The organism is Corynebacterium sp. c7Ub_26 (genome assembly GCF_053760365.1).
Genome location: NZ_JBSNBL010000007.1, coordinates 1 through 57,671 on the forward strand (window position 1 = coordinate 1; position 57,671 = coordinate 57,671).

Genomic DNA, 57,671 nt, shown 5'->3' on the forward strand with positions numbered 1-57,671 from the left:
AACACCCACAACAAACGTCGTCGATTGCAAAAGAACAACGAACACTCACCGAGCGAGGCCTCCGACGGCAATAAAACGGCGAGTCCACCGGTTCAGGCGGTGAGCTAAAGGTGGAGAGTGACCTGTGAACCGATTGCCAGGCAAGCGGTGAAGCGGTGGCAAAGAGTTAGCTTGCGATCGACGCTGCGGTGATGATGAACAGGACAGCTATCCATGCGGCTTGGCCTAGGGCGAGAACTGAGTTCTTTCGCCACATAATGGCTCGCGGGACGCCGAAACTACTCGCGTTCCGGGCAATGGCGACAAGCACAAAGCTCACAAGTGCGCAGGTCACAAGCAGGCCGACAACGAGAACGATCATCGAGCTAGTCGCGAAACTAATGCCACATAGAAGCAGGGCTACAGCGAAAACTCCCCACCACGTTTCGCGCGTGGGGAGGAAATGCCAGGTCAAGTTGTGCTGTTCTTCCTCTGTCCGCGGCGTTTCGGCCGAGGAACGTCCACCGCACAGCTCCACCGCCAGATCCGACAATCCGGCACCTTCACCTACAAGTGTCGATTCTGCATAATGGCCGCCGTCGAACTTCTGGGCACCACCGAGCCCGGAATACTGCCGCAGCGACATCGTCCGCGACCCCGCAAATGCATTAAAGCCGAGCCCGAGCACAACGCCGGCAAAGGCCACGACCAGCAAGTACACGATAAATGGAGTCACAGATTCCGGAGAGGAAGAGCCAAGGAAAGGCGGCAAACTCCATCCTGCGATGCCACGTCGGACGAGGACACCGATCAGACCGCCAACCAGGACTAACGCCACTGCACGGAACGCGGCAACCAGCACATAATCGCGAACATAGCGGACAATGGTCAGGCCGAACGCTCGATAAGCCAACAAGCGTGGATTTCCGTACGGCGTGAGGATGCACCACACCATCGCCGTGGTCGCACCGAACACGGGCTGCGACGCATCCATCCATAACGCCAGGACAACCATCAGATCCACTAACCAGCGGGTACCTATTGACACATCGGCCAAGGACAAACGGTCACGAACTGGCATGACACACCCCCCTACGCGTCATCCGTCGGAAAATCTTCGACAACCGTGCCGCCAGAGACGACGAGGAGGCGATCCGCGGACGCATGCACCAGCTTGTCGGCGCGACGGTCGGCTTGATTCATCACCACAGTCCTCGGGTGTGCAGCGCAATCAGCCACGACCGCCGACAACAGCGTCCTGGCCTGCGTCGATAAGTGGTTGACTTTCGTGGAGAGGTCCAGCTGGAAAGCGCGAGACACCATTTCCGCGTAATCGTCGTCCCAGTTTGGGTAACGACGAGCCGCAGTGCGAAGCACCCGGTCGGCACGCCACTGAGCGGGGTACCGAACCGACACCCCGGCCAGAACGGTGCTGTCCATTGTGCGGGCGTTGCCATAGGGGGACTCGCCAAACACGGAGACAATTCCGCCCGAAATGCGCTCTTGACCAGCGAGAACCTGCAAAATATTGGCCGCCGACGCCGACGGGCTAGGAGTAGCCACGTTCGGAGTGGCGGTGGTAGGGGTGGAGGTAGCAGCAGTGGTAGCGGTCCGGCTACCAGTGGATTCAGGCGCGGATTCCCCCACAAATGAATAAATCAAGCCCTCGTGCAGCGCTAAGTTGCAATCGCGGACGAGAATCGAGGCATCCTTGCGGCGCCGACTCCCCCACGGTACGGACCACACACGGCGGGCCTCCGCCACCGTAGTTTTCCGCATCCACGCGATCGGAGCGTCGGCGGGATCCCATTCCCGCCACTCTCCAGCAGAACGATCGCGCGAAGCAGTAGAACGGTCGCGAGCATCTGCCGTCGGGTCCGTCGAATGCAAGTCCATACCCTCTACTCTTTACCACCTTGTCCTCTACGAGCGCGCGGTGAAACCCCGACATTGAGCGCCAACTAGCCCCCGTTAAGGTGATACATAGCGAACTACTATTGGATAGTTGGGGGAACCAATACAGTGGGGGCTCCCCGCAAAATGCACTAGAATGCGGGCGCGTGAGTCAGCGTTAGTGACTAGAAACCGCTAACCTGAACCCCAGAACCTTTTACAAAAAGTTAGATAAATTTTAGTTAGGAAACCGTGAACGATGCTCGAACGCACCTTAGTTTTCGTCGATACCTCTTATCTTCTAGCAAGCTTTTACAACTCATGGGAAGAAGGTGCCCGAACACAGCTCGAAATTGATCTACCCGAAGTCTGTTCAGTACTCGACCGAATGATTACACAACATGTTGGCCAGCCTGTACAGCGACAAAACTGGTACGACGGCATCCCGGATTCCGGGCCTCACCGGTACCAACGCGCACTCCGGACAGTCGACGGGGTTCAACTACGCGCGGGGTTGCTAATCGAGACTGGGCAACGGCGCACACAAAAAGCGGTCGATACCAGGCTCGTTGCCGATATGATTCTGGCGGCGGTCCGCCAACAGTGCTCCGACATGGTGCTCGTGTCCGGCGACCAAGACATGATCCCCGGTGTTGTCGAAGCGTCCGCGATGGGAGTGCGGGTTCACCTCTACGGGTTCAGCTGGGACTCGATGTCCAACGCCCTCCGGCACAAATGCGACTCGATCACCGTGCTAGATCCACGCGAAGACTTCGCCGATACCATGCAGATCCAGCCACTTGAGGGGCCCATTCCGCCGTCCATTCCCCCGCGTCCGCTGGAGGCGCAGGATCCCATTGTCGACGGCCAAGCAGGCGACAATGCGGCCTCCGGTGACGCACCGACTGGGGATGTTTCATTTGACAAGACCGCCCCGGGCGATGGCGACTCTGATGCTGGTAAATCCGGTGGTGACGGTTCCGAGGGTGGCGCTTCGGGCGCTTCCGTTGGTGGAATCGGCGTGGCTGATTCCCCCGCCCTATCGGCTGACAAGCGGACAGCGTCCCCAGCTGGAGACAGCGCCGACAACGGTCAGCCGACGCAAAATATGGGTGGCGACGACCATTCCTCACGTCCGGATTCCGCCCATGCCCATGAGGCGAACGCTCATGAGGCGGATCGGCATGGAGCGGCCAGCCAACCCGGGAACACCGGCGAAGACACGTGGACATCCCGGCGCGTCCGCGGGAACAACAATGCCGCCGTTGGTGAGCATGGCGGGCAATCAATGTCCGCCCACGAATCTCACTCAGCGGGGTCAACTCCATCACGCCCTACTCCGGCCGACATGATGGCCTGCGCCCGACGGAGCGCTAACGCAGCGGATCGTCGGCACAGTGGGGATCGCGATGGGAACCGAGATGGGAACCGCGGACCCGAGGCCAGCACCACGACGGCGCAGGCCCGTCCCGCCGATGCTGACCAGGCGGTACCAGGGCAGACGGAGCATTCGCCGTCGGGAGGATCACCCGCGACACGAATTCCGGAGTCCAGCGTCGGCAAGCAACGAACCACTCAACCGGCTGAAGCAGTCGGGGGAGCCCTGGCGGCGAACGAAGGCTCCACGACGGAGGCGGCCGATAATCCAGCGCCGAAGGACGACAGCAAGCCCGAGGACCCGCGCTCGGCGGATCGGCCGACCACTGTGGCGACCCCGGGGAGTGTTGCTGCGCGCCATCAAGCAGCGCAACTGGCGGCATCACAGCAGGCATCGGATGGGGGTTCCGACGGGACTGCGTCGGGCGATGACTCGAACGATGACTCAGGCAACGGCAGCGCTCACGAGGCTTCAACGCCCACGCCACAACCCAAACCCGCGCCCAAGCCATCGATGATGGCACCACGGCGGAAGCTCCGGTCGCGGTACGTGCCACTGCCTAACGAGATCTGGACGACCACGGGATTCCAAACCCCGTTTGATGTCGGCCAACAGTATGCGACCTGGTGGTTCCATCATATCGCGACCGAGGAACAGCGTGACAGTGCGCACGTTCTCTCCGGCGGAGGGCTCCCGCCGAATGTGGATCGCCCGCTCCTGCAATTCGCGTGCGAATCGTTGCACGAATACACGCTGAGCGAATCGCAGCGCGTTAGCCTGCGCGACGGGTTCCACACCGGTATCCGCGCGATCCTGATCACTGGCGAGGACTAATCGCTCCCGGGGATTGCCGACGGCGACGCGTGGCAATATCCCCTCTGTCCCACCGATATGCCATGATCTACCCCATGGCATCGAAAAAGGGGAGCGATACGTCGCACAAGGATCCAGCATCCACACCAGTTGCGGATTCCACCACGACAACCCATGACGCGGACAGTGTCGATAACGCCGACGTGACCGCACCCGCAGATCCCATCCTGCCTGCTACAAGCCGCACCACAGACCACATTGGGCTCAGGCGAACCATCATAAACATGGCCCTGGCGGTGGCCGGTGGCGCGATCATGTCGCTGGTTTTCTGGCGCCTCATGAAAACCACGCACTATCCGGCTTTTAGCAACTCCAACGTTCTCAAGGCGCTCTCCACGCTGACCTCAGCCATTCTCATTGTCGTCGTTGCCGCCCTCCTCATTTGGTGGGTTCACGACGAAAAACAAGCTGAACGTGGTGGCATCGACAAGAACACCGGTGCAAAAAACTCCGATGCAAAAAATGGAGCTGTCTCCCCCGCTGTTCGTCGTCCCCGATGGCGAGTCTGGTTGACATACATCGTCACCTACATGTCCCCCGCCGGACTAGTAGGCACAGTGCTCACCATCCCCCTGTCCGCAACTCGCCTGTACCTCGACGGAATCTCGGTAGACCAGGCATTTCGGACGCAATTCCTCACCCGGATGACCGCGCAATTTGGCCTCCACGACATGGCCTACCCGGATATCCCCACCTTCTACCCCGCCGGGTGGTTCATTACGGGCGGGCGATTCGCCCACTACACGGGACTCGCGGGATGGGCCGCATTCCAACCGTGGGCCATCATCACACTCAGCGCAGCAGCGTGCATGCTCGTGCCCGTATGGCAACGCATCACCGGCAGCCTGCCGCTCGCCACCACCATTGCGCTCACGACCACGGCCATCATGTTGTCTATGTCGTCGTTCGAGCCCTACGCGGCAATCGTCGGCATGGGGATCCCCGCTGCAGCTGTGTTCGCGTGGCGTGCCATCAACGGAGCTCGCTGGTCGGCACTCGCAACAGCGATCTTCCTCGGCGCATCGGCAACCCTTTACACCCTGTTCACCGGTGTTAACGCTCTCGCCATCGTCGTCATTGGGCTCGTCATAGCCATCCGTCGGAAATCGTTCTTACCGATCATCCGGCTCGCGGGCATTGGTATCGGCTCCCTCCTGATCGCCGCGACTGTCTGGGCTCCCTATATCAAGGACCTGCTGACCAAACCACACGGAAGCACAGATACAGCGCAGCACTACCTACCTGCCGACGGGACACAAATCCCGACACCCATGTTCCACATGACTGTCCTCGGGTTCCTCTGCCTCGTCGGTGTTATCTGGCTCATTGTGCGCTTCACCCATCCCATTGCGATGCCGATCGCTATCGCTGTGCTGACCTACTACGGCTGGGTGCTGCTCTCCATGGCCGCCACACTCCACGGGACAACGCTGCTGGGGTTCCGCCTGGAACCGCCGATCACCATGCTGCTCGCTACCGCCGGTGTGCTCGGACTACGTGATGCCCTCACGCACGGGATACCTGCTCTGTACCCCGAGCGGTTTGCCACCGCGGCACCCACAATCACGCTGGTCATCGGCGTAATCGTCGGGATTGCTGCCACCGAATTCGCAGCGACAATCCCCTGGTCCATCTCCCACTCGATCAATTCCGCTTACTCCGACACCGACGGCGACGGGCATCGCAACGACGGAGTCCCCGCAGATTCTGGCACCTATTACCAGAAAGTCGCCGACACCATCGGGCGCGAACCCACTGACACCGTTCTTCTTGCCGACGAACAGGCCTTCATGGCGTACCGCCCCTACCTCGAGTTCCAGGCGCTAACCGCCCACTATGCCAACCCGCTCGGCGAATTTGTGGAACGGAACGCCGCCATCGAGAAGTGGTCAGAGGCAGAAACCCCCGAGGAACTCAACTCCGCCATGGACGACATGCCCTGGCGGAAACCCGACGCCATCCTCTTCCGTGGCTCCGTCGACGATGATGACTGGGCCCTGAACGTCGCTGATGATGTGTACCCCAGCGACCCGAATGTGCATTTCCGTTCCATCCGCTTCAACCCCGAAGCATTCAGCGACTGGACAGTGACGCAGGTTGGACCATTTATTGTCGCTGTTAGACCCCAATAGATGTCAGGTGATGTAACCAGAATGGTCTCCTCACAGGAACGTGACGTAGACTCCCAACACGTGTCACGGGTGAAAACTGACGGCAATAAAGGAAGCAGTCCCGCCCCGCAGCAGCCACATAGTGAAGGCTCGGGCGGAGGCTCCCGCATTCGACGTACCAAAATAGTGGCGGCGGTCACCGGTATTGCCGCCTTCCTACTGTTCATACTCACCCCCCTCCTGCCCGTCAAACAGACACAATCGTCCATTGACTGGCCCCAAAACGACAACATAAATTCCGTTGTCGCACCCCTGATTTCTTATTCCCCCGAGTCGCTCGACTTCACGGTCCCGCTTTCGCTGGTTGACAACCTCAACGACAATCAGACGGACCTTCTCTCCACCCTCCCGCACGATTCACGATTCGTCGCGCCCCGAGGGCTCATTGTTCGCGCCACTGACGGCGGTGTCGACGTCATCAACCGCAGCCAGGTCATTCTTCAGATCACGAACTCGACGCTGGACTCACTACCCGATGACGCCGCCCTCAAGGTTCACTCCGACGCGACATCGACAACCATTGATGTGCCCGGACAGACCGACAAGAGTGGGAAAAAGCTCTCCGCAACTGTGAACGGGGACAGACGCCCACAGATGACCGGTGTCTACACCGAGGTCTCGTCGAGCGCCAAGAGCGACGCGATTAACGCCGGGTTCCAGGCACACGCGACTATCGACTCGCGGTTTACGTCGCGGCCAACCTTGGTGAAATACGTCGTGATGATCGCAGGACTTATCTTGGCGTTGGTCTCCCTTGTCGCGCTCTGGAGATTAGACAAGGTCGGAACGCGGAAACGTGTGCCCCTGCTGCCGAAGAACTGGAAGAAGTTCACTACCCTCGACGGAATCGTCAGCACCGTACTGACCTACTGGTACTTCTTCGGTGGGAATACGTCGGACGATGGCTACCTGCTTACGATGGCGAGGGCCTCCAAACACTCCGGCTACATGGCCAACTACTACAGGTGGTTCGGCGTACCTGAATCTCCCTTCGGCGCCCCCTACTATGACCTCCTCGGCCTCATGGCCCGGGTTGGGACGACATCCACGTGGATGCGGCTGCCCGAAATCATCGCCGCATTCCTCACCTGGTTCCTTCTCTCACGGTGTGTCATCCCACGCTTCGGCCCAGAAATCGCGAAACGAAAAGTCCCCTACTGGACCGCGGGCTTCGTGTTCCTGGCCGTCTGGATGGCCTACAACAACGGCCTGCGCCCCGAGCCTGTCATCGCCCTCGGCGCGATCTTGACATGGGTCCTTCTAGAACGGGCCATCTGCACGGACCGACTGGCCCCGGCAGCTCTCGCCGTCATCGTGGCGTCGATTTCGCTCGCGGCGGGCCCAACCGGACTCATGGCTGTGGCTGCACTCCTGGCAGCACTGTCCGGCATTTTCCGCATCGTCATCCACCGCCTCGACGCATTGGGCACCCCGAAATCATCAAGCAAGAAAGCGGTTGTTGGTGGTGTCACTGCACTACTAGCACCATTCCTCGCAGTGGGCACCGCAATCCTCGTCGCGGTCTTCGGAGATCAAACTCTCTCCACTGTGATGCAGTCGATCAAACTGCGCGGATTTATCGGCCCATCACTCCACTGGTATGAGGAGTCGGTTCGCTACGAAGCGCTCTTCTCTGCGACAGAAAACGGGTCCTTCGCGCGTCGATTCCCCATCTTCATGGTGATTCTGGCCCTGGGCACCGTGCTCGCCGCGATGCTGCGCCATAAAACTGTGCTGGGCGCACGACCTGGGCCGACGCAGCGACTCGTGCTCGTCGTTATCGGAACGGCGTTCTTCATGGCATTCACGCCGACGAAGTGGACCCACCACTTCGGCGTCTACGCAGGTGTGGGAGCTGCTGTTGCTGCTCTAGCCTCGGTTGCCGCGTCGCAGTTTGCCGCGCGATCCGTCCGTAACCGGTTCCTCTACCTCGGTATCACCATCTTCCTGGGAGCTTTAGCGCTGGCAGGGATTAACGGCTGGTGGTACGTCTCCTCACTGGGCGTCCCGTGGTATGACAAACCCATCTCGATCAAAGACACCCAAGTGTCCACCATTGTGTTGGTCATCGCGCTGCTCATCATGGTGTGGGGAGTTATCCAATCCTTCCGGTTGGACATTCAAGAGACGCTGGCCGAAACCAACTCAGAGAGCGAAGCGCTGGAAAAACGTGAACGCGCGCGAGCACAACGGTTCGCTGCTTTGACGTCATCGCCCATTGCTGTTCTCTGCGCGCTCGTCGTCGTCTTTAACTGTGCAGCCATGGGGAAAGCGTTTATTAAGCAATACCCCGCGTACTCCGTCGGGCTGGGAAATATCCGCACCCTAGCGGGGAAAACCTGCCAGATGGCGGATTATGTTGAGGTGGAAAAACACCCGTCGAGCAACATGCTCTCTACTGCCGACGGCAGCAAGTTCAAGGATTCATTGACCGCCGATAACAACCAAAACTTCGGCGCGAATAATATCCCGGCAGCCATCTACCCTGACATCGACTTCAACACGGTTGACACTGTTGATGCTGCGGAACAAGAAAGGGCGGAGAACAACAAGTCACGGAACTCGACTAACAACTCGTCCGATACGGATAGCTCCGATCAGAGCACGAACAACTCGACCAGCGGGCCACAAACATTAGGGACGAACCGCGGGGAAGCCGGGGCCGGTGACTCTGAAAAAGCGAATGCCCGGGGAACGAGCAATTCGAGTTCGAGCTCCACGAGCTCCGCTGGAACAAAGGGTGGTACCCAGCACACGCGCGGGATTAACGATTCTGCGGCTGCTCTTCCGTTCGGGCTTAACCCCAAGAAAGTGCCGGTTGTCGGCTCATACAGCAGCGGCATTCAGGTACCTGCCGAGACTAAAACGTCGTGGTACAAACTGGACCAGCGCACATCGCCGCTGATCGTGGTGTCGGCTGCGGGATCTATTAAACACATCGACAGCAATGGAGTTGTCCAGCCGGGTCTCGACTTGGTGCTGGAGTACGGCCATAGAGATGACAGTGGCAAAGTCACCAACACGGGTGAACTCCTCCCCATTGATCCCGGCCCCGCACCCATGTGGCGAAACCTCCGGTTCCTCACTTCAGACATTCCCGACGACGCTAACGTGCTCCGCCTGCACGCTAAAGATAAAGAGCTAGCGCGGCGGGACTGGTTAGCGTTCACGCCGCCACGGATGCCACAACTTGAGACCCTCAATTCCTATGTGGGCCGCAAGGACCCGGTATTCCTCGAGTGGGAGACGCCGCTGCAGTTCCCCTGCCAGCGTCAATACGATCACTGGGCCGGAGTTGCAGAGCTGCCGAAGTACCGAATAGCGCCCAGCTATGACTCGCAACGCGCCAATAGCGGATGGATGGACTACAGCGGCGGCGGATCCCTCGGCCTGATCGAAACGACCACCGTCCCCATGGCTCTGCCCACCTACTTCCGGGATGACTGGGGACGTGACTGGGGTGAACTCGACTTACTCCTGCCCCCTGCTAACTCGAAGAAGAAAGAGATTAAACCCGGGCATATTACCGAAAAGACCGAAACTCGTTCCGGTCTATGGAACCCTGGCCCAATGAATTACAAAGACCAGGGGTCGTCCGCCTAGGCCGGTTGGGGCTAGGCCGGGTGCGTCTCGCCTGACTGGAACCGTCGGACAAGCTTTTCGGTAGCACCTTCGACATACTCGGCGGCGTGCTGAATGGTGTCATCCTTGTCACCCGCTCGGTCTGACACCTCAGCGAGCCCAATGACATCCGATATTCCGGCGTCCGCGAGCTCGTCATTCTGAACGTTGACTGCTCCTGCAACAGCCACGGCCGGAATGCCACGCGTCCCAGCCCGGCGCGCTGCTGCGACGGGTACTTTCCCGGACAACGTCTGTTGATCTAGAGAGCCTTCGCCGACGATCAGCAGATCGGCTCCGGCTTCTAAAGCTTCGTCAAAGCCGTTGAGCTGGGCAACGGCATCAAAGCCGGGAGCGGTCACAGCGGAACACGCCGCCGTCAAGCCAGAGGCGAAACCGCCCGCTGCGCCCATTCCTCCATTGCCTGGATCAAAGTCTGCGTTGAGACGAGATAAACACGCTGCCCATTGGGATAGTCCTTTCTCCAGTACGTCTATTTCGTGGAGACCTGCACCTTTTTGAGGTACATAAACGGCGGCCGCGCCGTCTGATCCGAGGAGGGGGTTGGAAACATCCGTGGCGATGATGATGCGGGCACGATCAGACTCGGAGTCAGAATGATGGAGACGAAGGGAGGGCATGAGATCCGACGTGTCAATCGCGCGGGCGTGGCACAGGCCTTTGCCTCCGGGCGCAACGTCATTGCCATCGGCGTCGAGGACGCGGTCTCCAAGTGCACGAAGTGCCCCACTTCCGCCATCGGTGCAGGCAGAACCGCCAATCCCGCAGATAATAGTTGTTGCGCCGGCGTCCACCGCCGCCCGAATTAATTGCCCCGTACCGTAGCTGTCCGCTCGCAGGGACGCGTCTGGCCCCGGGGTGATCCACGCCAACCCACTGGCTTCCGCCATTTCGATGACGGCAATGGAATCGTGGTCCTCGTCCCCGTTGTGGCCATCAGAGCGCTTAGTGAATTCATCCATTCGACTCGTGTGAGAGCCACTGGGGTCGCGGGCCGTCATGAGGACCCACCGTGCGTCATGGTCGTCGCCAAGGGGGCCGCATACCCTCGTTACACGCAGGTCAGCATCATAATCCCCACCAATACGACGACCTCGGCGGGACGCTGACAAAGCAACCTCGACAAGGCCTTCGCCACCGTCGGACACGGGAATTGTCATGCACTCGGCGCGCGGGAGGGCACGCTTCACCCCACGCTCCATAGCCTCCGCTGCCTCCGCGGCGGTGAGCGATCCCTTGAACTTGTCCGGGGCTATCAGTACACGCATAAGGGCCGTCCCCTGTGTAAACCGGGTGCAACCGGGTATCGGGTGCTACCGGCTGCTATCAAATGCTGGTGAGGCTATGAATTCGAGTCAGGAACGGACTGAACCTGCTGTCCCTGGTCAAGCTGGGTCGAACCAGTCGATCCGCTCTCGCTACCCGAGCTGGAGCTTTGGCTGCTACTCGAAGCCTCAGAGCTTCCCGCAGTCGAACCGCTGGAACTCGTTCCCACACTTCCCGACGAACCCGACGATCCCGCATCGGAACCGTCACTACCAGGCGCTCCACCACTGCCCAGAGCAACCATCGCATCTGACAGTGCATTTTCCAGCTGCCCTAAGGTGGTCCCAGCGTTCGCGCCCAAAAGTCCTTGGAGCTGGTCTTTCGGAAGCCCGCCGTTCTGAGATACTTCGCTCACGGCCCGGACAAGCTGGTCAGCCAATTGACCACCGAAGCCCTCTTCACGGATCGTGTCCCACAGCTGAGACAGCGACACCGTTCCGGCCGCCACGCCCAACGTCGCCACCAGAACCGAATCCGGAATGGGGACGTTAAACGAATTCCCAATGGTCTTGAGAACCGGGTTTGAGCTAGTCTGCAGCTGATGCTGGATGTCGTTGGACACGCTTGCCGACGCCACATCAGCGTCCACGGCTGGTTTCACCGTGGTGGCCACACCGCCAACCGGGGTGTCTTCCTTCATGCTCTTCGCCAGCGAGGCGAGCTCGGAGTCCGATCCGTCGTACTTGTTCAAGTCGACTTCGGTGTTAACACCGTCAACGGACCCTGAACCGGAGTGCTGCCAGAATGTGACGTGGTTCCAGCCACCGGGGATGGTCGATGGCAAGGAATCCTCGTAATACGCCAGCCACAGCGGCATGTCGGAGAACTCCGTGGTGTTCCCCATGCTGTTAATCCAGAAGCTGTAGTAGGTGTACATGATCGGCGTGCGGCCGGTCTGCTTCTCGACCTCATCAACCCAGTCACGGACCCACTTTTGCAACTGGGATGGGCTTAAACCGCCGGTCTCCTCCAGGTCCAGAGCTGGGGGTAGCGACGGCTGCGGCTGGTTGGCTAGTTCTTTCGTGTAGAACTGTGCCTCTTGGCGCGGATCTCCACCGGGCCGGGCGTAGTGATACGAACCAATCGTCAGGCCAGCGGCTTTGGCTTTCTTCGAATCGGATGAGAAGTATGGGTTGGTGTAACTCGTACCTTCCGTGGCCTTAATGAACGCGAACGACTGGTTGTCGTTGGCCACTGAATCCCAGTCGATCGCCTGCCCACCGAAGTGGTTGTTGCTCGAGACGTCGATGCCGTTGAGGGCATCGGCTGGCGTAAACCCTGTCGCCGTGGACACGAGGGCGGCCGTCGTCAGTAATGAGCCTGTCATAAGGGCTGCGCCGGCGAATTTCCGGTGTTTCATCGTCTTCGGGAACGGGTTGAGTCCCGGGATGATTCGACGAAACCGGGTACGCGAACGTGCGGCGGAGGGCTTACGCAAGTTAGACATGACCACACTTTAACTCATTAGACACATAAACAACAGGCGAAACACGCTACTCATGGGATTACTTGCGTATCATCGCTTTCTCTACCTGGCACAGCGAGGGCTCCACATGGCATGACAATTGCCGACGAAACCACTGCCCCGCAAAGAATGGCCGCCTTATTCCGCCTCATTGCGCAGCGGTCGTCGGCACTGATGGATATGGGGTGTCACTCACGGGAATCAGGTCCCAGGCTTCTTTATGGCTCGGCAGGGGACGCTTCTTATCCCTCTTCGCCTTCGACCAGTTTTTAACCAAAATGACGATGGTCACAGCGAGCAGAGCAAGCCAGTCGACGATGACGGCAACCAACTGGAGTGAACTTGGCCATTGGAAGTTCCACCATCCGTGGAACGCAATCGCGCCGAGCACACTACCGATGCCCACCATCAACCGCCACACCATAGATTTGTTGGTCAGCATGAGGGCGCTGGCAATTCCGAAACCGGCCAGACCTGCGCACATGGGGTGCAAACCGAAGCCCAATCCGGTGCGGAGGATCCACATTTCGGTGGCACCTTGAACGTCCGAGGTCGCGTTATAGAGAGCCCCGCCCCCGCTGTACACGAAGTTCTCCATGATCTCGAACCCCATGCCGACGGAAAGACCAGCCAGCAGTCCGTGCCACGGCCTATCCCACACGCGTCGTGCCATGAACAGGATGACGAACACGCCCAGCGCTTTGGCAAGCTCCTCCGGGATCGCACCGGTTGCGGAGGCTTCGAACCGCCCCAGGCCCGCTTCCTTCAAAATGTCGGAGAACGCGAGCTCCGTGATCATGACCGTGGAGATAACCATGAACGCTCCCCAGTAGAGGCTCACGAGCACCCAGATCAGGCTGCCTTTTCTCCAGATCGGCAGGAATCGCATGATGGCTAAGAATACAATGAGGTAGATCACGGCTCCCACCACGCCCACTGCAACGGCGTCGGGTGTTTCCGCGAGAGTCATGGCCGACATGAAGCCGCCAGCGATGAGGCATACCACCGCCAGAACGATGTATGTCCAGGTGAATACGTCTTTTCGCATTACGCCTCCCCCGTATGTGGTAGGTGTTCGTCGGACTCTCCGCGAGAATCATTGTCACTGGTGGCCGACTTCGTCAGCGCCATGCGCACGGCATCGGTTTTCAGGCCACACGCGGAAACAATTTTGCTCATTGTGTTAGCTAGGGCGTCGTCGTCGGCGCTGCTCACGGTGGCGATAATGGTTGTTGACTTATCGTCCTTCTTGGTGAAAGCCGCTGACACCACTTTCTTCGCATTCGGATTGGTGACGGATTCCTTCGGCTCCAGGGCCGTCACGCGCGCGTCCCATTCGCCATTGGATGCCTCCATCGTGGGCAGGTCGCCGTCGATTTTGACGTGGGCAGTAGCCCGGATGCCGCGACGGAACACGTGGTCGACATCGTCGTTGCCTGTCATCGTGGCCGTATCGATGTTGACATTGCCGCACTTGTAGGTGGATCCGTACGGGTTATCGTCCGACTGGTCGTAGCATTCTCCCAGGTTAGGCCCAGTAAAGTTCGTGCTATCTTTCATGCCGACGGTGATATCCCCGCCGTGTTTATCGCCGGGGTAGTCACCGGGCGCGCCCTTATCGATAATGACCGGTGCGGCTAGCAGTCCTCCGACGACGATTAACGACGCTGCCCAAATCGCGGTTTTCTTTGATCCCTGCGGAAGGGGTTGATAACGGGATGCGTCGGCGTCGAGCTCCCGGGCCGTGTCAAGATCGCCGGCTGCGTCAGGATTTTGACCTCCCCCGACGCCTCCGTCGACGCCTGCGACGGTGCTGTGCGTGGGTGGCTGCCCCTCTTGTGGTGCGTCCCCCCACGGCGGTATGTCGTGTGTTTTCTCGCCACTCATAACGAAGGACAATAGCAGCACAGCGGGACATCAGGCTGCCTGCGCACATAGTTTTTGTATGGAAAGCACCACAGAATGACAGGCGATGGGTAGTATCTGGGTGGTGAACTGCCCATTTACCCGCTTCTTATAGCTAATAAAATTCTGTTTTGTAACCAAAATCACCTGGGCTGCGCAGCCCACACATCACCATAAGCGGTTGCTGAGAACCCCAAACCAGCCCCGCTGCCCACTATGGTTGCGTGACTGCATGTCCCACCCGCCCGCTATCATTCCTCACACATGAAAGGAAGGTCATAACCGTGAACAATCCCGAGCCCACCACACCATCGGATGACAAATCATCACAGAACACGCCAGCGCAGAACAATCACTCAGGCGAAACCTCAATCCCTGACAATATTTCCGAGGCCCCAGCTACTCGCCCTTCACCCAGCGACGATCTCTACCGGTACGTGTCCGGACCGTGGCTATCGCACCACCCCATCCCCGACGATCGCCCCGTCGACGGCACCTTCCACACACTCCGCGACCAGGCAGAAGAGGATGTCAACGCGATTATCAAAGACGCCGACCCCACCACACGGATCGGCGCGGGTTTCGCAAGCTTCATGGACGTCGACGGCGACAAGGGTGTCAACCAGGCCGGTTTTGCTCCGCTGAAGGACGATCTCGCACGTATCAACGTCGATAATCTTGAGGATTTTGCGCGGGCACTCGGCGCGTTAGACGTCGTCGGGATTGGTGGTTTGGCCGGTTATTACGTGGCGAAGGCGTCGGATTCCCCCATCGACGCGGCCTATCTGAATCAAGGCGGGCTCACCCTTCCCGATGAGGCCTACTACCGCGAAGAGGCTCACCGCCCCATCGTCGACAAGCTCAAGGAGCACATTGCGACGATGTTCACGATGGCTCGCGATGCCACCAGAGGCCCGGAGTGGGAGAAATCTCCCCTGGTCCCGGCAGAATTCGCCGACGCGTCGAATGAGAAGTTGGCGGACACCATCATCGAGTTTGAGACGCGCCTCGCGAAGGGCCACTGGAATGTGGAAGACACTCGCGACGCGCTCAAGACCTATAACCCCACCTCAGTGGACGATTTGCCCACCGGTTTCCCATGGAAAACATGGCTGGAAGCGACAGAATTGTCGACGGACACGATCGTGGTTAGCGAACCGAGCTATCTGGAGCATGTGGCGACGCTGGCCCAGGAAACGGATCTGTCCGTGATGAAACTGTGGGCCGGGTGGCAGATCTTGACGCAGCGTGCATCGTTGCTGGCCGAGGACGTGAGCCGCGAGTCGTTTAACTTCTACGGGCGTGTGTTGTCAGGCTCGACCGAGCAGCGTGCTCGGTGGAAGCGCGCGGTGTCGTTCCTCGATGGCTCCATTTCCGACGACATCGGCCGGGAGTTCGTCGCGCGCCATTTCCCGCCGGAGCACAAGCAGAAGATGCTGTCTCTGGTGGATTACCTGCTGAAGGCGTACCGCAAGCGGATTAGCAACCTCGATTGGATGACCCCGGATACGCGGGATCGCGCGCTGGAGAAGCTCGGGACTTTCCGCGCGAAAATTGCCTACCCGGATCAGTGGAAAACCTACACCAACCTGGAGTTTTCCCCTCATGGCGAGGATCTAGTGGCCAATTCCCGACGCGCGTCGGCGTGGCGCCACCGGTATGAGATCGCCAAGGTGGGGAACCCGACGGACCGGTCCGAGTGGGTGGCCCCGGCCCAGATGGTCAACGCTTTCTATAACCCGGTGGTCAATGACATCACGTTCCCCGCTGCGATCCTTCGCCCGCCGTTCTTCAATCCCGACGCGGATATGGCCCAGAACTTCGGCGGTATTGGTGCGGTGATTGGCCATGAGATTGGCCACGGTTTCGACGATCAAGGCTCCCAGTTCGACGGCGAGGGCAATTTGAACTCGTGGTGGACGTCGGAAGATCGCGAAGCCTTCGAAAAGCTGACGGGCAAGTTGGTAGATCAGTTCAACCCGCTCATCCCGAAAGGCCTCGAGCAGCGCGGGCTGACTGCGCAGCACGTCAATGGCCGTTTCACCCTCGGCGAGAACATCGGCGACCTCGGTGGCCTGGGTATTGCTGTGGTGGCCTACCGCCTGTACCTCGAGGACCAGGGGCTCACGCCCGAAACCTCCCCGGAGATGCCGTTCCTTCTTACCGACGGCACCGCCATGGCACCGCTGGGTCAGGAGTCGGAGGCGGACGCGGGCATGAACTACGACGACGCCCCCACCTTCACGGCCATGCAGCGACTGTTCCTGGCCTGGGCAAACGTGTGGCGCACCGCAATCCGCCCGCAGGTGAGCGCTCAGTATTTGGCGATCGATCCCCACTCGCCCTCTGAGTTCCGGTGTAATGTCATCGCCCGAAATATCGACGAATTTGCTGAGGCCTTCGACGTCCACCCGGGTGATGGAATGTGGCTGGATCCGAAGGACCGCGTCCAGATTTGGTAGCCGTCTTTGATACGCGTACCGCTGTGGGCTCAACGGTTGTCGATGGCGAGTGAAGAAATAATGAGGTGACGGATGGGGAACGCCTTAACGCGTCTTCGGCAACTATATTCACGCTTCGGCCCAGCCCTCATCGGCCAGGCGCTGAACTTCGTGGCCATGGTGGTGCCGGTGGTGGCCAAGCAGCCGGGAATGGTGGCCTACATGCTGTTTCCGGTGTCCCTGGGCATGATCGTGTCCCGCACGATGACGTTGAGTTACCACAGTGTGTATCTCCGCCTTCCCGACGATCGCCTGTCATTTTCGACGGCTGCCTCGGGCCTTATGGCGATGATTGGCACGGTCATGCTGGGCATTGTGGGCGTGGCGCTGATGTGGCTCCATCCTGCGTGGTCGGCGCGGGTGCTGTGGGCGATGCTCGCGACCGTAGCGATCACTGTGTACAACATGTACGTGGCGATCACGATCCGCGAAGACCGGATGGACGTGTATTCGCGGGTTCGTTTCCTCTACGGCGTGGTGAACATCGTGGCGACCTGCGTGGTTGTGTTCCTCGTCCCCGTCCGTGAGGGCCTCATTTATGTCGCTGCGCTGAACTACGTGGTGGGGGCGGTGTTATTGGCCCGGGCGACAAACCAGCAGGTGGGGGCAACGATTAAGCGCGAGTGGTCGTCATTGGTGGCGTTCCCGTCGGTGTTTGCCTCGCCCTTGCGGTCCTACATCCGGGAACACAAGGAAGCGACAACGGGCACATTTTTCGGCGATATCGGCTTCCAAATTCAGGGAATGGTCACGCCGGGCCTGGGCTCCTATGCGAACGCGTGGGCAATTGTTGTGCGTCTCTACGGTGGGTTCTTGACGCTGGCACAGCAGGTTGTCTCCCCCAGCTTTGAGGCTCCCGCGTCGATGGCGATCCGCAACAACAATCCCGATGGTTACCGCGTGCAGTTGCGCATCGCGACGATCGTGGCCGTGGTGCTCGGAGTCGGGACGGCCTTGGTCCAGTATGCGGCCATTGTGTGGAATGATCGCGCGTACCTGGGGGCGGACTATCTTCCGCTGTTTGTTGCGCTTTCGTTGTACGCGACGACGGGCATGGTCTCAGCGATGCTCTCGAAATACCCGGTTATCGTGGGCAAACAGCGAGGGTACATGGTGTGGAGCGGTGCCCGCGCCGTGTTATTCATGCTTGTCCCGCTCGTGTTCCACGGTGGGCCAGTCGTGTATCTGTTCTGCGCGACTATGACGGTGAGTATTGTTGCCGTGCCGTACTTGTGTTCTCCAGTGTCGACGCAAGGGCGGCACACTCAGGTCTGACGGGGAGCGTAGCGCGGCGCGTGCAGGCTGAGCGCGTACCGCGTCGGTGCTATACCCGCGTATAACCTGCGGCTTTCACGATGCGATCCAGCGCTTCCATCCCGGCGCGATGCACTTTCTGGGACACGAATCCGGAAATGATGACGCGATAGGTGCGGCCTTCTTCGAAACTCCCGACCAGTAGGGCCCCGAGCCCCTGTGTTCCGACGGCGATTTCTTGGGGTTCATCGGCGGCCAAACGGTTATAGGTCCACATGGTGGATATCGAGGACGGACTAGTGACAGACCGGATAGCCATCGGGGGCAGAGAAACCGAACGCGACAGCTGAAGGATTTGCTTCACTAATTGCGGCGCGGCGCTCAAGGCTGCGCGCGTGACCGCGAACGGCGATTTCAAGCGTTCTTTCGTCGCGGCAATGTCGGTATCACGTGAACCCCCAACAGTAATCCGCGACCTCACCAGAAGATTCCCACCGCGGTGAGCCAGGATTTTACTGTTGCGGCGCAGCCCAACGATGAGCCAAAACTCGTTGGGGTCGAGATAACCGTCGCCCTCATCAAGCTGGCTGCTGAGCTCGTTCCACCAATCCCACGCCAAGGGAATTGCCCGCGGTTTGTTTCCTTCCTGACCTTCCCATGTGTACGTCAAGGTAGTGGTAAGTAACTCCGCCGGAGCTGGGTCCTCGGGCTGCCGGTTCACGGCCTGCTGGTCATCGTGGTTCTCCGACGACGCTTTTTCAGCGCGAAGAACATCTTTGACGCTGCGCAACGTTGCTCGCGGGCGCTTGATCAGCGTTTCCACCCACGCGCCGAACTGCATGAGGAAGGTGGTGTCGCTACGGGTAAGTTTTCGCGGTGCCACCGTGGGCGTGCCGTTCTCTGGCTGGCCGTGACCGTCGTCGGCAAAACGCCCGCATGGCCATACGGACCCCACATACGCGTACACGCTCCCTAGCCGATCACGCATGGTGGGCCCGTCGCCCCACATGTGGTGGATAGCGAACCCCCGCCACACTCCGAGTTGATAAACAAAGATCTGCGTCAGCGGCCGCTCGTCCTTGGTGGCGAGGTCATGGCACATCAGGGCGATGAGGCGTGCAGGGGCGGCTGGGTCATCGGAGGCGCTCGGCTCCGCTTCCGAATCCTCTAGGTTCACAAAGTGGACGTCGGTTTCCGGGAAACCTTCCGTGATCATGTCGGTAATAACACGGCGGTGGCGTTGGCATTGTGCGTCGTCGTCGCCAAATAAAGGGGCGCACCCGTCGGTGGGGATCGTGCGCAGGGACCAGGTTCCGTCCCACCGCCAATCTTGGAAAAGGCTCGTGAGGCGGCGGCGAAGTGTCGTTCTATCTCGGGGAATGGTCATATTATCCGTTTCCTTGGTTCAGCACCCTGCGGTCCGGCACCGGGCTCAACTTATGCAACTAATTTATGCGCCTGCAGCGACTGCCTGCGACAGTGACTGCTGTGCGTTGTCCCCTCTATCTTTCCTGCCAACTTTTTTATTGTCGACGCTGGACTCAGGCATCTTCCCTAACCATCTCCCCTAGACTGGGAGCCACTGCTTGAAAGATAACCGTAGTCTCGGCATTCCCAGAGCTATTCACCCGCGTTTCCCCAGCTATATCCCCCAGTTTCCCGAGGTCGGCCCGCATGAACACAACTCCACATTCCCCCGGGGGCTCTCCGCGCTCCGAGCGGGACAATGCTTCACCGGCTACCCCGCCGGCGCGGGGTAGCTTGTCGGTAAGAAAGAACGGCACATCACGTCGAGAATCATCGTCCCGACGGTCACCCGGACGGTCGCCCCGAACCGGGAAGCTCGTCGCTCTCAGCGTGATCATTATTGCGGTCTGGCTGGGAATTGCAGCTTTCGGCGGGCCACAATTCGGCAACCTCAGCAACGTCGCAACGAACGATCAGTCGTCATTTTTGCCGCAATCGTCGGAATCTGCGCAGGTCCAGGAGAAGATCAAGGAGTTCGGGGATCAAGATCGGCTCCCCGCGATCGTTGTTGTTGAGCAGTCTGGCGGGAAGCCCTTGGATATTTCCGCGCTGGGGCCGGTTACTCAACAACTTCGTGATGCTGCGGGAGGGGACGACTCCGCGAGCCCTTTCATTCCATCCGACGACAAAACAGCTGCTCAAATGGTTGTTTTGCTTCCATCCGACAGCAACTCGACGGATGCGGTGGAAGACCTCACATCGACGTTGAAATCCGATCTCCCCTCCGACGTCAAAGGGTGGGTGACGGGCCCGGCCGGCTATACGGCTGATTTATCGGACGCTTTCAGCGGCATCGACGGGCTGCTCCTGCTCGTGACAGTGGCCGCCGTGTTGGTCATTTTGGTGGCCGTGTACCGCTCGCCCTTCCTCCCGTTCCTTGTCCTGCTCGGGTCGATGATCGCCTTGGCTGCCGCGGTCGGGGTTAACGTCGCGCTGGCGTCGTCGGGGATCGTCATGATTAATGGCCAAATCCAGGGCATTCTCTTTATTTTGGTCATCGGCGCGGCAACGGATTACGGCCTTTTATACACGGCCCGCTACAGGGAGGAATTACGCAATCTCCCACCTTCGGATACGCACCTCGGGTCGGCATGGCAGGCGACGCGCGCTGCGTGGCTGGGTTCGTGGCGTCCGATTCTTGCCTCGGCTGGCACGGTCTCTGCCGGTTTGCTGTGCTTACTGTTCTCTGATTTGGCGTCGAACTCTGGTTTGGGCCCGGTCGCGGCGGTGGGAATTGGCTGCGCCATGATCGTCTCATTAACGTTTCTACCTGCGGTTTTATTCCTTACGGGCAGCCGTGTGTTCTGGCCTCACGTGCCGACGCCGTCCGAAGGCGACGCTGACGCCGCGTCCCCAGTGTGGTCGTGGGTGGCGAGAACTGTGTCGCGCCGCCCGTGGCAGTTGGCGGTGGGAGTGACGGTCGTGTTGGCCGCCGGCTGTGTAGGGGTGACGACGCTTCACGCAGATGGTGTTCCCCAAAGTGAGTTCGTACTGGGCGACAGCCAGGCCCGCGATGGCCAGGCTGTGCTGGATAAGCACTTCCCGGGAGGCTCGGGCTCCCCGGCATACGTGGTGCTTCCCGAAGAAAAGATGCCGTCTGCAGCGCGCGTTATGCAGGGAACACAGGGGGTTGAATCGGTATCGGTATCGAGTCAGGATTCGCCGTCGGGCTCACTCCCTCTTTCCCCTGATGGAACGGTGGATCCTGGAACAGGAGATTCCGACGCGGGTTCAGGCGAAAGTCATCGGCCTGGCCAGTCCGGTTCCCCCACCGTTGTCGATGGTGACGTCTTGTTATCGGCCACATCGACGTCGCCCGTGTATTCCGATGACGCACAACACACGGTCACGGCTTTGCGTCACGAATTGAACGGCATGGACGCAGAGGTCGGTGGCACTACCGCGATCAACGTCGATACCAACGCGACGTCGGTGCATGATCGGAAAGTGATTGTTCCGATTGTTCTGGTGTTGATCACGATTTTGCTCGCTGCGTTGCTGCGCTCGCTGGTCGCCCCGCTGGTCCTGGTGATGTGCACGGTGCTGAGTTATGGCGCGGCGCTTGGGGCAGCGTCGTTGCTGTTCACGGCCGTGGGTTTGGATCGGGCGGATCCGACGGTGCCGCTGTACGGATTCATTTTCTTAGTGGCGCTCGCTATTGACTACACAATCTTCTTGATGACGCGCGTCCGCGAGGAAGCTCCCGCCGCCGGCACCCGCGAGGGTATGCGTCGTTCGCTCGTCTTCACGGGCGGGGTGATTACCAGTGCCGGGCTTGTGCTGGCTGCCACATTTGCCGCGCTCTTCGTGATCCCGATTCAGTTCCTGGTTCAGCTGGCGATCATCATTTCATTGGGCGTGCTTATCGACACGTTTATCGTGCGGACGTTCTTAGTGCCGTCGATTGTCGAATTGATTGGCCGACGGGTGTGGTGGCCGTCCCGCCTGTCACGGAAGTCAGGCAACACGACCACGGACACGTCGGCCTAACGCACGTTCCCTATTCCGACGCTGGGGTCTTCCTACGTTGGGTCCCTCCAGCGCCGGGGTATTCCAGTACCGCGTTATTTCTGGACCGGGTCGCGACGGCCAAGCCGCACCTTCTTGACTTCGCGACCATTCTCGACGTCGCTGTCTTTAAAGCCGAAGAAGTACGTGAGCACAAACGAGACGACCAGCGACGTCACTGAGGCTATGAGGTAACCCCAGAAGTTCGCACCGATGCCCACTCCCGGCGGGAGGAACGACGGGAATCCAACGAGCGAACCGGTGAATGCGTACATAGTGACGTTGAACGTGCCAGTCAGGATTCCGCCCGCTGCACCACCGATCGAAGCCATGATGAACACGCGGCCGTATTTCAGGTTGATACCGTACATGGCCGGCTCGGTGATTCCGCAGAACGCGGAAATCGCTGCAGGGCCTGCCAGCTCTTTGATCTTGAGAAGCTTGGTCTTCAGGAAGATGGCCAGCACGGCACCGCCCTGGGCAACCATGGTTGCGGAAATGATCGCGTTGATCGGAGAATCCCCACCGGGGCCGGAAACTTGGTCCGTCACGATCGGAATAACAGCCCAGTGCAGACCAAAAATGACGAGGCACTGGTAAAAACCACCGATGAGAAGCCCGGAAATCGTGGGCGAGATGTGGTAGATCCACATCAGCGTCGACGCAATGCCTTCCGAGACAAACATGACGGCCGGGCCGAGAATCAACATGATGGCCAGCGATACGATAACGACTTCACACAGCGGGACGAAGATCATGCGCAGCACAGTCGGGATGACTTTCTTCAGCCACGGCTCCACAATGGATGCCAGCCACGCGGCGACGATCATCGGGAAAATGGAGTAGCTATACGACGCCATGTGGAATGGCAGACCGAAGAATTCGGCGTTGAGCGACATGCCGAGCAGAGATTTGTCCCCTGGTTTTGAGGCCATGTCTACCAACGTCGGATAGGCCAAAACACCACCGACAATGGCAACAATGATGGGGTCTGATCCAAGTCTTCGGGCGGCGGTGAATCCGACGAAGATGGGCAGGAAGTAGAAGACAGCGTCGCCCATAGCATCAATGATGATGTAGGTCTGGGTACTATCATCTACCCATCCTGCCTGCACTAATAGCGCGAGGATGCCCTTCAAAATACCGGCCGCGGCCAACAGTCCGATGACGGGAATCATGGACCCCGTAATCACACCGATCAGCGAACTGAACCCCAGTTTGGCCCAGCCCCAAAGGGTTGTGGGGCGTTCTTTAGCTTCAGCATCGGCTGCATCTTTTGTTTCGACGTCCCTGAGCTGCTTGGTCACAGCATCGTAGACATCTTCGACGGCGGGGCCGATAACAACTTGGTACTGCCCACCTGCTTTAACGACGTCGATCACGCCATCGGTGTCGCGAACAGCGTCATCGTTCGCTTTGGATTCGTCTTTGAGGTAGAAGCGCACGCGGGTGATGCAGTGCGTCAACGAGCTGATGTTCTCTTTGCCACCAATGCTGTTGATGACGTCCCATGCGGTGGCGTCGTAACCGGAAAGATCGGCCGGGCGTTCAGCGGCAGCGTTCCCCTGGTCGGTCGCGTTTCCTTGTCCAGCATTGCCTTGTCCTGCGTCGGCACCCTCGCCGGATGCTGCTGGTACGGACGCCGGTGTGGACCCCGCTGCAGCTCCCCCCGCTGCGGCTCCTGAGGTTGTACCGGAAGCACTACTTCCCTGCGCGCTACTCGTCGTCGATTTCTCTGCGGACTTGAGCTTTTTCAGAGTGGCAGCCGCTACGGGGTCACCCGATGTGACGGCCTTGTGCGTAACTTTGAGGTTGTCGAGCTTCTTCGCCGTGTTGGTGATCGCGACAATGACTGTGGTGTCTTTGCCTGCCGATTTAATGACGTCGACGTCCATGATGCCGACTTTGTCCCCGGCGTGGAGCTGGTCTCCGCGGGAAATTGTCATGTCGAAGGGCTCACCTTTGAGCTCGACGGTGTCGATCCCTAGGTGGACCAGGACTTCAAGCCCGTTTTCGGTTTTGAGCGCGAATGCGTGGCCGGTTTTGGCGACCATCATGACTTTGCCCGATACCGGCGCTAGGATCTTCCCGCTTTTTGGTTTAGATATTCCTAGTCCGTCTCCAACGACTTTTTCGGAGAACATGGGATCGGGGACGTCTTCAATGGGAATGACCCGTCCGGACACGGGAGCGACGATTTCAACGACATTGTCTTTCCCCGTCGCGGTTTTATGCGGCGCGGTCTGCGATGTCGTGACGTCCTCGGAGGGGCGCTCGGAAGGAGTATCGGTCATGTGTCTACTTCCTGAATAAGTGAGCCTTCTCAGACTTGTCTCTGTCAGCTTACCCATAGACAACGTGGCACTATGACTTCGCATCCGGTCTTGGGGCGACATCGGGCGGGATCAGTGCGGCATCGGTTCAGCATCGGTGCAGTATCGATCGCGCAACCACGGCGCGGTAAGCACAGCAGTGTGCCGTCGTCACACATTCTGGCGGTGTCCATCAGCGCGCATTAGCACCCTCGTTGGACAAGCACTTTCGCGACGCCCCCGGTTTGATATGCCCATTCCCATATCGTGTCTTTCCAGCTCAGTGGGGTTTTATGATATCCGACGTTGAGATCGCCGTCGTAGCATCGTCCGATGATCATCCGGGCGCGGGCGACGTGGTATTTCCCGGTCGCGTACACCATGATGTGCGACCACCCGTGTTCCTCGGCGAGCTGTTCGATGGCCTGCGCTTCGCCCCGCGTCGTACTCGGGTCGGGATGAATGCAGTACACAGCGACGCCAGGTCCGGGCGCGCAGATCCGCGCGCCGAGGTCGGGTTTTTCAGTGTAGGGGTCTGAAATGACGAGGTTGGTGGTGTAGTTGTGCGCTAGATTTCGTGTTGCTTCATAAGTATCGACGCCACCGTGGGGGCCGCCGAGTTGCACAATAGCGTCGACGTGGGCGGGTTGTTTATCGACGTGGGGGAACCATAGAAAGCGCGATGCGAAAACACACCATGCGAGGACAACGATCGCAGCGATAACCGCGATAGCGCGGCGTACGGGGTGGTGCCGTCGTATGTGGGAACGGTGAGACGGGCGCATTCAACCTCGGCTTGGTGTTTGGGGCGGGCATGAAACAGCGGGCGTGGAACTAGGCATCCTGGGCATTAATAATGGCCTTGACCAGTGCTTTAACGTTGTCGCGGACTTCACGGCTGATGCGCATGAAGTCGTCGTCATTAGCTGCCACGGGGTCTGGAATGTCCGGGCCGTGGACGTCGAGTATCTCTTTACCTGCACGGGTAGCGCGAAGGTGCGCAATGTCGTCCGGGAAGCGGACTGAATCGATCGTTGACCAGGCTGCGAGTTGCCTTAGCGTGGCTGCTTTCTTGAGGAGGGCGGGTGCGATGCGGAGTGTCTGTTCGACGTGGGCGGTTTCCATACCGACGACGATGTCCGCGCCCGCGAGGGCTGCCCTGTTGAGGCGTGTTGAGGAGAAGCCATCGGCGTTTATGCCCTCTTCGACGAGGAAGCGCAATGCCCGAGGGTCCATGGGTGTTCCGCGGTGAGCGTGTGTTCCTGCGCTGGCGAATTCGAGTGCCTGGGAGGACGAATTGGCTGCTTGTTGGCCTTTTGTCTTCGCCTGGGCGGTGAGTTCATTAGCAAACGAACGCGCGACATATTCGGCCACGGGCGACCGGCATTGGTTGCCGGTGCAGACGAAGACGATCTTCATAGGCCTCTACCCTAGTCAGTAGTCCTTCTCGTCGCCCTTTTTAGCTTCCTCGGTGTCGTCGACGGGATCGCTACCGTTGGCTTCGGCCTCTGCGGTGTCCTCACTGGTGTCCTCGTCGACATCGGTACTCGTCGCATCCCCGTCGGTACTCGTAGACTCTCCGGTCGCGTCGTCCTCGGAGGTACTGACCTCGTCGACATCCTTCTGCTCATCGACGTCGGCCTTGTTCAGACCGGCATCATCCTGCCCAGACTTATCCTTTTCAGTCTTCTCTTCATCACCGACGCTCGTCGTCGAACCCGTGCTCGTCGCCGAAGATGCAGGAGCCACAGCCGCAGACTTATGTTCGCTCCCCGATTCGTACCTGGAGTAGGACCCCACGTATCGTCCTTCGTCGGAATTTTGCGGCACGGCCGTCAGAACAGTACCGATGATCGGCGCGTGCACGGCCCGCAATGATGCAAGTGTGCGGGTGACGTCATCGTAGTTGCGTTTCCCGTATCGTACAGCGACGATAACGGCGTCGACCGTGGTAGCGACCAACGCACCGTCGGTGACGGGCAGGATCGGTGGCGTATCCACAATCACCCAGTCGTAGCGCTCTTGTAGTTCGTCGAGGATGTGGCGGAACGCTTGGCTGCCAAGGAGCTCGCCGGGGTTGGGAGGTGTCACACCTGCAGCAAGGACGTCGAGACCAGTTATCTCGGTTTCCTGCAGAACATCGGCCACGTCGGCATCACCAGCCAACGCTGTTGACAGGCCCGCCGAACTGTGGATGGCACCACCAAAGTAGGTTGTCATCTTTGATCGCCGCATGTCCGCATCAACCAGGCAGACGGTGTCGCCATCGGCAGCCAAGGCCCCGGCAAGGTTCAGGCTGGTCATGGACTTGCCGTCGGCGATCCGCGCACTTGTTACAGAAATAACGCGCGGGGGGTTATCCACGTTGACGAAGCGCAGGTTAACGCGGAGTTCTCGGAATGCCTCGGCCGGCCGGACGCGATCGGCGTTAAAGTCCAGCGGCTTGGTGCGCTGAGCTTCCGGTATCACCGGCACGCTTCCGAGCCTGGGTAGGCCCGTACGCCGCTCGAGTTCCTCGCTGGACCGGACCGAGCGATCCAGGAAGAACCGCAGGGCAACAAGCATGCAGGCCACTAGAAACCCGAGTACACCACCGAGAATCAGATTCATCGCCATTTTTGGCGACGACGGCTCCGTCGCTTTTTCCGGGCTATTGATCAGAGAAATCCTGGGGGCCGTCGTGGACTGCTGGTTCGAAGTCGTGCGCGACCTCGAGTTGCCGTTGTCGTTGTTGTCGGTGCGCGCTTCCAGTTGCTCGGCCTGGTTGGAGAGAACCTTCACAGCATCCGACGCTATTTTTTGCGCCTGAGCAGCGTCGGTATCCGTGGCGGAAATTTCCATGACCACGGTGTCTTGAACGACGGTCGCCTCAAGTTCCTTGGTGAGGTCCCGCGGTGTCATGTCTAAGTTGAGATCTTTGATGACCTGCTCGGCAAGGACGTCCCCGCTGACTAGCTGGGCATAGGACTGCATCCTTTGTTCAGCGAACTGGGTGCTTTGGTAGGCGTCGGATATGGATCCGTCGCTTTCTACTGAGACGAAAACCGACGCTGTCGACGTGTATTTCGTCGGCATCAGCACGGAGACACCCCATGCACCAGCGACACCCAGAACGATAGACAGCGCAAGGATCCACGCGTTACGGCGGACTACTGCCCAAATTCGTCGGACAATCTGAGTCCGATCCTCCTCGGGAGGCATCTCGATACCCGCGGGGCGTGGGTAGGCATCGACGTTGTCACTGTACTGCGGGTAGGTCATTTAGCTCTCACTTTGACGGGCTGAAGGGTGGTCACTCGGTCAGTTGAATGCTGAAGGAGGATGGGATGGTGACGACAGCTGAGTTGGCGTTGGCAATGGTGGACTTGCCGCTCGAGGCGATGCTAACCGGTAGTCGCGTCGGTACTCGCCTGGTTGCCGGTCCGGGGACGATCTATCTGTGTGCTGCCCGGCAATCACGCCGTGTTCTGGCACACCGCGCGCCGCCCCACGCTCTATGCCTTCATGGACAGGCATATCACTGCCGCCTACTGCTTCGCGCTCTCCTGCCACAACAATGAAAAACAACGGGATGAGTGGCGTGAGGTGGCGAAGCGCGGACCCGTAGTCTGGTTCGAAAAGTCCTTGTACAACGGCAAATGCGGCGATCAGGCACATTGCTCGCGCCACGAGCGGGGGTCGATGGTCGTTGCGCAGCCACTGTCGGACGGCGTAGAAGTAGCTCGCCCAAAAACTGGCGATAACTACGAAAATCACCAGGTAGTAGGGCGATAGTTTGGCCACCAAGGTCAGGGGGAACATCAACATGGCCGTCGAGAGCACAACATTGACTATTCCCGCGATCGGTTCGGGGTGCTCGATAAAGCGACCGATCAGCGACCCGGTATCAGCCCCTCGATCCGCGTTAACCAAGATGCGGTAGTGGTCTGCAGGGAGGCCACGGGCCACGATGATTAATGATGCGGCCAGGGAACAGGCCAGCATCAGCAGAATGAATCGGCGGGTTGTTATCCACCGACGAGACAGTGCGGTGTTAGAAACGAAGATGCGGAGCCCAATGAAGAAGACGGCAATGAGCACCCAATACGGGCGGAAGTAATGGCCCAATGCAGCCATGACGACGGCGAGAATGCAGTCCCATATCCACGCTGACTGCAGCGCCGTCGGTACTGCCGCGACGACGATGACCACAGCGCTGATAATGATTTCCTTGGTATAAACCCCCTGGTAGACGCCTACAAGGAGCGAGTAGAGAACGAGCGCGCCGACGCTAAAGGCGGTCACGCGGATTGGTCTCATTCGCCAGAGAACGACGGCTAATGCGCAGTGCGCAATCATAACGCCGAAGAATCCGGCCAGCGTTGGTGAATGCGCTAAGCCGAGCGCGTGATACACGGAGGTGATGGTGGCGAACGACCCATAGTCTTCGTATCTCACGAGGCCTGGTTTCGCCAGAAGGTTCTGAATGACTTGTGCATCGCGGTCGAATTTCGGAGGTAATAAACGTGAATGCAAGCCACTGATGGCCATGGAGCACAGAAGCCCGACGAGCCAGAACACAATGATGTCCTCGGGCGAAAAAAACGTGTGATTTCCGCGAACGTGGCTTTGGGACGTAAAGCTGCGACGACCACCTGGATCAGTGGAGGAAGCAGCCCGCATTCTCGTGTCCTTCGTTATTGGTGGGTATCGTGCGTCGGATTCGTGCGTGAGCATGGCTCGGGCTCGTATTTATGCTCGGTCTCGTACTCGTGCGTAGGTTCAGATCGTGGCAGATATTGGGGGTGAATTGGGTCGGTAGCGTCGGTACGCGATAATTAATAAGTTTTATTTACCTGAAAACCGACGGTAATTCTACCCTTATTCTCCCCCCGCTTTCGAATAGCACTCATGAAGCGCATCCGTGAGAGTCGCCACGCTGTGATTATCCTGGACCCTTTCCCAAGCATTCCGAAGAGACTCGGGCTCGTCGATAGCCCTGATGACTTTTCGAACAGCGTCGTCAACTCCGCCGAAACGCGCTTCAGCCGGGCAATCCCGCAGCGCACGGATGTTTTGGACGAGGACAGGCACGCCAATGTCGTTCATCTCAAGCACGGCCATGGGGTACCCATCCCACAAAGCTGTGTGGAGACCGACGTTAACCCTCGCCAAACGCGAATATAGATCGTTTTTATCAAGCCAGCCCGTGACGTGAACTCCGGCACGCTGCAACGACGCAGTGAGGTCAGCGTCCCCACCGCCGAGCCACTGAAATTCGATGTCGGGCCGCTCTTGATGCACCCGGCGCACAATGGCAGCGAAGAGTTCGGGGCTGCGCTGAGGGGTGACTCGCCCTGAAATCGCAACGCTGGGCGGTTCGGTAGGGTTCCATGTCACCCCGGTCGGCATCGTGGCGTTGGGTATCACTACTTGGGGTATTCGACGGTTGAGCCGTCGGAGAACGTCGCCTTCCCACTGGCCGCATGGTGCGAAAACGGAGGTTCCCCATGACAATGCCCATTCGGCGGAGTAGAACACTGCGCGGTGTAGCGCCGAGATGTCGTTCCGAGCGAAGGCCACACCGTGGGGTGTGTAGACCGTGGGTGTTCGACGTCTAGTTCCGCGCAAGCGCGCGAGGCGTACGTAGGCACCAGCAAAGCTGGAATGTGCGTGGATCACATCCGGCGCGACCTCATCGCGTACGCGTCGGACAGTATCGATGGCTGCCCGGTGGTGGTCCGGAAGGCGCCACGACTGACTGAATAGTTCGGGGTAGGCTTTAGCTGGGGAATTCGCGCGCCGGGCGGTGTAGAGCACCATGTGTTCGTGTTCGGGCACGAGTGACGCGTACATATTGATGGCCGTGGCGACGCCTCCGGCGAAGCACTCTGTGACGTGGAGTATTTTCATTTCCTCTGGTTTATGGGGTCTCGTTACGGTCTGGGCAGCTGGCGGGGTTGGTTCCCGCGTTCATGGTGGGGGGTGATGTCAGTATTAATTGTTGCGGTTGTGTGGTGCGTACTCAGTATGATCCTCGATATGTTCATCTTCCAGGATGCGCCAGCACGCAGGGTCGAAAATGGGTTGCACGGCCTGCTCAATGTCGGTTTTCTTGCCGTCGTGATATTTCGGCTTTCTCAGATTGCGGGGAAGCGTCTGCCTCTTTTGGGGTCTTTGGTTAAGCAAGTTAATCATGTAGTGACAGGGGCTGATCTGGCGTGGGAGGTGTCCGTCGGACCTGGTTTTATGTTGTACCACCCCACCGGCGTTGTGATGGGGCGTCGGGTGAAGGCTGGTGCCAATGTGAAGGTGCAGTCCTCGGTGACTATCTCCGAGGCCCCACGCGGGCAAGAGACGATACTGGGCAATAATGTTCGTTTAGGTGCAGGCTGTCGGATTATTAAGCCTCTTTCACTTGCCGACGATGTGTCCGTCGGAGCAAATGCTGTGGTGACAAAGTCATGCGAGCGGCCTGGTGCTGTGCTGGTGGGCATTCCCGCGCGCGAGTTACCTGCGAAGTAAATCCAGCAAGTAGGAACCGTACCCGGATTTAACTAGAGCTTCTCCCCGGTGGCGGAGTTGATCGTCGGTCAGGTGACCCATGCGCCACGAGACTTCTTCTGGGCTGCCGATCTTCAAGCCCTGTCGAGATTCAATGGTGCGCACAAAGTTTCCCGCGTCCAAAAGTGAATCGTGCGTTCCCGTGTCGAGCCACGCCGTTCCTCGGGGGAGGACTTCCACCGTGAGTTTCCCACTATCTAGGTAGCGCTGGTTGATATCGCTGATCTCGAGCTCACCACGGGTGGACGGAGAAAGGTCTTTGGCCATGTCAACAACGTCGTTGTCATAGAAATAGAGGCCGGGGACGGCATAATGAGATTTCGGATGTGCTGGTTTTTCTTCGATTCCGAGGGCGCGGAATTGCGTGGCAGAGGGCTTCTGGTGGCGTGGGGTACCTTGGTGCTCGAATTCGACAACGCCGTATGCGGTGGGGTCTTTTACCCAATAGGCGAAGATAACGCCACCGTCCGGCGCGGTGTGGCGCCGGAGTTGAGTGCCCATCCCAGGCCCGTAAAAGATGTTATCTCCCAAAATGAGGCAGACGGGCTCATTTCCAATGTGCTTTTCTCCTAGCACAAATGCTTGGGCAATTCCTTCTGGAGAGGGTTGTATCGCATAGGAAATCGAGATACCGAAGGCGGATCCATCGCCCAAGAGTCGGTGAAACACAGTGGCGTCATGGGGGGTAGTGATGACAAGGACATCGGTAATACCCGCCAGAATAAGGGTGGATAGCGGGTAGTAGATCATGGGTTTGTCGTAGACGGGGGTCAGCTGTTTGCTGGTACCCAATGTAATTGGATGTAAGCGGGTTCCGGTCCCGCCCGCCAAAATGATGCCCTTCACGTTTACCAGCGTACCTAGCTTCCGGCTATCTATCCGATAACGCCCTAGGCCCGTCTGCCCAATGGGGCTCATCGGTGTGATGTCGTCGGCAGGATACTGCGATGATCTTCGTAGATTCTGGTGCCATTGTGGCGAAGTAGTGGATGTTTCACGTACATCCCACGTAGACAAAACGCAGAGTGCTCAATTTCACAAAAGCGTGATTAGAATTTATAGAAATATCCTAACAAAGCTTCGGAGGGCTTATACGACTCGCTGAATTGCATCTAAAAATTAACGCTAGCAGCACCAATCACACAAGACACAACGTCGCAAAAACAGCCCTCGACATGCACTTGAACCGTGAAACTCGCTATTCCTTGTTTCCTATGTAACGGGCTGGTTAAAAACAGCACCAGTCACATGAAAACTCAACCAACAGGTCTTATTATATGGGCGTTATCAAATTGTTATGAGGATCAAACGTCCGCCCCATAGCAGTTAACTTGACCCCTACTCTCCCTATCGGCGGTGCCCATGCGCCTGTTACATATCACTGGCCTTCGTCTAGCGGAATTACCCAACCGCAACGGAGAACACCACACTGAAGAGCATCCCGTTAGCCCTGCGCTACATGATGTAAGCCAACAAGAAATTTCAGTTTCTAGCACCGATACTCCTGTCGAGCGAGCGTCGATACGTTGTGCGCATGCGTCCCGGATCCGCACATTTATCCTGGTGAGCGAAGCGGTCGCTATGGCATTGCTTATCCTGGCGGCCGATTACCTGCCTGTTGCAGCTCACGGTGCACGCACTTTCACTCTCGGGACGTATAGCGGCGTTGCCCCCATGTTCGTACCTGGGCTCATCCTTTTCGTGCTGTGGACAGTCGTTATGCGCGTCATGCGCATAACGGACTCAGCGATTCTTGGCCAAGGCGCATTGGAGTATTCCAGGATAGCACGGGCTACGACATTCGCATTCGGCCTCTTCGCCATCAGCTGCGAGTTAACTCAATATACCTGTGGTTTTAGGTATTTAATTTTTACTTATCCCGTCGGCTTAGTAACGCTGTTATTAATCCGTTATGGGTGGCGTCGGTTTTACTGCTGGCAATTGGACACCAAAAAATTAAGTCAGCGCGCCATCTTCATCGGTGATCCTCATTCCATTTCGGAGGTGTATGGCGCACTTCACCAACAATTAGACAATCGGTTCGATATTGTCGGCTTCTGCAGCACACAGACGGATAACCACAGTGAAGAGCAGCTTGCGGAACTCAAGCGTCGTTTCCCCGAGGCAGAAGTTCACGACAACTGGCACCAAATCGATGTCATGGTGTCATTACTCCAGGCGGATGCAGTTATCGTCACGGTGAGTAACCAGATCGGTATGAACGATATGCGTGAACTCATTTGGCGTTTGGACGGACTCCACGTTGAGCTACTTGTAGCCCCCTCTGTTGCCAATGTGACCGGACGCCGGGTTCAAATGTTGCCTATCGCCGGAATCCCACTCTTAAAATTGGAACAACCGCAGCACGCACGAACCCACTGCATCTCTAAAGTTGTGTTTGATCGTGTGGTCGCGTCTCTGCTCATTCTCCTGGCGTCACCCTTGCTGTTGGTCTGTGCGTTAGCTATCAAGCTTGACGACGGAGGCCCTGTTTTTTACACCGCAGAACGGATGGGTAAGAACAATAAACCGTTCGGGATGACTAAATTCCGGTCGATGGTCAAAGACGCGGATCAAATGGTTGCACAACTGAAAGACCAAAGTGATAGCAGCGGCGTGTTATTCAAGATGAAGGACGATCCTCGCGTCACACGGATCGGTTCGTTTTTGCGCCGCTACAGCATCGACGAATTACCACAGTTGTTTAACGTGGTGAAGGGCAATATGAGCCTCGTAGGGCCTCGCCCTCCACTGCCTCATGAAGTCGAACAGTATACCGGGCTAGTAGGTAACCGTATGCTCGTTCTTCCTGGTATGACTGGTCTATGGCAGGTCTCGGGACGCTCTAACCTCTCATGGGAAGAATCTGTTTCTCTGGATCTCAATTACGTGGAGAACTGGAGCTTCATGGCCGACCTCATGATCTTATGGAAGACAGGCCGCGCAGTGCTGACCTCTGACGGGGCATATTAAGAAACAACTAAGTTTCGTCCATGAGGCGACGGCGACGTGGGAACACTATCACCGCTGCCTCTGACTTGAGTCTCAGCACGGCGTCTTTTTAGCTAAAAATGTTGTCCCCTTCATGCGGTTCCTCAACGTGTTCCGGGGCTTCGCATACCGTGACCGGAGCACCAGTAGGGTCAGCAAGAATCGCGATCCGGCCAAATTCGGTGTTTTGCGGCTGGACGATAATGTCCCCACCGTGTTCCTGGGCATACTCGGCGGCGTTGACAATGTTTGCGACCCCAAAATACGTCGTCCACCGGGACTCTGACGCGTTCACTTCGGCGGCTCCTTGCTCCCCGGGGAACCACACCCCGGCGTAGGCGCCGCCCTCGCTCACAGCAGTAATGACCGTGTGGGCCCCCTCCCCGTGACGCATCGTGCTCCACTGCGTCACCTGTGTGTAATACGTGGCGACGTCGTCAATACTCACTCCCTCGGGGAGAATGGCAGCCAGTTCATGCCACACGGGCGTGCCCGGCTCCCCACCAGCAATGAATGGCTCCGACGCAGGATGGATGAACCCAAGCTGTGCGCCGACGATATCCGTCGCGGCCACCATCGGTCCCCGAGGCCCGTCTACAGGCTCACCAGCTGTTCCGCCGTATTCCCGAGATCGGTGCGCTACCGCGGAGACGTCGTCAGTAAGAAAAGACAACATCCATTGGTTCGGTTGATGCGAAGCGGTATCGTCCGTCACAGGGATGATGCCTGCGATGGGCATTCCCTGCTTGCGCGCGTAGTAGTAGCCGCTGTTATCCGCACTATCGATGTCCCAGCCGAACAAGCCTTGATAAAAGTCTGAAGAACAATCGAGGTCATAGGTGCGCAGTTCATTCCAGAAGGGCATGCCTTCACTAGCTAAAAAGGCCGGCATTACATGTTCCTCCACTTTTCCTGGTCGAAATCGTCGTCGGCGGTGGCTTCATCGAAATAGTCGGCCTCATCATCGGGGCCACCTACTTCTGCCCCTACGGAGCCGATAGTAACGACGTCGCCGTGGTGCAACGTGTGTCCCCTGTGGGTTTCGACCTGGCCATTAACCTCGACACGCCCCGCAGAAATCATTTCCTTTGCCTCACCACCGGTTTCAACGAGGCTAGCCAGCTTAATGAATTGGCCGAGCTTAATTGATGAATCGCGAATAGCCGTCACCGGAAAAGAACTCATGCCGCTAGTGTATGCGAGCACGTGCGTGTGGCGGGGATGGTGTCCGCGGCGGAGTCCAGTAAGAGTGTGTTTAGTCGTTTTGTTTTTGCCAACATTTCCGAGTCCATTGCCCTATAACGAATCCAATCGCCACAGAGGTAGTAACCGCGATGATGGCGAAAACATTGACGCGGTCCTCGACATTAAACACACTGAGCAACCGCCACTCAATGGCCATAACGCACACCGCAATGATCAGGGCTAAGAGCATTGCTCGAGTAATCCGCTGCGCGGGTGGATGGTTGGACTGGTTGCTCATAGTACGCACCTTTTCTACCTGTCTCTCTCATGTGAGGTTAGGTCAGAAACCGGATCGGGCGGGATTTAAGACAGTAGCCATATCTGATGCACATACTAACCAACAACCCTTTCGCAACCTATAATAATTTAATATTGGGTAACCTATACTGGAGTACTGTGAGCTGCTGACTGCCACTTACCAGCAGCCGTCACCTAGGGACACTGAGGAAGGAAAACCGTTAATGAATAATCGCACGAGCGCTCAACCATTTACGAGCAGCACTATACGTCGATTCATATTCGTTCTAGCCTTGGTGTGCCTTGTATTCGCGACCGTTCTTTAACAATCCGGATGGGTCCATGACAATTATCTTAAAATTGTGTATCCGCCTATGGCAGTGGCATTAATTAGCCTCTTTGAATCAAAAGACCGGATGCATGTTAAAAATATAACTGTAGCAGTTATTGTTGTCGTCACCGTTATTGTGGCTTTTTCTCTGGCTGTTTAGTTTTCTGGTTTTAATCTATGCAAGCGACGTCTGATGACGTTGGATAGCGTTCAGCGCCGAGATGCAGGGTCTCCGTCAGGCATAGGTGGCTAGCCCATCTGCCTTTTACAGTCACCGCGACTAAACCGTGCCGGATCTTGTTTTCGTCCTGTTTTAGATCTATTCACCAGGATGGCCCCTATCGCAGCAATGACAAGGAATATCACCGGTTCCACAACTGAATGATGAGAAAGCACTAGATATAGATATATAGCGACTCCACAAAGCAGACCAACATTGACATTCGAAGAAATCTTTCCTCGTTTCATAATTTCTTTCCAATACATTTCCTATAAATCCACCATAGCGGTCCACGCTGGATCCAATAACATCAAAGCCCGTACAAATAACGGCTTCCGCAATTAACTTAGCGCGGGAGCAAGTAGCCATAATCCGCACGATCCTGCAATACCAGAAAACCTTTTGGCAGATAAGGCGATACTCTTCTGAAAGATGTTTCAGTGAACGATACGGATAGTAATACAAACTCAATGGCTTTGTGAGAGCTACGACACGCCACTGAGATGGTTATCTGCTTTGAATTTTATTCGATAGCGCGCGTTGTAAGAGTGATGAAAACGGAAGAAATTTAGGGTTCCTGATCGTTAACTAATAATTTCAAATAAAACTATTAGAATACGGGGCGGGTCTAGTTTGGAATTTACCGTATAAAACCATTGCATACGCATGCTATGCAATATCGCCAGAATTAATGAATATAAAGCCGCTATCGCGGGAAAACATCACACGTGTGTAAATGCCAACGCAGTAGAAAAATACTTATACCCTACATACGCCTTTTCTAGTGATTGATCTCCTTGGCTGCATTGTTGACTACGGGAAGAAGACAACATAGCCCACCAATACTCAGGGCATCGCCAAGCACTCGGCAAGTGAGGACCACGACACTCATCTCACCCCAAAGAAAGAGGAAAGGAGAAGTAATGGTGTAAAAATTAGCGTAGCGATTCCCATTTTTTCAGAATCGGCGCGGCAATGCCCCAACTTTCGCCAGATATTTCCGTTTTCGCCGTTCTGATACCGATAGCTGAGTTTCTCGGAAGACCTCCTGACGCTGCAGCCTCGCGGAGGGTGAAACACACAGCACTCGCGAAAACAACAACGACCGACGCAATCAAAGCTGCGACCACTAGCATATTATTTTTTTATACTTAGCTAACAAATACCGATACCCTTTAAGGCGCTTATCTGGATTCGATTGCGGAGAATAGGGACGCAGCTGTCGGCGAAACCAAATTCCCAACAAGGTTTCCATCGGAGATGACGACTGCCCTATCTGCCCGAGCCGCAATTTCCAGGTCGTGAGTAACCATGATCACCGTTGTACCCCGCGACGAAAGCCGAGACAGTTCGCCGATCACCACACCGGTGGACGATGAGTCGAGCGCGCCAGTGGGTTCATCAGCAAAAAGAACGCGCGGTCTGACAAGGAGAGCTCGAACGATCGCCACGCGCTGCCGCTGACCACCCGATAACTGCGCTGGATAAAATTTCAGTTTGTCGCCAATCCCAAAACGCTCAAATTCTCTCCGGATATCTCTCTTGGCGACTCGTTTCTTCGAAAACTTTAGACTCAACTGCACATTTTCCAGCGCGGTCATAGAATCGATGAGATTGTAATCCTGGAATATGAAACTAGCATGTCGTCGCCGTGCACGACTTCGATCGTTCCTCGACATCAAGCCAAGGTCATTACCACAAAGGATTGATCTTCCGGAGTCAAACGTTTCTAGTCCAGATGTGCAATACAAAAACGTGGACTTTCCTGAACCCGATGGGCCAACTATTGATACAAATTCGCCCTCCGCCGCAGAAAAATCGATTCCCTTAAGTATTTCGTCGGAATCTCGCCGACTAATCTGGAACGATTTCTTGAAATTTGAAACCTCTACAAGTCTTTTCGTCATAAACCTTACCTCGTTAATGTCGCCGTACTAAGCTCTGAAGAGCTTCGCATGGTCGGTACAATTATTGAAATCGACAAGAGTACGAAACTTGCGGTGAGTAAGAGAAACGTCTCGCTGCCAAACCAGACTGGAGACGCATGCGGAACAGGACCTGCAGCGAGTACTTTGCCCATAACAAACGCGTTAACCGCGAGTATGAGGAACGCTATGACAGTCGAAGATAAATAATAGATTAACGATTCACAGACTGCTGCAGCACGGATTGTTGACGGCCGGGATCCGAGGACCTCAAGAAGGGCAATGTCATTATTTCTCAAGCGGCTCGTCAAATATACAGAAACAATCGCAGACGACGCAGCAATAATTACCGGAAGACCGAAAACTAAAATAATTTGGCCGGGAGGGCTAACTTGTAAATCCGCCTCGCTTTGGCCAAGAGCGACTGAAACATTCTTGGTCTGGGCAACCATGCCAAAGACAGACCCCACAGAGGAAGCAGCAACAACCAATGGAGTAATCACCGACGTTGAGACAATCGAACGTCGACAAGCGGATGTCTTAGCAATAAACCATGAATCGGACTTCGTAAACGAAAACAACGCGCCGACAAGTCTCACAACAGGGCGAACTAAAACCTTGTCAGAGATTCCATACGCTAAAAGTAGTCCAAGAGCCGCTCCCCAATATGCGGAGATCAGACCACTCAAAGTATCTGGCGTACTCACCGGTGAAGTATTCGCGATGGCTATATAGCCGATAGCTATACCACCTACGATCGCTATCGAAACGAGTAAGCGCAGAAACCCAGTTTTGCCTCGTTGCTCAGGGATTTCTGCAACAGCTTGGACGGGATCGATCTTAGACATGCTTGCCGATCCAAAAAATGTTGCTAAAAGCACAACCCCGAAAGAACTTAGAGGCCCAGAAAGGAGAGCACCGATGTTGATCGACTCTGACCCTAACCCCGGCGTGAGCAAAAAACCGGTCCTTCTCACTAAATCCGTGAAAACAGGCCACGAGATATACCCGAGAAATGCGCCCAGTAGCGATCCTAACAAGGATGAGAGAGAAGCCAACGAAACATAACGCCACCGGGCCTGACGCGGTGACGCCCCGATCACCTGCCACAACGCCACTCGCCGGGAATCTTGACGAATAGCAAGGCGAACCACACTCGGCGCACACAAGATGATTGACAAACACGTTAAGGCAATCTGCAAACCACCGATTGCCGCGAATTGTTCACCAGCATCAGTCCCTGAGGCTTGAGCACCAACAATCGTGAGACCCAATGACAGCGTAAGCATCCACGAGGACACAGCAGTCACGATCAGAATAGAGAACGCCATCGGATGCAGGTCTCTCAGCTCTTTAAACACAGTAAAACCGTTCTACATATACAGAACAATGGAACAACAAACCATAGCCGCTATGTATACTAATATAACGAATCCCCTCACAAATCATGAGCGCATGACATGCCCAAAATGTAACCCCCTTTCTGCGACTTCAGCCACCTTTTGCCCCTCGTTCCTTGTATAAACCCCAAAGTCGGGAAGCGAAAGAAAAATGAGGATCGGCCCTGGGCTACCCTCTGGTCAGCGGAACCGGTCTTGTTGAAGTCATGCCACCTAACACCACGAAGTCAATGGGTGTGAGCTTTGTTCAATACTGACGCAAGAGTGGTTACACGAATAATGGGTACCACTGCAGCCGCTACAGCAAATACGGCACTTGAAGTTCCCACGGTCTGATGAAATCTGACTAGAAAACTATCTTTTCCAGCGATCATGCTCCCCAGAACTGCGGCACCAAAAACACTACTGGTCTGCCAAGCAGCATTAATGACTCCACTAGTCACACCTGTGTACGAAGGCAGTGCCGTAGTCACAGCTGCGGATGTAGCAGCAGGCATCGCGAATGCCATCCCAAATCCGGCAATAAAGGAGATGATGGCGGTCAAAAGATATGGCGTCGTCGAGGACAAAACGACTAAGCTTCCGAATCCAATTGTTCCAATCAGAAGCCCAATTAACATACCTGGAAATGCACCAATGTGAGCTGCCGCCCGGCCACCCAAAGGAGAAGCGACAACGGCACTGCATGCATGGGGAGTCAGGGCAAGCCCGGCGATAATCGGTTCTTAGCCACGATACGTCTTGAAAAACAATGAAAGAGCAAACAACTGTCCGAAAAGGAACTTACGGCCACGGGCTGCGAATTGCTTTCCCCCGTGGGGACTTTCTCACCCGGATTCCTTAACTGCTACGCCGTGTATGGACTCGGCCGAACGACAGTTCCATATGGCGGGGTCGCTTGATAAAGAGCTGTGCCCAGCATTCTTCGAGATGGGGTGGGTCAAACGTATTAGGCCGACCCGCGCTGTTCACTTAACCGACTCCGGTCGAATAAACCTGGCTCATGCGGGAATTCAACCGGAAGGTACCGCTTTAAACCCACGACCATAAACCCACGATCAACCTCCAGGGCATATTCCGGTTGACACGCCCTCCCCATCCGCGTAGTCATAAATGACATGTCAATTACAGCACCATTCATTATTAACGACGAAGCCCTCAACGTCCTTTTTCGGGATGCCCACACGACCAGCGCATTTGAAGACACCAGCATCGATCCCGAGGTCATCAAATCCGTACGCGACCTCATCAAATGGGGTCCGACCTCCATGAACAGCCAACCATTGCGCATCATAGAGGTACCCAAAGACAAGCGCTCCCGCCTCGTCCCACACATGATGGGCAGCAACCAAGCCAAGACCGAAAAGGCGCCCCTCGCGTTCATCATGGCTGCGGACACGAATTTCCACAACAACCTACCCCAGCAGTTCCCCGCCGGCGGCAACGGCCCCCGAGACATGTACGAAAACAATGAAGAAGCACGCACTGCCGTCGCTCTTCAATCCGCCAATCTGCAAGCGGCCTATTTCATCCTGGGCCTCCGCGCTGTCGGATTAGGTGTTGGCCCGATGGGTGGTTTTGACGCCGATGCCGTCACCAAGGAATTCCTCCGCGACGGCGAACAAGCCATCATGGTCATTATCGCCGGGGTACCTGCAGACACCGATTCGCACCACGCACGGGGCCCACGCATGGGCGACGCCGACGTTTTCCGCGTCGCCGACTAGCCACCACCGCATCCCGGCTACGCCCGCATCGGCACATCCGTCGGCACGATAGCGGCCGGCAAACTGGACTCACCCATGAGCTGGCGATCCACCGCGGCAGCGGCCGAGCGCCCCTCCGAGATACCCCACACGATGAGGGACTGCCCGCGCCCCGCGTCGCCAGCAACAAACACTGGCGCCCGGAATCCAGCCGAGAGCGGCACCTCTGCCCGGAAGTGCTCGTCGCGAACAATCCGTCCACGGCCGTCGATCTCCAAACCCAATTCGTCGACAATCCCGGCGCGGTCCACAGACGCGAAGCCCATAGCAAGCAGCACAAGGTCCGCGTCGATCTCGAAATCGGAACCCTCGATGGGGATAGTGCCTTCCGGGATGCGGTCCACCAGGGTGCCCTTCAACCCAGTGATCTTTCCGTCGGAGCCGATGAACTCCACCGTGTTCGTTTTCCACTGGCGGTTACCCAGCGGATGTCCCTTCACGCGGGCGTCCAGGCCGAGCTTCTCTACGAGCTCTTTTTCTTCCTCGCCGGAGACCCCATACTCGCCCTCTTCGTGAGCAGACGCCACGCGAAGCTTACGGGGAAAGGTTGGCCACGGCGTCGACGCCGCCCGTGTCCGCGGCGGCTTCGGGCCGATATCGAACTGCACGACGCTCTTCGCGCCCTGGCGCAATGCCGTCCCGAAGCAGTCCGTTCCCGTGTCACCACCACCGACGATCACGACGTTCTTTCCATGAGCGTCGATCGTCGATACGTCCCTGTCCCCTTCCTGGACCTTATTGGCCTCCGGGAGGTACTCCATTGCCTGGTAGACACCCTCTAAATCACGGCCCTCAATGGGTAGGTCACGACCGATGGTCGAACCGATCGCCAAAACCACGGCATCGAAGCCTTGGAGGTCGCTCACGGACGGAGAAAGGTTGGTGCGGAACTGGGTTCCCTCCGCCACCATCTGTTCTAGGCGGCGGTTGATCCACTTCTTCTCCATCTTGTACTCGGGCACCCCGTAGCGCATCAGACCACCCAAGCGGTCATGGCGCTCGAACACGGTGACATCGTGGCCCGCGCGGGTGAGCTGCTGGGCAGCCGCCAACCCGGCCGGGCCGGAGCCCACCACGGCGACCGACTGCCCCGTCGAGAATGAAGGACGAACTGGTTTCACAAAGTCATGCTCAAAGCCATATTCGACGATTTCTAACTCGACATTCTTGATCGTGACGGGATCATCGTTGATACCTAGAACGCATGCCCCTTCACACGGCGCGGGGCATAAACGGCCCGTGAATTCCGGGAAGTTGTTGGTCGCGTGAAGGCGGTCGAAGGCCTCACGCCACCGGCCTAAACGGACCAGATCGTTCCACTCCGGGATGATGTTCCCCAGCGGGCAACCGTCGTGGCAGAAGGGGATCCCGCAATCCATGCACCGAGTTGCCTGCTGGCGCAGATCCGTTAGGTCCTGCTTTTCGTACACCTCATGCCAGTCCAACAGCCGAAGCGGAACCGGCCGATGGGCTTTGTCGTGGCGGGAATACTTTTGAAATCCATGTGGGTCAGCCATCAGTGCACAGCCTCCATAATCGCCTCGGCAGTTGCTGCCTCATCTCGTCCTTGAGCCTGACAACTCTCCATAATCGTGAGCACACGGCGGTAATCCCGTGGCATCACCTTCACAAATGTGCCGACTGGTGTCGTCGAACCAGTCCACTCCCGATAACTTGCAACAGTCTGATCCAGCCAGGCCACGTCCTCCACGGTGGGTTCCTCAATATCAGCCAGCGCCGTATCGATACGATCACGGATACCGCCTTGACCAGCGGGGATACCGTCGTCAGGAAGGAAAGCAATGCCACCCGACATACCAGCACCAAAGTTGCGGCCCACATAACCAAGGACAACCACGCGGCCACCTGTCATGTACTCGCACCCATGGTTACCGATACCCTCAACAACAGCAGTCGCACCCGAGTTACGGACGCAGAAGCGCTCGCCCACCGTGCCACGGACGAACAACTCGCCAGAGGTCGCGCCATAACCAATAACATTGCCGGCGATGATGTCGCCCGACACGTCACGGCCGGCCTTCTCCACGGCCGACGCGTAGTGCGGGTCGGGGCGCACGACAATGCGTCCACCTGACAATCCCTTACCGACGTAGTCGTTCGCGTCGCCGGTCAGGGCCAGGGTGACACCGTGGGGCAAGAATGCGCCGAAGGAGTTACCTGCGGATCCCTCGAATTCCACGGTCAAGGCGCCTTCGTGCAGGCCGTCGGCGCCGCCGACGCGGGAGATCTCCGAGCCGACCATGGCGCCCACGGAGCGGTCCACGTTGGAGATCCGGTACGACAGCTCGAGGGGTTCGCACTCGCCTTTCGCGTCGATAACCTCGCGCGCGTCGCGAATAATCTGGTTATCCAACGCCTTGTCCAGCGAGTGGTCCTGTTCCTTCGTGCAGTGCTTGTCCTGATACATGAACGGGCTGTCCGGCTGCGCGAAAATCGGCAAGAGGTCGAGCTTCGCCGCATCCGGGTGCCTATCCGCGACCTCACGGTTCACGCCCAGGATCTCGGAATGGCCGACCATCTCGTCGATGGTGCGGAAACCGAGCTCCGCCATGTACTCACGGATTTCCTCCGCGATGAACTGGAAGAAATTCACGACGTACTCGGCGCGGCCGCTGAACTTCGCCCGCAGGTCCGGGTTCTGCGTGGCCACGCCCACCGGGCAGGTGTCCAAGTGGCACACGCGCATCATGATGCAGCCCTCGACCACCAGAGGAGCCGTCGCAAAACCAAATTCTTCCGCGCCCAGCAGGGCAGCAATGACGACGTCACGCCCGGTTTTCAGCTGGCCATCACACTGCACGGTGATCCGGTCGCGAAGACCATTCATCAGCAAGGTCTGCTGCGTCTCCGCCAAGCCCAACTCCCACGGGGCGCCCGCGTGTTTCAGGGACCCCAAAGGAGAGGCACCGGTGCCGCCGTCGTGGCCGGAAATCAGCACCACATCCGCGTGCGCCTTGGACACACCCGCGGCAACCGTGCCAACGCCCTGCTCCGACACCAACTTCACATGGATCCGCGCATCCGGATTGGCACACTTCAAGTCATGAATAAGCTGGGCAAGGTCCTCAATGGAATAAATATCGTGGTGCGGCGGCGGCGAAATCAGCCCCACGCCGGGAGTGGTAATACGCACTTCCGCAATCCACGGGTACACCTTGTGCGGGGGCAGCTGGCCGCCCTCGCCGGGCTTGGCGCCCTGGGCCATCTTGATCTGGATGTCCGTGCAGTTATTCAGATAGTGGCTTGTCACGCCGAACCGGCCCGACGCCACCTGCTTGATGGCGGAGCGGCGCCAATCGCCGTTCGGATCCTTCGTGAAGCGGTCGGAATCCTCGCCGCCTTCGCCGGAGTTGGACATACCGCCCAGACGGTTCATCGCGATGGCCAAGGTCTGGTGGGCCTCGGCGGAAATCGAGCCGTACGACATCGCGCCCGTCGAAAAGCGCTTGACAATGGAGCTCACCGGCTCAACCTCGTCAATATCCACCGGCGGACGATTGGGGTTAAACTTGAACAACCCGCGGATCGTGGCCAGCCGCTTGGCCTGATTATTGACCTTCTCCGTGTACCGCTTGAAGATCTCGTAGCGGCCCGTGCGCGTCGCATGCTGGAGAGTGAAAATCGTCTCCGGGTTGAACAGGTGGTATTCACCCTCACGACGCCACTTATACTCGCCGCCCAATTCCAGCTCGCGGTGAGCCTGCTCCTCAGGGCGGGGCAAGAACGCTTCACGGTGGCGGTCCCCGACGGCCTCCGCAATGGCCTCCAAACCAACGCCGCCGATCGGGGCGAAACTACCCGTGAAGTATTCATCCAGGAATTCCTGGTTCAGGCCCACGACGTCGGCCAGCTGGGCCCCGCGATACGACGCCACAGTGGCGATGCCCATCTTCGACATCACCTTGAGCAGGCCCTTGACCGCCGCTTTCGTGTAGTTATCGAACGCGGTCTCGAGATCCATATCGCCCAGGGAGCCCTGTTTACGCAGCTCATCTATCGTCTCAAAGCCCATGTAGGGGTTGATGGCGTCGGCACCAAAGGTGATCAGCATGGCGATATCGTGGACCTCGCGCACATCGCCCGCCTCCACGATCAAGGACGCCCGGGTACGCGTCCGCTCACGCACTAAGTGCTGGTGAACAGCGGAGGTCAAGAGCAGCGACGGAATAGGCGCAAACCGCTCATCCGACTCGCGGTCGCTCAGCACGATCAGCGTTTTACCGTCGGCAATCGCGTCCGACACCTCCCGACGGATGCGTCGCAAAGCTTCCTGAATTCCGCGACCACCATGAGCCACGGCATACAACCCGGAAATAATAGCGACGTCGAACTGCGGAAAGTCGCCACCATCGTTGGCGTGAACCAGCCGCGCTAAATCACGGTTACGCAAAATGGGGTCGTCGAGGTGAATGAGCTTCGCCGCGTCAGCATCCGGGTGCATGATGTCCCGCTGCGCACCCAAGTGAGTGAACAGCGAGGTCATGAGTTTCTCACGGATGGAATCCAGCGGAGGGTTCGTGACCTGTGCAAACCGCTGTTTAAAGAAGTCAAACAGATACGACGGGTGGTCGGACAGCGCCGCGATCGGCGTATCGGTGCCCATCGAGCCAATGGCCTCTGCACCATTGAGGGCCATGGGTTTGACGATGATGTCCACGATCTCCTGCGTGAAACCGAACACGCGCTGGCGCAATACGGCTCGGTGGTGAGGCATCCAGTGGTAATCCGCATCCGGAAGATCCGTCTTGCGCACAAGGTTGTGCGAGACCCACTCGCCATAGGGCGCCTGGGAGGCGAGGTCAGTTTTGATCTCCTCGTCCGGGACGACGCGTCCCTGGGAGGTGTCCACCAAGAACATCTCGCCCGGCTTCACACGGGTACGTTCCGCCACGTGTTCTGGGTCGATGGGCAGGACTCCCACTTCGGACGCGCCGACGACCAGACCGTCGTCGGTAATCCAAATACGACCAGGGCGTAGACCGTTGCGGTCCAAGACGGCGCCAATAACCGTGCCGTCGGTGAAGACGACGTCAGCGGGGCCGTCCCACGGTTCCATCAGGCACGAGTTGTACTCATAAAAGGCGCGGACGTCGTCGGATAAATCGGCGTTATGCTCCCAGGCCTCCGGGATCATCATGAGCACCGCGTGTGGCAAGGACCGCCCGCCAAGGTGCAGAAGCTCGAGGGCTTCGTCGAAACGGGCCGTATCGGAACCACCCGGGTCACAGATCGGGAGGACGCGGTCGATGGGGCCCAGCACCTCGGAATCGATCACGGCTTCGCGGGCGCGCATCCAGTTCTCGTTACCGCGAACAGTGTTGATCTCACCGTTGTGGGCAACCATGCGGTAGGGGTGGGCCAGCGGCCAGGACGGGAAGGTATTCGTTGAGAAACGAGAGTGGACCACAGCAATGGCCGACTCAACCTCGGGATCCTGCAGGTCAAGGTAGAATTCCCGCAACTGCGGGGTGGTCAGCATACCTTTGTAGACAACGGTCCGGGCGGACAACGAGGGGAAATACACGGTCTCCTCGCCCGATCCGGCACCAGCACCCTTACTGCCGAGTTCGCGTTCGGCCCGCTTGCGAACGAACCACACGGCACGGTCCAGGTCAATGCCCTCGAGGGGGGTGCCGTCGCCCTTGGTTCCCGAAATATAGACCTGGTGGAACAGCGGCATCGCGTCCCTGGCCATGGCACCGATTGATGAATCGTCGACGGGGCAATCCCGCCAACCGATGAGCGTCAGACCTTCTTCTTTAATGATGCCTTCGACGTAGCGCACTGCGTCGAGCGCTGCCATGCGAGCAGCTGGCAGCATGGCGATGCCGGTCGCGTATTGGCCGGCGGGTGGGAGTTCAATGTCCTGCTTGGCCATTTCACGGCGGTAAAAAGCGTCCGGAACCTGAATCAGAATCCCGGCACCGTCACCGGTGTTTTTCTCGGCACCTGCAGCACCGCGGTGCTCGAGATTAACAAGTGCTTGAATTCCTTTGTCGACGATGTCGCGGCTTTTGTCACCGTGCATGTTGGCAACGAACGCGACGCCACAGGCGTCATGCTCAAAGGATGGGTCGTAGAGACCCTGGCGTGAGGGAACAGTCGTCATCTGGTCGCCTTTTCGTTCACATGGCTGTAACGAGCCTGGTTAGCCGTGGTCGGTCGGTGAGATCTACCACTTGCGGGGTTGTCCACAGTGAATAGGATCAGGGGTCTCGCACGGGGTCAACCGGGAGAGGCCGAGCCCAGTGCTAATGCGACGTGGGCTTTCTCGTTTATTTCAGGGGTAGATTGTTACTTTATCGCAGGAGGATCACATGGGTGGTGAACTCCACGTTCGGCCCTACTACCTATACATCATGAATGTTTCAGCAATGTTTCCTAGACGTTTCATGGATGTAGTGGTTATGTCAGCTGTTATCAGGCTTAACAAGTGGGAAGGCCAGTGACTGGCGGATCGTGGACCCCGTAATCAGCATAACTATACGGTCCACGCCGATACCCAGACCACCGGTCGGGGGCATACCGAATCCCAAAGCGCGAAGAAATTCCTCATCCAACTCCATAGCTTCGGGGTCCCCACCGGCGGCAAGGAGCGATTGCTCCTCTAACCGCTGACGCTGATCAATGGGATCGGTCAGCTCCGAGTACGCGGTACCCAGTTCGACGCCCCACGCCACGAGGTCCCAGCGCTCCGTTAACCCTGGTTTGCTGCGGTGCCGACGTGTCAATGGGGAAACGGACACCGGGAAGTCCTTATAAAACGTGGGGAATTTCGTCCGTGACTCCACGAATTCGTCGTAGAGCTCTTCGATAATGGTGCCATCGTCAGCGTCTGGGCGCAGTGGCATGCCCGCCCGTTCCATCAGGGCATCTAATTCTGAGCGTGGCGTATCCACCGAAATAACCGGTCCGTCCCATATTCCGTCCGCCCGCGCGCCCTCGGTAATAGCGTCGAGCACGGATTTCACGGGCCACTCGCCAGAAATATCGACCATGATGCCGCCGGGTGCCGTCACGATGGGTTTCCCATGCACCGCGGTGGCCGCGTTCACAATGAGCTCATGGGTCAGGGTCATCATTGTTTCGTAGTCACCGTGGGCGTCGTACGCTTCCAATGATGTGAACTCCGGGTTGTGCGTGGCATCGACGCCTTCGTTGCGGAACTCGCGGCCCAACTCAAAGACACGATCCACTCCGCCACACATGAGCCGCTTCAAGAATAGCTCGGGGGCGATGCGCAGATACAAGTTCATGTTGTACGCGTTGATGTGCGTAATAAATGGCCGTGCATTCGCACCACCATGGATGGGCTGCAAAATGGGGGTTTCTGCCTCCAAATACCCCGAAGTATGCAGGTCGCACCGCATCGAGTGCAGCACGGCGGACCTCGCCGTCAGCGCCCGGCGCGACTCAGCATTCACAGTCAGATCGATATGCCGGGACCGCACCCGCGCTTCCGCATCGGTCAGCCCGTCCGTTTTGTTGGGCAGCGGGTGCAAGGATTTCGCTTCAAATCGGATACGGTCGGCCAGAAGCGACGGCTCACCCTTCCGAGAGACACCCTTTTCGCCTTCAACTCGGATAATGTCGGCAAGGTCAAGATCCTTGCGCCACGCCTCGTAATCGCTGCACCGGGCTTTTTCGATGATCACCTGTGTGTCGCCCGACCAGTCATGGAGCTGGAGGAACATGACGCCTCCAAAGTCGCGCCGGGCAATAATACGGCCGGAAATTGAGGCGGCAACATCATCATCCATGCCGGCAATCTGCGCACAGGTATGCGTCGGACGAATGGCAGTAGGCCACGGGCTCACCCCTTCCTCACGCAAACGCTGGGCTTTTTCCAGACGCACTTCGACCTGTTCCGAGCGACGATGGTGCACTGCACGCCCGGCGCGCGCCTCCTCCATGAGGCGGGGTGCGAGCTCGAGCGCTTCGGCGGCGCCTTCTCGTTTCACCGATCCGACGGGGGTCAGTGGGGGTTTACGACGCGACAGGGGTGCGGGTACGAACCCTTCAACGATGCCGGACACCAATCCGACGCGGGCGATGGCGCGGTTGTCTTTGAAGCAAATGTATCGGGGTGCCCAGGTGGGGTTGTATTTTTCGTTGGATCGGTAGAGCGCTTCCATCTGCCACCATCGCGACAGGAAGACCAGGAGGCTCCTCCACAGGCGCATGACGGGACCGGTGCCGAGCTCATGGGCCGTCGCAAAGACCTGGCGGAACATGGCGAAATTCAGCGAAATTCGTGTTACTCCGACGTCCACACCGGCGTTGCAGAGCTCCGACACCATGATTTCCACGGTGCCATTGGGTGAGTCGGGTGATCGACGCATGAGGTCCAATGACACCCCAGTGCGCCCCCACGGGGAGAAGGAGAGTTCTCCGACGCGTCGGGCTACGCCGGTGGGTGAATGGTGGGCGTCTTGGATGGCTTCGACCAGGAGGTTATTTGAATCGGCAGGATCCCCCAGCCGCGAGAGCGCCATAGAGAAGCCGCGTTCGTTGTTGGTGTCGCGCCATGCGTCGGCGTCACGCTGGACACGGACCATCTCTTCATCGATTAGTTCGCCATGGCGACGGATCCGCACGGTCACGCCTGCTCGTCGAGCCCGGGCGACGGCCTGACGCACTGCCTTAAACTCGGGCTGGCTCAGGGAAAAGCTATCGGTGTAGATGATGGCTTCGTCGCCCAACCGGAGGGTTTGTAGTCCGTGGGATGAATAACAGTGCGCGCCTCGGTCGGATGCCCCCATCACCGCCGGGGTCCACCCGTACATCACTGCCTGGTGAAGCCACGCATCGACGGCTTGATCCCAGGCAGCAGGGTTGCCGATGGGATCTCCCGACGCAATACATACTCCCAGTTCGACGCGGTACGTGACCGCTGCCCGCCCGTCAGGTGAATAGATGACAGATTTGTCGCGTCGCGTCGCGAAGTACGCCAGAGAATCGTCCTCTCCCCAGCGGGCAATCATGGCGCGGATGGCCGTCTCGTCGTCAGGAGTAAGAGCATTGTTGTCGCGCTGGCTGCGGAAAAGGGTCCACACGGACAGGAGGAAAATGATCGCGCTGGCCAGGGTGATGACAAATGACACGATCCATTCCGGGTGGCCGCCGAAGAACTTTTGGTCGACCAACGAGAAGGCGAAGGACTTGTTGAGAACCCATTGCAGACGATTACCGCGGGACAGGGTATGCGGGAAAAGTTCGACGAGTAGCCATCCGCTGGCGGTGACCAGGCCTTCCCCGATGATATAGACCGCGAGGGCCTTCCTGATGGCCGCGTGTCGTGTTCGCGCCGGGAAGGCGGAGCGGGTAGCCAGGAGGCCGATGAGCATGACTGCTTGGACGATGAATCCAACGTTGAGCTCAACCGTCGTGACCGTGCTGCCTATGTCGTAGCCGTTAACTCCCAGCACGAAAAGCAGGATGTTCTCGATGTTCAGGATCGCGAGGAGAATAACGCTGACCCACCAGGCCAAGCGTTTGCGGGCGAGAATCGCTCCTGCCAGTAGACCGAGGGCGAGGGCCCATGATATTGACACCCCTGGCATGGGGAGGATCACGTAGTCGAAGAATTCCCGGATGCTCTGCAGCTGATGCCGGACCGGCCTGACCGCGCTGAACAGAAGCGCGATGAATGAATACACAGCGAGCAAGATGCCAAAAAACGGCGGGAATCTTTTGATAAACGTGGCGAACACAGTCTTATCTTGCACCCGCCCTGAACCTGTAGCCATAGAATTGTCCCCTAATATCCTGTGATTTCCTTGTGAGACTAGCAGTCGTTGGCGCGTACCTATGATTGGTCAGTGAAACTGCGTTTATCGCCGACGACCCAGTTCACGGAAATCGATTTTCCCATCTGTAGTAAAGGGGACGCCTTCCCTTTCGAGTAGCTGTTGTTTGAGGACGAGGCCGCGGGCCCCTCCCATGTACCCGCCGAGAGAGCCCCCAGCCGCGACGACCCGGTGGCAGGGAATGAAGAGCTGGATGGGGTTGGTTCTGCATACTGATCCGACTGCGCGCGCAGCTCGCGGCCGACCGGCGGCTTCGGCCAACTCGCCATATGTGAGCACGTCACCGGGCGAAATGTGGCTCATCTCTTCACGCACGGACTTCGTGAACTCGATGGGGCCATCCTCGATACTCATCGGCAGAGTAAACGCTTGTCGTGTTCCGCTGAAGTACTCGTCGAGCTGCTCGCCGATCTGTGTAAAAAGGTGGCGTTGGGCTTTGCTCATGCTCGACGCGGCAGCAGGATCAGCGATGTCGGGATCCGTGGTGCCCGGACCCATGATGTAGTGCGATGCCACGATGGCGTGGTCGTTGATCGTGACATCGATGTCGCCGAATGGCGTGGGGAAACGTTGTGTCCGATAGGTCAGCTCGTCATGGTGATCGTCACTGTATCCGACGGACATGGATGTGCTCCGGTGGTTCATGGGGACAACGATAGTGGGCATTAAAAACCGGGTCACCAGCGCATCTGCGCTCATAACCCGGCTGTGAAATCGGTTAGGACCTCATAGGGTGAGTCCTCGACTTACTTGTCTTTGTTGAGGAACTCAGAGGCCTTGTCTTTCAGGTCCTCGATGCCCTGCTTGATCTTGGACTCGGCCTGATCGCCTTTGCCTTCGGCCTTGAGGTCTTTGTTGTCAGTAACGTCACCGGCAGCTTCTTTGGCCTTTCCGCCAAATTCGTCTGCCTTGTTCTTAATGTCGTCAGAAATACCCATAGGCTTCTCCTTCTGTTCTAGTTTTGCGACGCAACGAGCGGATCTATGTCGGGTAACCCGCGCTCATAAGAGCGGGGTCCTTATATCGCGACATGGCCACCGTCGCCACTTGTCTGCGTGGATAACTCCCGCAGTCGGGCGGCGGTGATGGCACGCTCGTATGCACATCGCCTTACACCAAGACACTTTACTACGGATTTCGCACCACTGATGGTTGCCAGGTATTTCCTACGAATTTGTGACTATTTCGGTACCTGAGCAGGTGGTGCTCCATTCCGGCAACCGGGGCAACCAGGGCAGCAGTGCCAGCCAAGATGCAGGCTTTAGTCCCCGATCTCCAGCAGAGACTGTCCGCCCTGAACGGCGTCGCCGGGTTGCACGTGAAGCGCGGTGACGGTGCCGTCGATGGGGGCTGTAATTTCGGTTTCCATCTTCATGGCTTCAAGGACGACGATCACTTCGCCGGCCGTGATGGCTTGACCTTCCTCAACAAGCACTTTACTGACGGAACCAGCCAAAGGTGCCGTGACTGAATTGGCGCTGACACCCTGAACAGATGAGGTGGTCGGCGCGGTGGGTGTTGGCCCGTTGCTGTTGCCACCAGTGATGATGGTGCCAAGTGTGGGGCGGTCTTCGTGTTCAACTTCTACGTCCACGGAATAGGGGACGCCGTTGACGGTAACTGTCAGTTTCATTCTTTCGGGTTCCTTCTATTCGTGGCTTATTGCCATTTCGCCTTGTGCTGAACTGCCTGCCGACCTTGCTGTGACCAGCTACGATGGCGCAAGAAGTGAACTGCGCGCACGGTTCCGCGGTTACCCATGTAGGCGGATACGGCCGCACTGATCCCAATCAAGACATCTTCAGGAATTTCCTCGTCAGAGCGCTGTTTCAGTGCCGCAACTTCATTTTCGAGCTTGGTGACGTTGCGGGAGAGCTTTTCCACCTGGTTGGACAGGCGGGCCAACAACTGACTGAGTTCAGCAGAGGATGCATTGTCTGTGTTCATGCTTCTCCGATCAGTTGGGGGCCAGGCCATGCTTCTTGGACGGCCGGTTCTCACGCTTGTTGGTCAGCAGCTCCAGGGCCAGAGCAATTTCGCGACGTGTGTCCGCGGGGTCGATGATGTCGTCAACGAGGCCTCGGGACGCCGCCATGTATGGCGTCGAGAAGGTGTCTTTGTAGAGCTGGACGAGTTCGCTCTTCTTTGCTGCAGCGGCTTCGTCGCCACCCTCTTCCTGGGCTTTCTTGATTTCCTTGCGGAAGACGACGTTCACCGCTCCGTCGGCACCCATGACCGCGATTTCTGCGGTGGGCCATGCCCAGACACGGTCCGCGCCCAGGTCCTTCGAGCACATGGCCAGGTACGATCCGCCATAGGACTTGCGGAGGACCACGGTCAGCTTCGGCACGGTCGCTGCCGAGTAGGCGAACAGCATCTTCGCACCGTGGCGAATGATTCCGCCATGCTCTTGCGCAACGCCGGGCATGAAGCCGGGGACGTCGACGAGGGTGAGGAGCGGAATATTGAAGGAGTCGCAGAAGCGAACGAAGCTTGCGCCTTTGTCCGACGAGTTGATGTCCAGAACGCCGGACATCACTTGCGACTGGTTGGCGACGATACCGACTGTCCGGCCAACGACGCGGGCGAATCCGACCACGAGGTTTTGGGCGTATCCGGCCTGGACCTCGAGGAAGTCGCCGTAGTCGACGATCTTGCGGATGATATCGCGGACGTCGTAGCCCTTGCGGCCATCGACGGGGACGATATCGCGGAGGGATTCGTCGGGCTCGACAACCTCGTCCGGATCGACGATGGGCGGCTCTTCGGTGTTGTTTTGCGGCAGGAAGCTCAGGAGCTTCTGCGCGATCAGGATGGCTTGCTCGTCATCGTCGGCGACGAAGTGAATGTTGCCCGCTGTGCTCATGTGGGCATCGGCACCACCGAGTTCGTCGGCCGTGACTTTTTCGCCGGTCACGGACTCGATGACCTTGGGGCCGGTGATGAACATGTTGGCCTTGCGGGTCTGGATGATGAAGTCCGTCAGTGCCGGCGAGTAGGCCGCACCACCAGCGCACGGGCCGGCGATGATGGAGACCTGCGGTACGAGTCCGGAGAGCAACACGTTGTTGTAGAACACACGGCCGTATCCAGAGAGGGAATCGATGCCTTCCTGGACTCGGGCTCCGCCGGAGTCGTTGATAAAGACGAAGGGGGTGCCGGTGGTCGCGGAGGCCTTCATCATGGCGACTACTTTGTTGGATTGCATTTCGCCAGCTGACCCACCCATGACGCTGAAGTCCTGGGATGCGATGTGGACTGGCCGTCCGTAGACCGCACCGGACCCGGTAACAACGCCGTCGGCGGGGGCATCGGCCTTATCCATCCCGAAGTGCGTTGTCCGGTGCTTGGCGAACATTCCGGTTTCCTGGAACGTGTCTTCGTCGACAAGCTTGGTGATGCGCTCGCGGGCGGTCATCTTGCCGCGGTCGTGCTGCTTGTCCAGGCGTGCCTGCCCGCCGCCGAGGCGGATGCGGTTTCTTTCTTCTTCCAGCTGTTCGAGGCGCTCAGGCATGCTGGGATCGTGAGGTTGCTCACTCATTTATTTGCTCCGTTTCTGCTGTCTTTCGCGGTGATCAACTGGTTTATGCGGGTTCCACGGAGACAGTGTGGCTGCGGCCGCCTGTGGTGACTTTGTACGTAATCGGTTCGCGGATGGCAGTGGCGTCGCCGGAAGCCTTCGCCTCTTCGCGCTCGAGCTGTTCCTTAGTCTTGCCAACGTTCTTCGGGCCGTCAGGGCGAGTCTTAAAGAATCCCGGCGCGACCTGCGGGAACAGGGCGTTGGTGAGGACGTCTTCGTCGGACCCGTCGGTGCCGTCGAGTTTGTCAGCTTCCTCAACCAGGTTGTCCCATTCGGGCTCAAGGAGGTCAGCAGGACGCTCGGTGATGGGCTCTTTACCGGTCTGCTTCTTGGCTTGCTCGATGAGGTCTTCATCCCTCTCACCTGGTGCTTCGCCGTAGTACCCGAGGAGGAGGTCGGCGAATTCAGCCGTGAGTACTTTGTAGCGGCCCATCAGCACGTTGAACACGGCCTGGGTGCCGACGATCTGGGACGATGGCGTCACCAACGGCGGGTATCCGGCAGCTTTCCGAACGACGGGGACTTCTTTCATGACCTCGTCGATACGGTTGCCCGCGCCCTGGGCTTTGAGCTGCGATTCCATGTTGGAGAGCATTCCGCCCGGAATCTGCGATTGAAAAATATTGGTGTTGACCAGTGTTTTCGACTCAAACTCCGCGTACTTCGGGCGCACTGTTTTGAAGTGGTCGCGGATATTAATGAGCCGATCCATGTCGAGCCCGGTCTCATAGTCGGTTCCTTCGAGCATTTCGACGAGAGACTCGGTGGGGTTGTGCCCTGGCCCGAGGGACATGGAGGAAATGGCGGTGTCAACAACATCCGCACCTGCTTCAATGGCCTTCATGAGGGTGACCATCGTGACGCCGGTGGTGGAGTGGCAGTGGACGTTGATCTGCGTATCGTCGCCATAGGTGTCCTTGATGCCACGGATGATATCGTACGCGGGCTGTGGTTTGAGCAGCGCAGCCATGTCTTTGAGCGCGATCGAATCCGCGCCCATGTCCAGCAGGCGTCCTGCTAGGTCAATGTAGCCCTGCACGTCGTGCAGTGGGGACACGGTGTAGCAGATGGTGCCTTGCGCGTGCTTGCCCACTTTCTTCACAGCCTGCATGGCGTGCTCGAGGTTGCGGGGATCGTTGAGCGCGTCGAAAACCCTGAAGACGTCCATGCCGTTTTCAGCGGATTTTTCAACAAACTTATCGACGACGCCGTCTTCGTAGTGACGGTATCCCAGAAGGTTCTGGCCGCGAAGCAGCATCTGAAGGCGTGAGTTGGGCATGAGCTTGCGGAATGTGCGCAGTCTCTCCCACGGGTCTTCGTTTAGGAAGCGGATGCAGGCGTCGAAGGTTGCGCCGCCCCAGCATTCCAGGCTCCAATACCCGGCTTTGTCTATATCCTCACAGGCATCGACCATGTCTTCGAGGGCCATGCGTGTTGCCATGAGGCTCTGGTGAGCATCACGCAGAGCCAGTTCGGTCACTCCAATTTTTCGCGTGGTCATGGCCACTACGTTAAGCCGATTTGTTGGCTGTTGCACCACAACTCACCGTCGTGACTTACCGCACTCTTGGACTTGAACAGTGATTAACCCAACTTGAAGGGGGGCGTCGCGTCCTTTCTTGTCATAAATATTCAGGTTTGCGACGGTGCGTTGCTGTTTTTATGCGACGACGGTACCCCGTTCCGGGGGCCTTACGCGCAAGAAACAGGCATTGTTCTTATCTTCGATCACGTTCAGGAGCAATTGATCACATTCCGGCATATACCCACGCTGTTTTCTACCCACCAGATCCCCGCGCGGTGGGTTAGTGATTACCGCGAGGCAGATTAGTACAGAGCGCACATGGTTTTACTAGGGTATGGCTATGCCATCTTTGTCGTCGATGTGGTCGCATGCCAGTGATTTGACGTCGATGCGCAAGTTTTCTTCCCGTACGCCACGGGAAAAGCGGATCGATAACACATTTTTCCTGCTCGCAGGTTTAGCTGCCATCTGGTTAGCGGGGGAATACTTCAAACTTAGCTTCGTTTTAGACTTTCGGTTGCTATTGATTATCCCTGCGTGGGGTGTGATTGCGTACCTCACACCCCCCCGGCTTCATCGAATTTTGACGCGGATTTACGTCCCCAACTACTTCATCGGGCGCACTCGGACTTCGGATGGGCTTCTGGGCGATCCGGTTAATATCGCGTTCGACGGCACTGCCGAGCAGCTCCACCGCTCGATGACTGAAGCGGGCTGGACGGTGGCAGATCCGGTGACGTTTCGGTCGTCGGCAAAAATTGTCTGGAGCTCCATCACTCGCGCGTCCTATCCCGCGGCGCCGGTGAGTCCGCTGATCCTCTTCGATCGTGAGCAAGACCTCGCCTACCAGCAGGAAGTGGATGGTTCTCCCTCCCGACGACACCACATTCGGCTCTGGCGATGCCCCAAAGACTGGCCGCTTCCCGGTGGTCACCGCGTGGACTGGGTGGGCTCCGCCAGCTACGACACAGCCGTCGGCGTTAGCTTTTTCACCTTACAAGTAACCCACCGCATTGCTGCCGATATTGATAGGGAACGCGATCACGTCGTATCGACGGTTCGTTCTTATGTCCCCGAGAGTTCGGTATCCATGATTGAGGATTTCTCGACGGGCTATCACCATGTCAACGGCGGCGGCGACAAAATACATACCGATGGGGATCTTCCCATTGTCGACGTCAGTAGGGTCGGGTTACACTCTGGTCCACACGGTGACGACGGTGCTAGTGCGGAGGAAACGTCCGAGGAGCTGCCCGATGATATCGGGGCGGATGCTTCGTCGGATATTACCGATTCTGAAAACGCCGAGGCACGGAAAGCCACAGCAGGAAACGCCGTCGAGGA

Annotated in this window: 39 protein-coding genes (1 of these 39 running past the window's edge); 11 read left to right on the top strand and 28 right to left on the bottom strand. The window is 57.9% G+C overall.

The window, feature by feature from the left end; all coding sequences use genetic code 11:
• Positions 1 to 166 precede the first annotated feature (166 nt).
• Together ACWORE_RS10135 and ACWORE_RS10140 are read right to left on the bottom strand one after the other, a co-directional pair.
• Positions 167 to 1,060, bottom strand: coding sequence for a hypothetical protein (locus ACWORE_RS10135; protein ID WP_455303713.1), 894 nt, complete (start codon positions 1,058 to 1,060; stop codon positions 167 to 169).
• An 11-nt stretch (positions 1,061 to 1,071) separates the two neighbouring features.
• A complete protein-coding gene (locus ACWORE_RS10140; protein WP_455303714.1) occupies positions 1,072 to 1,875 on the bottom strand; it encodes a hypothetical protein in 804 nt (267 codons plus the stop codon).
• A 256-nt stretch (positions 1,876 to 2,131) separates the two neighbouring features.
• Here ACWORE_RS10140 and ACWORE_RS10145 point away from each other — a divergent pair, with 256 nt between their 5' ends.
• The 3 genes from ACWORE_RS10145 to ACWORE_RS10155 all read left to right on the top strand — a co-directional run bounded on the left by ACWORE_RS10145 (position 2,132) and on the right by ACWORE_RS10155 (position 9,897).
• Complete coding sequence (locus ACWORE_RS10145) at positions 2,132 to 4,084, top strand: NYN domain-containing protein (RefSeq protein WP_455303715.1); 1,953 nt, start codon at positions 2,132 to 2,134, stop codon at positions 4,082 to 4,084.
• Positions 4,085 to 4,158: 74 nt separating this feature from the next.
• Positions 4,159 to 6,255, top strand: a complete 2,097-nt coding sequence (locus ACWORE_RS10150) for a galactan 5-O-arabinofuranosyltransferase (protein ID WP_406605361.1) — start codon at positions 4,159 to 4,161, stop codon at positions 6,253 to 6,255.
• 60 nt (positions 6,256 to 6,315) lie between these two features.
• The gene (locus ACWORE_RS10155; protein ID WP_455303716.1) at positions 6,316 to 9,897 is read left to right on the top strand and encodes an arabinosyltransferase domain-containing protein; all 3,582 of its coding nucleotides are present in this window, start codon (positions 6,316 to 6,318) and stop codon (positions 9,895 to 9,897) included.
• 11 nt (positions 9,898 to 9,908) lie between these two features.
• On the opposite strand, the gene ACWORE_RS10160 is transcribed toward ACWORE_RS10155, so the two are convergent.
• From ACWORE_RS10160 to ACWORE_RS10175, 4 genes are all read right to left on the bottom strand, one after another.
• On the bottom strand, positions 9,909 to 11,204 hold the full coding sequence (locus ACWORE_RS10160; protein WP_455303717.1) for a glycerate kinase: 1,296 nt from the start codon (positions 11,202 to 11,204) through the stop codon (positions 9,909 to 9,911).
• Between the two features lie 74 nt (positions 11,205 to 11,278).
• Positions 11,279 to 12,709, bottom strand: a complete 1,431-nt coding sequence (locus ACWORE_RS10165; protein WP_455303718.1) for a glycoside hydrolase family 25 protein — start codon at positions 12,707 to 12,709, stop codon at positions 11,279 to 11,281.
• Between the two features lie 166 nt (positions 12,710 to 12,875).
• Positions 12,876 to 13,775: a PrsW family intramembrane metalloprotease gene (locus ACWORE_RS10170; RefSeq protein WP_455303719.1), complete on the bottom strand. Its 900-nt coding sequence runs from the start codon at positions 13,773 to 13,775 to the stop codon at positions 12,876 to 12,878.
• Positions 13,775 to 14,614: a hypothetical protein gene (locus ACWORE_RS10175; protein ID WP_455303720.1), complete on the bottom strand. Its 840-nt coding sequence runs from the start codon at positions 14,612 to 14,614 to the stop codon at positions 13,775 to 13,777. Before ACWORE_RS10175 ends, ACWORE_RS10170 begins: the two co-directional genes overlap by 1 nt.
• Positions 14,615 to 14,916: 302 nt before the next feature.
• Between ACWORE_RS10175 and ACWORE_RS10180 the strand changes: the two genes are divergently transcribed.
• Positions 14,917 to 17,094, top strand: coding sequence for a M13 family metallopeptidase (locus ACWORE_RS10180; protein WP_455303721.1), 2,178 nt, complete (start codon positions 14,917 to 14,919; stop codon positions 17,092 to 17,094).
• Between the two features lie 72 nt (positions 17,095 to 17,166).
• Positions 17,167 to 18,408: a hypothetical protein gene (locus tag ACWORE_RS10185; RefSeq protein ID WP_455303723.1), complete on the top strand. Its 1,242-nt coding sequence runs from the start codon at positions 17,167 to 17,169 to the stop codon at positions 18,406 to 18,408.
• Between the two features lie 49 nt (positions 18,409 to 18,457).
• Here the strand turns inward: ACWORE_RS10185 and ACWORE_RS10190 are convergent, their stop codons facing one another.
• A complete protein-coding gene (locus tag ACWORE_RS10190) occupies positions 18,458 to 19,774 on the bottom strand; it encodes a hypothetical protein (RefSeq protein ID WP_406605354.1) in 1,317 nt (438 codons plus the stop codon).
• Positions 19,775 to 20,061: 287 nt separating this feature from the next.
• Between ACWORE_RS10190 and ACWORE_RS10195 the strand changes: the two genes are divergently transcribed.
• Positions 20,062 to 22,404 carry an MMPL family transporter gene (locus ACWORE_RS10195; RefSeq protein WP_455303724.1) on the top strand — a complete coding sequence of 781 codons (2,343 nt, stop codon included), beginning with the start codon at positions 20,062 to 20,064 and terminating at the stop codon, positions 22,402 to 22,404.
• Positions 22,405 to 22,478: 74 nt separating this feature from the next.
• Here the strand turns inward: ACWORE_RS10195 and ACWORE_RS10200 are convergent, their stop codons facing one another.
• The gene (locus tag ACWORE_RS10200) at positions 22,479 to 24,716 is read right to left on the bottom strand and encodes a glucose PTS transporter subunit IIA (RefSeq protein WP_455303725.1); all 2,238 of its coding nucleotides are present in this window, start codon (positions 24,714 to 24,716) and stop codon (positions 22,479 to 22,481) included.
• Positions 24,717 to 24,788: 72 nt separating this feature from the next.
• On the opposite strand from ACWORE_RS10200, the gene ACWORE_RS10205 reads away from it, so the two are divergent.
• Positions 24,789 to 24,941, top strand: coding sequence for a hypothetical protein (locus tag ACWORE_RS10205; protein WP_296138560.1), 153 nt, complete (start codon positions 24,789 to 24,791; stop codon positions 24,939 to 24,941).
• On the opposite strand, the gene ACWORE_RS10210 is transcribed toward ACWORE_RS10205, so the two are convergent.
• From ACWORE_RS10210 to ACWORE_RS10230, 5 genes are all read right to left on the bottom strand, one after another.
• Positions 24,938 to 25,519 carry a YdcF family protein gene (locus ACWORE_RS10210; RefSeq protein WP_296138567.1) on the bottom strand — a complete coding sequence of 194 codons (582 nt, stop codon included), beginning with the start codon at positions 25,517 to 25,519 and terminating at the stop codon, positions 24,938 to 24,940. The two genes, ACWORE_RS10205 and ACWORE_RS10210, sit on opposite strands and share 4 nt — an antisense overlap.
• Before the next feature lie 49 nt (positions 25,520 to 25,568).
• On the bottom strand, positions 25,569 to 26,153 hold the full coding sequence (locus ACWORE_RS10215; protein ID WP_455303726.1) for an arsenate-mycothiol transferase ArsC: 585 nt from the start codon (positions 26,151 to 26,153) through the stop codon (positions 25,569 to 25,571).
• 15 nt (positions 26,154 to 26,168) lie between these two features.
• Positions 26,169 to 27,995 carry a polysaccharide biosynthesis tyrosine autokinase gene (locus ACWORE_RS10220; RefSeq protein WP_455303727.1) on the bottom strand — a complete coding sequence of 609 codons (1,827 nt, stop codon included), beginning with the start codon at positions 27,993 to 27,995 and terminating at the stop codon, positions 26,169 to 26,171.
• A gap of 39 nt (positions 27,996 to 28,034) precedes the next feature.
• Positions 28,035 to 29,396 (bottom strand): hypothetical protein, encoded by a 1,362-nt coding sequence (locus ACWORE_RS10225; protein ID WP_455303728.1) that lies wholly within the window; start codon positions 29,394 to 29,396, stop codon positions 28,035 to 28,037.
• Between the two features lie 198 nt (positions 29,397 to 29,594).
• The gene (locus ACWORE_RS10230) at positions 29,595 to 30,626 is read right to left on the bottom strand and encodes a glycosyltransferase family 4 protein (protein ID WP_455303729.1); all 1,032 of its coding nucleotides are present in this window, start codon (positions 30,624 to 30,626) and stop codon (positions 29,595 to 29,597) included.
• A gap of 129 nt (positions 30,627 to 30,755) precedes the next feature.
• Here ACWORE_RS10230 and ACWORE_RS10235 point away from each other — a divergent pair, with 129 nt between their 5' ends.
• Positions 30,756 to 31,238 carry a serine O-acetyltransferase gene (locus ACWORE_RS10235; protein WP_455303730.1) on the top strand — a complete coding sequence of 161 codons (483 nt, stop codon included), beginning with the start codon at positions 30,756 to 30,758 and terminating at the stop codon, positions 31,236 to 31,238.
• On the opposite strand, the gene rfbA is transcribed toward ACWORE_RS10235, so the two are convergent.
• Complete coding sequence (gene rfbA, locus ACWORE_RS10240) at positions 31,224 to 32,123, bottom strand: glucose-1-phosphate thymidylyltransferase RfbA (protein WP_296138585.1); 900 nt, start codon at positions 32,121 to 32,123, stop codon at positions 31,224 to 31,226. The two genes, ACWORE_RS10235 and rfbA, sit on opposite strands and share 15 nt — an antisense overlap.
• A gap of 717 nt (positions 32,124 to 32,840) precedes the next feature.
• Here rfbA and ACWORE_RS10245 point away from each other — a divergent pair.
• The gene (locus ACWORE_RS10245) at positions 32,841 to 34,250 is read left to right on the top strand and encodes a sugar transferase (RefSeq protein WP_455303731.1); all 1,410 of its coding nucleotides are present in this window, start codon (positions 32,841 to 32,843) and stop codon (positions 34,248 to 34,250) included.
• Positions 34,251 to 34,338: 88 nt separating this feature from the next.
• Here the strand turns inward: ACWORE_RS10245 and ACWORE_RS10250 are convergent, their stop codons facing one another.
• The 5 genes from ACWORE_RS10250 to ACWORE_RS10270 form a co-directional block, all read right to left on the bottom strand.
• Positions 34,339 to 35,160, bottom strand: coding sequence for a VOC family protein (locus ACWORE_RS10250; protein ID WP_296138590.1), 822 nt, complete (start codon positions 35,158 to 35,160; stop codon positions 34,339 to 34,341).
• Positions 35,160 to 35,453, bottom strand: coding sequence for an RNA-binding S4 domain-containing protein (locus ACWORE_RS10255; protein ID WP_406605345.1), 294 nt, complete (start codon positions 35,451 to 35,453; stop codon positions 35,160 to 35,162). The genes ACWORE_RS10250 and ACWORE_RS10255 overlap by 1 nt, the downstream gene beginning before the upstream one ends.
• 70 nt (positions 35,454 to 35,523) lie before the next feature.
• Positions 35,524 to 35,751: a hypothetical protein gene (locus ACWORE_RS10260; protein ID WP_296138598.1), complete on the bottom strand. Its 228-nt coding sequence runs from the start codon at positions 35,749 to 35,751 to the stop codon at positions 35,524 to 35,526.
• Positions 35,752 to 37,485: 1,734 nt separating this feature from the next.
• Positions 37,486 to 38,208, bottom strand: coding sequence for an ABC transporter ATP-binding protein (locus ACWORE_RS10265; protein WP_455303732.1), 723 nt, complete (start codon positions 38,206 to 38,208; stop codon positions 37,486 to 37,488).
• Between the two features lie 5 nt (positions 38,209 to 38,213).
• Entirely contained in the window at positions 38,214 to 39,557 is a 1,344-nt protein-coding gene (locus ACWORE_RS10270) for an FtsX-like permease family protein (RefSeq protein WP_455303733.1), read from the bottom strand.
• Positions 39,558 to 40,744: 1,187 nt separating this feature from the next.
• Between ACWORE_RS10270 and ACWORE_RS10275 the strand changes: the two genes are divergently transcribed.
• Complete coding sequence (locus ACWORE_RS10275) at positions 40,745 to 41,353, top strand: malonic semialdehyde reductase (protein ID WP_406605343.1); 609 nt, start codon at positions 40,745 to 40,747, stop codon at positions 41,351 to 41,353.
• 17 nt (positions 41,354 to 41,370) lie between these two features.
• On the opposite strand, the gene ACWORE_RS10280 is transcribed toward ACWORE_RS10275, so the two are convergent.
• The 9 genes from ACWORE_RS10280 to ACWORE_RS10320 form a co-directional block, all read right to left on the bottom strand.
• Positions 41,371 to 42,909 (bottom strand): glutamate synthase subunit beta, encoded by a 1,539-nt coding sequence (locus ACWORE_RS10280; protein ID WP_455303735.1) that lies wholly within the window; start codon positions 42,907 to 42,909, stop codon positions 41,371 to 41,373.
• Entirely contained in the window at positions 42,909 to 47,522 is a 4,614-nt protein-coding gene (gene gltB, locus ACWORE_RS10285) for a glutamate synthase large subunit (RefSeq protein ID WP_455303736.1), read from the bottom strand. Before gltB ends, ACWORE_RS10280 begins: the two co-directional genes overlap by 1 nt.
• Positions 47,523 to 47,823: 301 nt before the next feature.
• Positions 47,824 to 51,162 carry a bifunctional lysylphosphatidylglycerol synthetase/lysine--tRNA ligase LysX gene (lysX, locus tag ACWORE_RS10290; RefSeq protein WP_455303737.1) on the bottom strand — a complete coding sequence of 1,113 codons (3,339 nt, stop codon included), beginning with the start codon at positions 51,160 to 51,162 and terminating at the stop codon, positions 47,824 to 47,826.
• 84 nt (positions 51,163 to 51,246) lie between these two features.
• On the bottom strand, positions 51,247 to 51,867 hold the full coding sequence (locus ACWORE_RS10295) for a methylated-DNA--[protein]-cysteine S-methyltransferase (protein WP_455303738.1): 621 nt from the start codon (positions 51,865 to 51,867) through the stop codon (positions 51,247 to 51,249).
• 101 nt (positions 51,868 to 51,968) lie between these two features.
• Positions 51,969 to 52,160, bottom strand: coding sequence for a CsbD family protein (locus tag ACWORE_RS10300; RefSeq protein WP_041628701.1), 192 nt, complete (start codon positions 52,158 to 52,160; stop codon positions 51,969 to 51,971).
• 323 nt (positions 52,161 to 52,483) lie between these two features.
• Positions 52,484 to 52,855 (bottom strand): biotin/lipoyl-containing protein, encoded by a 372-nt coding sequence (locus tag ACWORE_RS10305; protein ID WP_406605338.1) that lies wholly within the window; start codon positions 52,853 to 52,855, stop codon positions 52,484 to 52,486.
• 26 nt (positions 52,856 to 52,881) lie between these two features.
• On the bottom strand, positions 52,882 to 53,169 hold the full coding sequence (locus tag ACWORE_RS10310; RefSeq protein WP_455303739.1) for a hypothetical protein: 288 nt from the start codon (positions 53,167 to 53,169) through the stop codon (positions 52,882 to 52,884).
• A 10-nt stretch (positions 53,170 to 53,179) separates the two neighbouring features.
• On the bottom strand, positions 53,180 to 54,763 hold the full coding sequence (locus ACWORE_RS10315) for an acyl-CoA carboxylase subunit beta (protein ID WP_296138629.1): 1,584 nt from the start codon (positions 54,761 to 54,763) through the stop codon (positions 53,180 to 53,182).
• A gap of 43 nt (positions 54,764 to 54,806) precedes the next feature.
• Complete coding sequence (locus ACWORE_RS10320) at positions 54,807 to 56,303, bottom strand: methylmalonyl-CoA carboxytransferase subunit 5S (RefSeq protein ID WP_455303740.1); 1,497 nt, start codon at positions 56,301 to 56,303, stop codon at positions 54,807 to 54,809.
• Between the two features lie 358 nt (positions 56,304 to 56,661).
• Here ACWORE_RS10320 and ACWORE_RS10325 point away from each other — a divergent pair, with 358 nt between their 5' ends.
• Positions 56,662 to 57,671, top strand: partial view of an LssY C-terminal domain-containing protein gene (locus tag ACWORE_RS10325; RefSeq protein WP_455303741.1) — the 5' portion only. The gene runs 625 nt beyond the window's last position; only the first 1,010 of its 1,635 coding nucleotides appear in the window; it begins with the start codon at positions 56,662 to 56,664; its stop codon lies beyond the right edge, outside the window.

What these genes read in the sequence shown, in the direction of transcription:
- ACWORE_RS10215 (WP_455303726.1), bottom strand. Translation starts at nt 26,153, where the DNA reads ATGAAGATCGTCTTCGTCTGCACCGGCAACCAATGCCGGTCGCCCGTG.
- ACWORE_RS10170 (WP_455303719.1), bottom strand. Translation starts at nt 13,775, where the DNA reads ATGCGAAAAGACGTATTCACCTGGACATACATCGTTCTGGCGGTGGTA.
- ACWORE_RS10235 (WP_455303730.1), top strand. Translation starts at nt 30,756, where the DNA reads ATGTTCATCTTCCAGGATGCGCCAGCACGCAGGGTCGAAAATGGGTTG.
- ACWORE_RS10250 (WP_296138590.1), bottom strand. Translation starts at nt 35,160, where the DNA reads ATGCCGGCCTTTTTAGCTAGTGAAGGCATGCCCTTCTGGAATGAACTG.
- ACWORE_RS10210 (WP_296138567.1), bottom strand. Translation starts at nt 25,519, where the DNA reads ATGCGCCCGTCTCACCGTTCCCACATACGACGGCACCACCCCGTACGC.
- lysX (WP_455303737.1), bottom strand. Translation starts at nt 51,162, where the DNA reads ATGGCTACAGGTTCAGGGCGGGTGCAAGATAAGACTGTGTTCGCCACG.
- ACWORE_RS10295 (WP_455303738.1), bottom strand. Translation starts at nt 51,867, where the DNA reads ATGAACCACCGGAGCACATCCATGTCCGTCGGATACAGTGACGATCAC.
- ACWORE_RS10315 (WP_296138629.1), bottom strand. Translation starts at nt 54,763, where the DNA reads ATGAGTGAGCAACCTCACGATCCCAGCATGCCTGAGCGCCTCGAACAG.
- ACWORE_RS10280 (WP_455303735.1), bottom strand. Translation starts at nt 42,909, where the DNA reads ATGGCTGACCCACATGGATTTCAAAAGTATTCCCGCCACGACAAAGCC.
- ACWORE_RS10300 (WP_041628701.1), bottom strand. Translation starts at nt 52,160, where the DNA reads ATGGGTATTTCTGACGACATTAAGAACAAGGCAGACGAATTTGGCGGA.
- ACWORE_RS10310 (WP_455303739.1), bottom strand. Translation starts at nt 53,169, where the DNA reads ATGAACACAGACAATGCATCCTCTGCTGAACTCAGTCAGTTGTTGGCC.
- ACWORE_RS10260 (WP_296138598.1), bottom strand. Translation starts at nt 35,751, where the DNA reads ATGAGCAACCAGTCCAACCATCCACCCGCGCAGCGGATTACTCGAGCA.
- ACWORE_RS10205 (WP_296138560.1), top strand. Translation starts at nt 24,789, where the DNA reads ATGACTTCGCATCCGGTCTTGGGGCGACATCGGGCGGGATCAGTGCGG.
- ACWORE_RS10220 (WP_455303727.1), bottom strand. Translation starts at nt 27,995, where the DNA reads ATGACCTACCCGCAGTACAGTGACAACGTCGATGCCTACCCACGCCCC.
- ACWORE_RS10200 (WP_455303725.1), bottom strand. Translation starts at nt 24,716, where the DNA reads ATGACCGATACTCCTTCCGAGCGCCCCTCCGAGGACGTCACGACATCG.
- ACWORE_RS10185 (WP_455303723.1), top strand. Translation starts at nt 17,167, where the DNA reads ATGGGGAACGCCTTAACGCGTCTTCGGCAACTATATTCACGCTTCGGC.
- ACWORE_RS10150 (WP_406605361.1), top strand. Translation starts at nt 4,159, where the DNA reads ATGGCATCGAAAAAGGGGAGCGATACGTCGCACAAGGATCCAGCATCC.
- ACWORE_RS10160 (WP_455303717.1), bottom strand. Translation starts at nt 11,204, where the DNA reads ATGCGTGTACTGATAGCCCCGGACAAGTTCAAGGGATCGCTCACCGCC.
- ACWORE_RS10175 (WP_455303720.1), bottom strand. Translation starts at nt 14,614, where the DNA reads ATGAGTGGCGAGAAAACACACGACATACCGCCGTGGGGGGACGCACCA.
- ACWORE_RS10275 (WP_406605343.1), top strand. Translation starts at nt 40,745, where the DNA reads ATGTCAATTACAGCACCATTCATTATTAACGACGAAGCCCTCAACGTC.
- ACWORE_RS10190 (WP_406605354.1), bottom strand. Translation starts at nt 19,774, where the DNA reads ATGACCATTCCCCGAGATAGAACGACACTTCGCCGCCGCCTCACGAGC.
- ACWORE_RS10165 (WP_455303718.1), bottom strand. Translation starts at nt 12,709, where the DNA reads ATGTCTAACTTGCGTAAGCCCTCCGCCGCACGTTCGCGTACCCGGTTT.
- ACWORE_RS10140 (WP_455303714.1), bottom strand. Translation starts at nt 1,875, where the DNA reads ATGGACTTGCATTCGACGGACCCGACGGCAGATGCTCGCGACCGTTCT.
- ACWORE_RS10255 (WP_406605345.1), bottom strand. Translation starts at nt 35,453, where the DNA reads ATGAGTTCTTTTCCGGTGACGGCTATTCGCGATTCATCAATTAAGCTC.
- ACWORE_RS10265 (WP_455303732.1), bottom strand. Translation starts at nt 38,208, where the DNA reads ATGACGAAAAGACTTGTAGAGGTTTCAAATTTCAAGAAATCGTTCCAG.
- ACWORE_RS10195 (WP_455303724.1), top strand. Translation starts at nt 20,062, where the DNA reads ATGAACACAACTCCACATTCCCCCGGGGGCTCTCCGCGCTCCGAGCGG.
- ACWORE_RS10135 (WP_455303713.1), bottom strand. Translation starts at nt 1,060, where the DNA reads ATGCCAGTTCGTGACCGTTTGTCCTTGGCCGATGTGTCAATAGGTACC.
- ACWORE_RS10305 (WP_406605338.1), bottom strand. Translation starts at nt 52,855, where the DNA reads ATGAAACTGACAGTTACCGTCAACGGCGTCCCCTATTCCGTGGACGTA.
- gltB (WP_455303736.1), bottom strand. Translation starts at nt 47,522, where the DNA reads ATGACGACTGTTCCCTCACGCCAGGGTCTCTACGACCCATCCTTTGAG.
- ACWORE_RS10230 (WP_455303729.1), bottom strand. Translation starts at nt 30,626, where the DNA reads ATGAAAATACTCCACGTCACAGAGTGCTTCGCCGGAGGCGTCGCCACG.
- ACWORE_RS10225 (WP_455303728.1), bottom strand. Translation starts at nt 29,396, where the DNA reads ATGCGGGCTGCTTCCTCCACTGATCCAGGTGGTCGTCGCAGCTTTACG.
- ACWORE_RS10145 (WP_455303715.1), top strand. Translation starts at nt 2,132, where the DNA reads ATGCTCGAACGCACCTTAGTTTTCGTCGATACCTCTTATCTTCTAGCA.
- ACWORE_RS10270 (WP_455303733.1), bottom strand. Translation starts at nt 39,557, where the DNA reads ATGGCGTTCTCTATTCTGATCGTGACTGCTGTGTCCTCGTGGATGCTT.
- ACWORE_RS10320 (WP_455303740.1), bottom strand. Translation starts at nt 56,303, where the DNA reads ATGACCACGCGAAAAATTGGAGTGACCGAACTGGCTCTGCGTGATGCT.